The following is a 53094-nucleotide window of genomic DNA, read 5'->3' as shown; positions in this document are numbered from 1 at the left end:
TTCAAGCAAGGTGCTTTAACAACACCTTTACATTACTCGCAAACGAAACCGGACTTGCAGTAAATACCATTAAAGCAATCGCCTTAGATTATACAGAAGAACTGGAAACTTCTGTATACAGGGAAACACCAAGGCTGCTGCTGAATTCAAATATCTCTAACAGAAATATCGGTCGATATCTGATGGATCATCCTATGGGAAATCTTTGCCAGATAGAGTTTCTGAAGCCTGATAAATATCCGATATATTCGGATACAAAGTACAGTAGCAATAACAAGATCAAAACTGGCTTTGAAATGACTGAAGAGAAGCAGAAACAGCTTGCATTGCCCAACAATAATTTTTACCTGCGTCCTTCTTTTGTGAAAGGAATCGACAACGAATCTGAAAAAATTAAATTGTCTCTGTTATCTTTTAAAGACGGAAAAGTTTCGCTGACGGATGTGTGGAAGGTTATAACAAATCCCAATGTCGTTCGCCAGATACTTGCATATAAGTTTTCTTTGAACGTCACGTTTAAATATGCAGATCTTTTCTTTGTCACAGAACAGATACCAAATTTTGACAGCAGCGTGACATTGTCTGATCAAAAAGATAAATGGGGATACCCTATAAGCCGCGTCAACTGGCAAGTTACAAAATATGATATTGATTCGATGAGGGTTTGGTTTAAATTATTGCTCACAGAGTTATTTCCTCGGGAAAGTTATAAATTTACCCACACTATCAATGATTTTAATTGGGAAGATATATTTACCTCTGCTATCCATCATGTTGGGACAGCCAGAATTGGTAACGGTGAGAATGATGGTGTTGTAAATGCAAATCTGAAAGTTTTTGGATTGGATAACTTATATATTTGCGATGGTTCAATCTTTACGACCGCAGGAAATGTAAATAACGGATTCACAATTTCAGCATTTGCTTGCAGATTGGCTGAATATTTAAAGAAGGACTTATGAAAGTAGCAGTAACAGGAGCGAATGGATTCATAGGGAGCAGATTTGTCGCATTGTACAGGAACAGACTTGAGATAGTTGCCTTGGGCAGTGAAAACGCCCCTTTGGATAATTCTGAATTATTGATAGAAAAAACAAAAGACGTTGACGTTGTTGTGCATTGTGCTTTTGATCATAGTTACAGACATAACATAACAGGAATTCGTAATCTTCTGAAAGCCTGTGATGCAAATAAAATTCAAAAACTTGTACACCTAAGCAGTTTTTCTGTATACGACCATAATATCGTAGGTGAGCTGAATGAGAGTTGTGATTATTCCACATATAATGATATCTACACTAAAGAAAAGCAGAGCATTGAACGTATACTCATAGATGAAGGCAAGAATATGACGTCTATTATTATTCTTCAGCCCACAGTTGTCTATGGATTAGGTGGAAACTGGAGCCGATACGCGTTTTATGCCTGTCGTGGCGCGAATATAAGACTTCCTGAAAATGGTAATTGTATATGCAATGCTGTGTATGTTGATGATGTAGCTCAGGCAATTTACAAAAGCTGTCTGGCAGATATAAAGTTCGATAAATTTATAATATCTTCACAAGAACCAGTTAAATGGAAAGATTTTTACAAAGCGCATAATCAGGTACTCAAAGCCATTGGTTTAGATGTGCAATGTAGTATCACTTCTTCCAATTCCAATGAGTTTCATAATAGCAAGGTTTTTAACTTTATATTTAGTATTTTATTTGAAACTTTTTTAGGGAGTTCATTGTCTTATCCTATAGTTTTTGCAAAAAGACTAAGATCAAAGCGTTTTGTTATGCCAATAAAGAAAAATGAGTTGCTTGCACATCTTGCAACGCCTAGAAATCACACTTTGACAGAGCCAATTGCTGTAACTAGAAAAGTTCATTTTTGTAATTTTTATGCTGGCATAGATAAAGCAAATAGATTATTATTGTACTCACCTGATTATGATTTTAATGGCGGGACAAATGAATTGGAAAACCAAATTATGAGCATGGGACAATGAAGTTTTCGTTATTAATGTCAATATACAATAAAGAAAAGCCTGAGTTTTTTGAAAGGGCAATGCGTTCAGTTTGGAATGAGCAAACTGTGAAACCTGACGAAATTGTTCTTGTCAAAGACGGACCTTTGAACGATCAACTTGAAACTGTTATTAATAGATGGAAAGTTATATTGAGCGATGTACTTATTATTGTGGGACTGCCTGAGAATATCGGTCTGGGTGGAGCTCTAAATATAGGTATTGATAGATGTTCAAACGAACTTATTGCCCGTATGGATACTGATGACATTTCCTATAGTGATAGATTTGAGAAACAACTTGCGGTTTTTGAACATATGAATGTCGATATTTGCAGTGGCAATGTCAGTGAGTTTGATCAGGACGAACACAAAATTATTTTTTATCGCAATATACCTGAAAGTCATGATGAAATTTTTAAATATTTTAAAGTACGCAGTGCAGTCAACCATCCGGCGGTGATGTTTAAAAAAACTGCTGTTCTTAATGCAGGTAGCTATCAGACGATGATATGGTTTGAAGATTATTATTTGTGGGTGAGAATGCTTCTGAATGGTTCTATTTTTTTCAATATACAAGAACCGCTGGTAAATATGAGAGCAGGTTATGGTCAACTTGTCAGAAGAAGCGGACTCAGATATGCTGTTGCTGAATACAGGTTTATGAAAGAATTAAAGAATATTGGCTTTCTCAATTTTTTTGAATTTGCTAGGAATGTTGCCATACGCTTTGTAGCTAGAACAATGCACAAAAGTATACTTAAGAGAATATACAGAAATCTAAGAGAACCTTCTTACTTGCAAGTTGTTTTATTCGTGGTCATCTCCCTTTAAGTTTGAAGATAGTTATCATCGTTCGCCAAATTATCAACAGTTCAAGTTTTATACTCCAGTGTTTGATGAAAAACAGGTCGTACATAAGCTTTTGTTTTGTATCTTGAATAGATGCTCCATAAGGATAGTTGACTTGAGCCCAGCCGGTTATCCCCGGAGCCACAATATGTCTTTCGTTGTAATAAGGTAAAACCTTTTCGTATTCGTTGACTAGAACATTCCATTCAGCTCTTGGTCCTATCATGTGCATGTCCCCTTTGAAAACATTAATGATTTGTGGAAACTCGTCTATTCTTGCTTTTCTCATGAATTTACCGAACGGAAAAATTCTTGGATCTTCCTTTCTGGTATAAGGGTCATATTCCATATTTTCATGCATACTGCGAAACTTATAACATTGGAAAAGTTTTCCGTTTAGTCCTACCCTTGTTTGTTTGAAAAACAGTTTTCCGGAAGATTGTTTTTTGATGATAAAGGCAATGACACCTATGAACAGTGCTCCAAAAGTGAATATTATTAAACAGAAGAAATAGTCTATTAGTCGTTTTGTAATATACTGCTTGAAAGTGTAAGACCTGATATTATCAAGATAATCAAGAGAGATATTATCATCAGGAATTAAACATTTTTTGAGATACATCTCCATAAAGTGTTCCAGTGTAATTATTTTGATTCTTTGACGGCAAGGTTGGTTTTTGTGATTTACCAGATAGGAAATTATATTGTTGTCAACTTTATGCTCAGTGTTAAGAATTACTATACGGATTGCAGATTTGCTGAGTCTCTCATCTATTTCTTCTATAACTGAATTGGGTTCCTTTTCATTGTAATCAATAATTGAGAACTCTGGACATAATTTTTCTATTACTTTGAGTTCATATTCATTAAATATATATTTACGACCGAGACATATCATTATAATTTCCTAAACACTATATTGCATTCAAATACTAACAAATACTTACAAAACTGTAAACGTTTTAATCATACCATAATTGGTAGGTAAAAAAACAAAATATGTATGCAATTAATGTGCTTTTTCACTAATGAATATTATATATAGTTTTTAAGATGTGTTATGAACTGAAAAATGATGATTTGCAAGTGAAATGAGAGTATAAAATATATAATAAAATAACGGGGGAGAATATGGCTGATAAAATCAGAATCGGACTTCTCGGCATCGGCAGGATGGGGCAGAACCATCTGCGCAACATAATGCTTTTAAAAGATGCCGAACTGGCGTTCATATACGATGTTGATAAAGAGGCATGTGCTAAACTTTCGGTACAGTATGGTGTAAGGGTCTCTGAAAATCTCGATGCAGATATGAAACAGGTCGACGGCGTAGTCATTGTCACACCCACCTTCACTCACTTCGACTATATTAAACGCGCCGCAGAGTGCGTTAAGAACATATTCGTTGAAAAACCGCTTACAGACAGCGCGGAAACAGCCAAAGAGGTTGTTAAGCTGGCAGAGGCAAAAGGTCTCAACATTCAGGTTGGTTTCATAGAAAGATACAATCCGGCCGTTGCAACACTTAAATCTGTCATGCAGAATAGTGAAAGCATTATCAGCGCCGAATTTAACCGCTCAAACAAGGTTGCAAGCGGACGCATCACAGATGTGGACGTCGTTATCGACCTTATGATACATGATATAGACCTTGCTCTTGGACTTAACGGCAAAGCGGTAAGGGTGACTGCACACGGGCATCAGAAAAATGATGTGATAGAATATGCCAGAGCGCTTGTTACACATGAGAACGGTAGAGTATCGGATATAACAGCAAGCCGTATAACAGAGAAGCGTATCCGCCAGATAAACGTTGCGTGCGAGGACATGTTCATTGATTGCAACCTTTTGGTTCGCGAGGTCAAGGTTCACCGCCCCGCAGAGCAGAACCTTAACGGTGCCGTTCTTACGGCAAAGGACGAAGCTGTTGAGGTCAAACTTTATGATGCTCTTCAGGCTGAGCTTTCAGATTTCCTGAAACTTTGCAGAGGAGAAAAAACGCAGGCTTCGGATGTTTACGCCGGGCTTGAATCCCTTGAGATTGCGGAAGAGATAAGAAAACAGATAAAAGGATGAAAATAGAAAAGGCGGGTCGAGCGACCCGCCTTTGTTTTATGCGTTAACGGTTTCGATAACGAATTTCTGTTCTTCCTCTTTCAGAAACGCTGACATAGGCAGAGCCATGATGTCTTTGGAAACCTCTTCGGTAACGGGCATATCGCCCTCTTTGTATCCGAGGTATTTGAATACGTTCTGAAGGTGCAGGGGGATGGGGTAGTAAACCGCTGTGGGAACGCCCGCATCGCCGCATTTTTTGATCATAGCGTTGCGGTCTTTAACTCTGATGCAGTATTGCGCCCAGACCGATACGCAGTCTTTGTCCACATGGGGAACAACTACGTTTTTAAGTCCGTTTGCGTAGCGTTTTGCAACAGCCTGCCTAGTTTCTATCTCTTCTTTGTAATATTTGAGTTTAACGTTCAGCACGCCTGCCTGAATGGCGTCCAGTCTGCCGTTGATACCGACATGGCTGTGGACGTAGCGTTCTGTCTGTCCGTGGTTCAGAAGGATGCGCATTTTTTCATTCATCTCGTCGCAGTTAGTGAAAACTGCGCCGCCGTCTCCGTAGCATCCGAGTGGTTTTGCGGGGAAGAATGACGTACAGCCGATTTCTGACATTCCACATGAGCGTTTGCCCTTGTAAAGAGCGCCGAAGCTCTGTGCGCCGTCTTCGATAACGGGTATGTTATGTTTTTTGCCGATGGCGTTTATAGCATCCATATCGGGGGTTTGTCCGAAGATTGACACGGGCATGATCGCTTTTGTTTTACATGTTATCTTGGCTTCTATTTTGGCTGGGTCAATGTTGTATGTTTTTTCGTCGATGTCCACAAAAACGGGAGTGGCGCCGACAAAAGCTATCATTTCTGCTGTTGCTATGAATGTGAAGGGAGAGGTGATTACCTCGTCGCCTGCTTTGATGTCGAGAGCCATGAGAGCGAGAAGGAGCGCGTCGGTTCCGCTGCTGCATGCGATGGCGTGTTTAACGCCTGTAAATTCGGCAAGATTTTTTTCAAGTTCGGCTACTTTGGGTCCGAGGATATAAGCAGAGGTATCCAGAACCTGATGTACCTGAGCGTCGATCTCGTCCTTATATTTTTTGTACTGTGCCTGTAGGTCGATAAAATTCATTTTCATTTTTCACCTTCGATTGGTTTGGAAGCTAAGTTCCAACAGATGTCATACTAATACTTCTGTATGAAAAGACAACAGAAAATCCCCATGGTTCACAGGCAAAGATAAGTTGAAAAGGTGCTTAATTTAACGTACAATCAAAGACCTATAGTGTTTTTGAATTATTTGTGGGGAAATATGAGAAAAGCTGTGATTACAGGCATAACAGGTCAGGACGGGGCATATCTTGCGGAGCTTCTGATAAACAAGGGCTATGAGGTATGCGGCACATACAGAAGAACCTCGTCGGTGAATTTCTGGAGATTGGAGGAGCTTGGTATTCTGAAGCATCCGTCTCTGAAACTGGTGGAGTATGACCTGACAGACCAGCCGAACAGTATAAGGCTTGTTGCCGCGCAGAAGCCGGATGAGATATATAACCTTGCTGCACAGAGTTTTGTAGGCGTGTCGTTTGAACAGCCGGTGACAACTTCCCAGATAACTGGTATAGGCGCTCTGCACCTTCTTGAGGCGGTGCGCATCGTTAACCCTAATATAAAATTCTATCAGGCATCGTCATCCGAAATGTTCGGTATGGTTCAGGAGATACCTCAGTCTGAAAAAACTCCATTTTATCCCAGAAGCCCTTATGCGATAGCCAAACTTTACGCCCACTGGATGACTGTGAACTACCGCGAGGCCTACGGCATATTCGGCAGCAGCGGTATACTTTTCAACCACGAATCACCCCTTCGCGGGCTTGAGTTTGTTACAAGAAAAATCACCGATGCAGTGGCAAAGATAATCAGCGGAAAAGCGGAATGCGTCAGTCTCGGAAATCTGGACGCAAAGCGCGACTGGGGCTATGCCAAGGACTATGTTGAGGGCATGTGGAGAATACTTCAGGCTGATAAACCCGATACGTTCGTTCTTGCCACAAACCGCACTGTGACAGTCAGGGATTTTGTTAAAATGGCGTTCAGTGTTGTCGGCAGAGATATCGAATTCAAAGGTCACGGCGCAGACGAGATAGGTGTGGATACTTCCACAGGTAAAACCGTTGTGCAGGTGGATCCAAAATTTTACCGTCCGACAGAGGTCGAGCTTCTAATCGGAAACCCCGAAAAAGCTAAAACGATTCTGGGCTGGCAGTCCGCCACAACCCTTGAAGAGCTTTGCAGCATGATGGTGCAGGCTGACATCAAAAGAAACGAAGTAGGATTCTGTTTCTGATATCAAAATTGAGGTAAGTTCATGATAAACCTTGTTATATGCGGGGGCTCCGGAACAAGGCTCTGGCCTTTAAGCCGTAACCTGATGCCTAAACAGTTTGCTAAACTTATTAATAACAAATCGCTTTTCCAACTTGTTCTTGAGCGCAACAACGCTTTTTGCGACGATTTTTACGTTATATCAAACATCGACCACTTTTTTCTGGCGCACGATCAGATGGACGCTTCAGAGCTGAATAAACGTGCCATAAAAGACACCAGATACATGCTTGAACCTGTGGGCAGAAACACCGCCCCCGCCATAGCATTGGCGTGTCTGACCCTGAAAGAGGACGATATGGTGCTGGTTTCACCCAGTGACCACCTTATCAAAAACCATGCAGAGTACGAAAAAGCGGTCGCCCGTGCTTCCAAACTTGCGGAGCAGGGGAATATAGTCGTTTTCGGAGTTAAACCGGATTTTGCCGAAACGGGTTACGGATATATCGAGGTTGACGGTGAGAACGTTGTCAGTTTCACGGAAAAACCGGACGCTGACACAGCTCAGTCGTATCTGAACAGCGGTAATTATTATTGGAACAGCGGAATGTTCTGTTTCAGGGCGGGAAAATTTCTTGAGGAGCTTCAAAAGTATGCGCCGGAGATATATGACGGCTGTAAAACAGCCCTTGAGAACGCTTCAAATTCCCAGTATATCCGTATTGCCGTTGAAGATATGCTGAAAATACCCGAAGACAGCATAGACTATTCCGTCATAGAGAAATGCGACTGTCTTAAAGTGGTTGTAAGTGACCTCGGCTGGAGCGACGTCGGAAGCTTTGATTCTCTCTCCGCCGAGCTTGAGAACGATAAAGATAATAATCTTATCATATCAAATAAATATGTCGCCACCATCGACGTAAGGGATACCATAGTAGTGGATACTGACGATGCTCTTTTGATATGCAAAAAGGGTTCCAGCCAGAAAGTGAAGGATATCGTACAAAGGATTAAAAAAGAAAAACCTGAACTTGCAAATATTCATATGACCGCCTACCGCCCGTGGGGAACTTATACCGTTCTTGAGAATACCTACGGCTACAAGATAAAGCGCATAGAGGTTAAACCCGGCAAGAAACTCAGTCTGCAAAGGCATATGCACCGAAGTGAACACTGGATAGTGGTCAGCGGAACCGCAACCGTCACTGTGGGCGACAGAACAACTATGGTTCGTCCGAACGAATCGACTTATATCAAAATGGGCGAGATGCACAGACTTGCCAATGAGGGCAAGATACCGCTGGTTGTCATTGAGGCGCAGGTTGGGGAATATACAGGCGAGGACGATATCATCCGCGCTGAGGATGATTACGACAGAGATTAAAGTCCGTAGTATCCCTTATACCACAATGCAAAACGCTCAATGCCGTCGCTGAGCGGTGTTTTCGGGCTGTATCCGTGATCGCGGATAAGGTCGTCAACATCCGCATAGGTCTTATGAACGTCGCCTGGCTGCATGGGCATCATGTTCTTCTGTGCGGTCATTCCAAGTGCTTTTTCCAGCATCTCTATCATGTCCATAAGTTTGACAGGATTGTTGTTGCCGATGTTATACACCTTATAGGGTACGTCGGATGAATCCGGTGACGGGTTATTGCTGTCCCATTCGGGATTCGGCTTCTGATCGGAACAGATCACTTTGCAAACACCTTCCACTATATCGTCGATATAGGTGAAATCCCTCTCCATATCCCCGAAATTATAGATATCTATCGGTTTTCCGGTGCGCATGAGTTCAGCGAACTTATACATCGCCATGTCCGGTCTGCCCCATGGACCGTATACCGTGAAGAAGCGAAGCCCTGTTGCCGGCAGGTTGTAAAGGTGGCTGTAGGTGTGTGCCATAAGCTCGTTCGCCTTTTTTGTGGCGGCATAGAGGCTCACTGGGTGGTCTGCGCCGTGATGGGTTGAAAACGGCTGTGCGGTGTTCTTTCCGTAAACGGAGGAGCTGGAAGCGTAAATAAGGTGCTTTACGCCGAAGTGGCGGCATCCTTCAAGGATGTTGATAAAGCCGACTATATTTGAATCTATATAAGCGTAAGGGTTTTCAATGCTGTAGCGAACACCTGCCTGTGCGGCAAGGTTGCAGACCTTGTCGAACTTCTGATCCTGCATGAGTTTGTGCAGGTTTTCCCTGTCCTCAAGGTTCATCCGAACGAAGGAATAGCCTTTGAGAGTTTCAGATTTTACAGGTTTGCCGTACTCAATGTTCTCTTCCGGTATGCCGTCCTGAGCCAGCCTGTCATATTTCAGGCTCACCTGATAATAATCGTTTATGCTGTCAATCCCGACGACCTCGTGACCTGAGGCGATGAGCTTTTTGACAGTGTAAAATCCGATGAATCCGGCGGTTCCTGTGAGCAGAATCTTCATTTCAACCCTCTCTTTGTTCGTGTACTCATATTATTGGATTATCCGCTTTTTGTATAGCCGTTTATCATGTATAATACAAAAATGAGAAATGCAAAGATATTGTTTTACGGGCTTCTGACAGTGATAACGTGGCTTGCTGTCACTCCTCTGCACGTTCCGCAGGTGGATCCGGACTGGGGTGACAAGGTCAATCACGCAGCGGCGTTTGGTATGCTGTTTTTTGTCGGTTGCTATGCATATCGCAAAGCCTTGTATTTGTGGGGCAGGCTTATCGCATACGGCATATTTATTGAGATATTGCAGAGCTTTCTGCCGTTCCGCACTGCATCTGCGGAAGATGTAGCCGCAGATATCGCGGGGATAGCACTGGGACATTTCGCCCTGTTTATTCTGAACCTGAGCCGCTTTAACATCTTGATTAAACCCAAGTCTTAATGTGGGGTGATCCTGTTCAGGTCAGAAATTCATAATAGTTATCTTTTGAAACCGCCGTGAAGGTGCTTTCCGGATACGCGTTTGAAAATGTCAGGGGAGGTCTGGCTTTTTTCTTTCCGTATTTAAATTCATACGCATTAAGTTTTCCCTCTGTTTCTTCAATATAATCAATTTCCTGCTGTTGTGTGGTTCGCCAGAAGAAGCTTGAACATGATATCCCTAGGTTACTGTTTCTTTTCGCCCTTTCGCTTACAAGATAGTTTTCCCACAAAGCGCCTATGTCAGTTCTGGATTCAGGAGTGCTGAAATTTCCTATTACGGCGTTTCTGATACCATTATCATAAAAATAAATTTTTCTGCTTTTTTTTATTTCGTTTCTGACATTTCTGCTGAATGCGGTGAGCTGGAACACAACGTATGCTTTTTCCAGCAGATTGACGTATTTTTCAGCGGTAGCCGGGCTGGTTCCTGTGTTTTGCGCCAGTTCGCTGAATGAAACCTCATTGCCTATCTGAAGTGCCAGTGATTTCACAATTTTTTCCAGAAGATACGGTTTTGAGATATTTTCAAGTGCAAGCAGATCTTTATAGAGGTAGCTGTCTGCAAGCATTTTGAGATTTTCTTCTGCGTCACCGGAATTTATCACTATTTCCGGATAACTGCCGAAAATCAACCTATGATCCGTCATTCTTGTTTCTTCCAGCAGTCCGTGGTTATCAGCGAGTTCTGAAAAAGACAATGGAAACAGATTAAACTCGTATTTCCTGCCTGTAAGCGGCTCTTTTATATTGTTCATTAATTCAAAGGCACTGGAACCGGTTGCAATCACCTGTATATCTTTGAAATTATCTGTGATTATTTTGATTATGAGTCCTATATCTTTTATGCGCTGAGCTTCGTCGATAAAAATGATTTTTTTGTTGCCTATAATCGCTTTGAGTTTTGCCGATGAATAAGACGACAGGATTTCGCGCACATCCATCTCATCTCCGTTCAGAGAAAGAATGTCACCCGACGGTTTGTTTTTCAGGATTTCATTTACCAGAGTGGTCTTTCCGCTTTGGCGGGGTCCGTAAATAATTACAGCCTTTCCTTTTCCAAGCCTGCTGTTTATTTTTGCTTCAATATTTCTTCTAATCATAAGATGATTATAGATAGTATTCTAAGAAAAAACAATAATAATTATAAAGTCTATTTTAAAAATATTATGATTATTTTAAAGTCTACTTGAGTTTAATATCTCTGCCCATTTCGCGTTGCAGGTCGCGTTCTCGGATGGTGTTTCTCTTGTCGTGCGTCTTTTTGCCTTTAGCGAGAGCTATTTCAACCTTTACCAGACGTTTTTTCTGATAGACGGAAATCGGCACCAGCGTAAGTCCGGCTTCCTTAATCCTGCCGATGAGCCTGTCTATATCCCTGCGTTTCATCAGCAGTTTTCTGCTTCTTGTGGGATTATGGTTGAACCTGTTTGCCTGTTCATATTCGGCAACGTGGGAGTTCACAAGCCATATTTCATTTGACAGTATTTTAACAAAGGACTCCTTAATGCTGATCTTCCCTGCCTTGACAGATTTAACCTCTGTTCCAGCCAGAACTATACCGGTCTCGAAGGTCTCCAGTATCTCATAGTCAAAAAGGCTTTTTATTTTTGCAAAAGTTGACATTTAAATTTCCTTAACAGTTTTATGCCGAATACGATTTATATTAGAAATTACATTTTTTGTCTTGAAATGCAACCCGTTTGATGTAAAATGTCCATTATTTTCACGAGGCTCAAATTGGCAGTATTCGGAGAAGAATTCAGTACAAACATTTCATTCATGGACAACGGCACAAAAAAGTTCATATTTGAACTCAATAAGCTGTCCGATGCAATGAAGAACGGAGAGGGCAGACAGTATGTCATCTTCGCTCTTGATTTTTTAAACGAGTATTCTGAAAAGCACCTTATCTCAGAAGAAAAGGTGATGATCAAGTATCGTTTCCACGACATCGAGGGACACGCGGTTCAGCACGATGAATTCCGTTCGGAACTTATCAGGATATCCGATGAATATGCAGGGAAGGGAGCTGATCACGCTTTTCCTCTTCTGGTGCAGAGGTTTATGGCAAGCTGGCTTAACCACCATATCTCCCGTTCCGACAAAGTTCTTGGCGATTACCTTCATTCAGCCGCAAAAAAAGCCAGGTCATAAAAGACCCGGCTCATTCAGTTTTTTTATTTTCTGAAACGGCTTATGACTTAGCCGCGGGACATCCGCAGCATCCGCCGCCTGCCGCAGCGCAGGAGGGAGCGGTCGCCTGTTTTCCGTATCCCTGTGCAGCCCATCCGCCGCCTTTAAGGTGGAAAGCTGAGGATGATATTATTCTCTTCGCTTCGCCTTTACATTCGGGACATTCGACGGGTTCATCAGCTTTGCTGAAGCTTACCAGTTTTTCAGTGACTTTGCCGCATTTTGGACACGAATATTCATATATAGGCATATTGCACCTTCTGTTTTATATTTTTTGAAATAATATAATTCTGCGTGAAATTTTCAAGAAAAAAATCAATTTTCAACTTCAACGTTTCGCCCGTAGACCCATCCTGTAAGTTCCTTTCCGTCCACTGTAACTCTGATATTCATCCATCTGTCTCTGTCCAGAAGTATCAGTATATGGGTATCAAGGGGCAGTTTGGCAAGAACGGCGGACGTGATGTCCGGCTGTTCGCGCATATTCAGTACATTTGCTTTAGTAATACCTTTTTTCGGAGCAACGGTTTTCGGTTCTTCAAGGATGTTGCTGACGACAGGCGCCGTTTTCGGCTCTGCCTTTTTCTCCTGAACGGGCGGAGCGGTCGGGGCAGGGGTTTCCGCCTGATGTTTTCCGTAAAGACTGCTGTAGTAAAAGATTGCTCCCGCCACAAAAACAGCGGCAAGAATGGCGAATCCGGCGTAGAGGAAGAATTTTGATTTCATATTTATTTTTTCCTTTTCAAGCCTGAGGCTGGCGGCGGCGGATGAGAGATGTTTTGCCGTCAGCACTTTGTTCTGGTCAACGTATGCTGCCATCAGTGTGCGTTCCATGGCAAGGTTCACCAGTCTGGGGTTTCCGCCTGTGTACGCATAAAGTTTTTTATAAAATGCCCTGTCCGGATACTGTCCGTGGAAGCCGCCCTTTGAAAGCCTGAAAGCGACGTATTTAGACATATCCTCAAGGCTCATGTAATCAAGGTTTATGTATAGAGTTATCCTCTGGCGGAGCTGTCTGAGCTGGTTAGAGTTCAGTTTTGTTTCCAGCTCCGGCTGACCCGCTATGACAAAGCGTATCAGCTTTTCCTTCTCAGTTTCAAGATTGGATAGGATACGCAGTTCCTCAAGGGTTCTTTCGGGGAGGTTCTGCGCTTCGTCTATTATCAGCAGAGGCTGCTTGCCCTGCCTCTTTTTTTCTGTGAGAAAATCGCGGAAACCGGAGAACAGCGTATTCTTTGTCTGGTTTTCGCCTATGGGGAATCCGAAATCTTCAAGCACTGCACGAAACATCTCTTCCGGTTCCAGAGAAGGGAACATAACGTATGCGTATTCCACTGTATCTGGCAGTTCATTCATAAACTTGCGCATGGTTATGGTCTTTCCCGTACCCGGTTCACCTGTCAGCACCAGAAAGCCTTCGTCGGAATCCACGAAATACTTAAGCGACTGGAGCGCCTCCATGTGGTTCGGACTGGCGAAGAAATACTCTACATCGGGCGTTATCCTGAAAGGATGTTCCTTAAACTCAAAAAACTCAGTATAGCTCATCAGACCTTCCGCATGGTTTCAATATCATCAAATTACCTGATATGCCCGCCTTAAACAAGTACAAATTACATCGGCAGATTAAGGTGAATCAGCCCGCTTTTGATTGCCCAGAGGGAGACGCATGAGACTATCACCCATAAAGTTACAGCCATCAGAAGGGCGCCGGTTCCTATCTTTTTAAGCTCTGTTACGGTGAGACCCGAACCGACGAGGAACAGTGTTGCCACCATAATTTTTTTGCCTGTGAGAGCCATTCCGTCCCAGAAAGTATCAAGTGCCGGAACGTATGAGCGTATAAGTGCTGCAAGAAGAAATCCCAGAAGAAAATATGGAAATTTTGCTTTGCTCTCAGATCTGTTGAGCTTTGCTCCTGCGAATGAGAGCGGGAGTATCCAGAGTGCGCGTGTGAGCTTCACGGTTGTAGCCACAGCAAGCGCCTGTGTACCGTATATTGCAGCCGCGCCCACAACTGAGCTTGTGTCGTGTATGGCGAGTGCGCTCCATATGCCGAAATCCGTCTGGCTCATGCCAAGAGAAGTTCCTATGTGCGGGAAAATGATAAGCCCAAGTCCGTTAAGCAGAAAAACAACTGCCATGGCAATGGCTGTCTGTGCATGGCTCGCACCGATGGCGGGGGACATTGCCGCTATGGCGCTTCCTCCGCAGATGGCGGTTCCGCTGGACAGAAGGATGCCGAGGTTGCGGTCAACCCTGAAAAAAGACGCGAGCATAAAGCCCACTGCCATCGTAAGGCTTATGCTGACAAGTGTCAGACCGATTGACGCCAGACCCACGCGGAGAACCACCGCAAGCTGTAAACCGAAGCCGAGAAGGATAACAGAGAGCTGTAAAAGTTTTTTGGAATAACCGCCGGTAACCTTCTGGATAGGGTTTCCCCAGATAAGGCTGATTGCTGCGCCTATGCAGAGGGCAACGGCGGGTGATTTTTCAAAGACAGTCAGCAGAACAGCTATGACTATCCAGAACATGGGTTTTTCAAGAACCTTATTCATATAGCACCCCGTATAACAAAAACAGATACCTATCATATGCCTCTTTAATGCATATGGCAAGAATGCGGTACTTAAAAAAATACACTTGACATTAATTTCAATAATTGATAATGATAACCATTATCAATTTAATCCGGTATGGAGGATAATATGGATTCCGATGTTTTAATATTTATATCACTGGTTTTGTCGGCTGTAATTTATATTACGTATTATCTTTTTGTTAGAAAATGCTCGTGTGCCGGAGACAAGGACGATCCGCAGGACAGAGAGAGCATAGAACATGTCTGCTGCGGCAGATGTCACGAACATTCAGAATCTCAGAAAACCTTTTACTGATATCATTTAATTCATTAAATATGTTATAATTGTCAGACAGGAGTATGATATGTCTGACATAGCACAATTCATAGGTATGCTGGAGTCCGGACCGGAATCATCGTATGAATTCGCGTCCTATGCTGAGTCACTCATAGAAAAGTATGCCTCACCTGAAACTTTGTTCGCGGCAAAGGCGGTAGCTGAAACTTATACCGAACTCAGGCGGTCAAAAGAGCGCTCGGCTTATCTGGAAGAGCTTCTGAAAGACGCCGAAAGCCGGAGCTGTGAGAACGTATATGCCGCCCGTTCAGTAATGATTCGTCAGGAGAAGCTTGCCGCCCTTGGTCAGCTTGCATCGGGAATCGCACATGAACTCAATAACCCCATCGGTTTTGTAGCCGGAAATTTTGAAGCACTCAAAAACTACAGCATTTCCGTCTGGAGCTATATAAAAATTCTGGAGAGCGCTGTCGGAAAAGAGACAACGGCGGAGCTCCGTGCAAAATATAAAATAGACAATATACTTCAGGACACAAAAGACATTTTCACTGAATCCGCTGACGGTTTTAAGCGTGTATCAGGCATCGTGAATAATCTGCTGGCGTTTGCCCGTATAGACGGCGGAAGTTTTAAAACGGGCAGTCTGAACAGCAGTGTGCAGACCACTGCCGCAATAGTGTCCGGTCAGGCAAAATTTGTTGCTGCCGTTGAGCTGATACTTGGGAACGTTCCCGATTTTGAGTTCAATGCCGGCGAGATCAATCAGGTTCTTTTAAACTTAATACTCAACTCTGTTCAGGCGATAAAAGGTCAGAAAAGAGAGACTGCGGGACGTGTAACAGTCAGAACGTGGACGGAAGACGGAATGGCTGTCTGTTCTGTTGAGGACGACGGTCCCGGTATTTCGGCTGATAATATGCACAAGGTCTTCGACCCGTTCTTTACAACCAAACCCGTGGGGGAAGGTACGGGACTGGGGCTTAATATCTCTTACGACATTGTTGCTCACAGACATAAAGGCGCTTTCGATGTTGAGAGCGAGCCGGGCAGGACGCTTTTTACATTCCGTCTGCCGCTCAGCAGAGAGGTTTGATATGGAGAAACAGGGAACCATTCTGATAGTTGACGACGAACAGAATATCCTTAATTCAATGCGAAGACTGTTCATGAACCACGATATAGAGGTATTGACAGCAAACAGCTCACAGCAGGCTGTGGAGCTTCTTGCATCAAATAAGGTGGATTTTTTCCTATGCGATTACAGAATGCCGGATATCAACGGCATACAGCTTCTTGAGTCGGTCAAGGATACATACCCTGATATGTTCCGTGCAGTGATAAGCGGATATGCGGAACCTGACGCTATGACCTATGCCATCGGCAAAGGAACCGCAATGGCATATTTTAAAAAACCCTGGACTGATTATGACCTTGTGGGAAAAGTGATGCATGTACTGACCACCATGCGGCAGATAAAAGATAAAGAAATCATCCGTATTTTCAGCAGTATAAATAAACTGCCGAGCATACCGAGAATATATTACGAGCTTGACGATGCCGTGAACAGCGGTGAATCAATTGATCATATAGCTTCCATTTTTAAAAGGGATGCCTCGCTTACGGCTAAGATTCTTCAGATAGGCAATTCTGTTTTTTACAGCGGAAAGGGCAGTGCTACCCTTGAGCAGGCTATACTTATGATAGGACTTAATACCGTTAAGGAAATTGTCCTGATGTATAAGCTGTCCGAAGGACTTGGCGCCGGACCTCGCATCGAAAAGGAACTGGCAAGGATATTCAGTCACGGACTCGTTCTTAACAAGGCAGTGGAGCACTATCTTGTTCACAGCGGTCAGAAATACAACAGACAGATTTCCAATACGCTGGGTGTCATTTCATGTATAGGGAAGATAATCCTTCTAAGTTACCACCCCGACAGATATTACGGCACGACTGCATTCTCGGAAGGATGCGGATTATCCTTTGAAGAGGCGGAAACCGAAATGGGGCATATCACCGACAGCAGTGCAGCCATAACATGCAGTTTTCTCGACCTGTACAACATACCGTTCGAGATACTTGAGATAATCCTTTATGTGGGCAGACCTGAGAAGGTGTCGGAGGAGAATCGTGTTATTGCCGCGGCATATTCCGCAATGGTAAAGATTGCCGCCGCACTTGAGAACGGAGAGAGTGTGGACGATATGTTCATAGATAAATGCATATACGGTATTCTGAACAAAGAAAAGCTGAACAACACCACATACATAATGTCCGAGGTGTGGAATATCGGGAAATGACGGAGGTAAAATGTTCAAACTGTCATATGTCGAGCTTGTCACAGGAATAAAGGCGGCGAAGCTGAAAGAGCTTATCGGTCAGGGTATTCTTACGGCAGAGGACAGAGACGGGGTAACATATATTTCCCCTGCCAGCATAGAGAGCTACCTCACTGCGGAGGGCAGGTTTGTACCTGATGTTTTCAGAACCAACAGCATAAGGGTGCTTATCGTTGATGACGAGCAGAATATGCTGAACTCTCTCAAGAGGCTGTTTCAGCGCTTTCCGCGGATGACTGTCAATATTGCTTCAAATGCTTTTGAAATGGGTCATAGCCTTAAGGCGATAGTTCCCGACATTATAATTCTTGATTACAGCATGCCGGGAATTAACGGGCTTGAGGTACTCAATAATCTGAACGAAGAAGGGTGTCTGGACAAAATTCATGTGATTGTTTATACGGCACGGCTTCCGGAGGAGCTTGAGCCTGCTCTGACAGAGTTCAAAAATGTTCAGGTGCTTGCAAAGAGTGCGGATTTCAAGGAACTTCTGCTCACGCTTGAAAAGATGCTCAATAAAACACGCGAGCCGATCTGACAAAGATTTAATAATTTTTTTCTTTTAAAAGCAGTATATTGTTTCTGAGAAACGATATACAAGGAAGCGCATATGAGCCTTACAATGATAGCTACATCCCTGTGCGAAAAGATAAAGACCAAAGGAATAGAGCTGGGCGAACGCACCAGCCATCTCCCCCTTTCCTTCCGGCTTGGTGACAACCAGTGGGTTGTTGTGTTCCGCTTCGGCGTTGTCGCCACGGCGGGGCTTAACGAACGTGAGCGGGAGGATGTTTTCAGCGAACTCAAACCATTCATGGAAAACCCCCATGCTGTCCAGAAGAGCGAAGACATCTCCATTGAACTTGGTGGAGGTGTGGACGAGGTGGGCAGTGAACAGGCGCGTATACAGGCGCTTACGCGCGAACACGTTCTTGTTATGGCGGACATTCTGGCAAAGAGCGTTATGCTGGAGCGCTATGAATCTGTAATGTCAGAGGTTTTCAGCGAAACGGAGCCGATAGCTGAAAAACTTATGACCGGATTTCACCGCAAGGTCAGCTCTTCGGCGCTTAAAAGAACCATAGGCGCAACTCTCATGGCACAGCAAAACATGATAGGTCGTGTTGAGGTGCATGAAAAGCCTGAGGTGCTCTGGGAGCATCCTGAACTTGAAAAATTCTATGCCCGTCTTGAGGATGAATACGAGATAAAAGAGCGCAACGACGCACTTGAAAAGAAGCTGAGGCTTATAAACACCACCGCCGAAACGCAGCTGGGGCTGCTGCATAACAGCCATTCACTGCGTGTCGAGTGGTATATCGTTATTCTTATAGTTTTTGAGATACTGCTTACTCTTTACGAAATGTTCCTGAAACCCGTACACTAATCAACGTGTACCTGACCTGATGCAGTAGGTTTCTTTTCATCTTTCAAAAGAAGAACCAGAGGCAGACTGACAAGGAACAGTAGCGCCACCAGCAGGAAGACGTGGTTGAACGCCATCATGGCTCCCTGTTTTGTCACCAGCCCGTTCACAGCCTGTATGCTCATCATGGACGCTCTGTCCGGGTCGTACCCCGAAGAGAAGTACATTCCGCCAAGCCCCGAAAGAAGATTCTGGGTTGCATCGCTGACAGCGGTTATCTTTTCAACGAGGAAACTGTGGTAAACTGTTTCGTAACGTGTCAGAAACGTAGCTGAAAGCGCGATCCCAACGGAACCGAATACCTGCCTGACAACGTTGTAAAGTCCCGATGCGTCGGTCATTTTGGACTTTTCCACTGTGGATAGAGTGACAGTTGACAGCGCGACGAATATCGCCCCGAAACCGAATCCCTGCCAGACCTGCGGAAAGAAGATGTCCCAATAGCCAATGTCAAGAGACAGGGTAGAAAGTTCCCAGAAACTGAAAGCGTTCACGGCAAGCCCCGCCGCGATAAGTGTACGTGCGCCGAGAATGGTGTACAATCGTCCGACAACCGGCATAAAGAATGCCATGGCAAGACTTCGGGGCATCATGGCAAGTCCCGAATCGAACGCCGGATATCCCAGAAGCTGCTGGAGAAACAGAGGCAGAAGGAACAGCGACGCAAAAAGGCTTATCCCGAGAACCCCTCCGAGAAACGTTCCCGTGCAGAATGTCCTGTCTTTCAGAAGCCTTATGTTCACCGCGGGTTTCTCTGCTGTGAGTTCGCGCCATATGAAAAGAGAAAGTCCAACCACTGCGGATACCGCAAGTATCCTGATATAGTCGGAAGCGAACCAGTCCTTAGTCTGACCCTCTTCAAGCATAAGCTGGAGCGAGCCGAGACCCACCACCATGAACAGAAGCCCAGCCATGTCCCACCTCTCTTTTTTACGTTCGAGGTAGGGAGGATCCTGTACATATTTCATTGTGAGCAGGATGCTCAGAATCCCTATGGGAAGGTTGATGAAAAATATCCATGGCCATGAAAAGTGGTCTGTGAGCCAGCCGCCCAGTGTGGGACCGAACGCCGGACCCATAACGACGCCAAGACCGAAGATGCCCATGGCAAGTCCCTGCTGTTCCGGCGGATAGTTTTCACGCAGGATCGCCTGCGAAACCGGAATGAGCGCGCCGCCGCCGATACCCTGTAATACTCTGAAAAATATCATTGAGTTAAGATCCCATGCGATACCGCACAGCATGGATGTTATTGTGAACAGAACCACGCTTGCCAGATAGAAGTTTTTTCTTCCGTATCTGGCACTGAGAAGTCCGATGATGGGCATAATAATAACGTTTGCAAGGATATACGATGTGGATACCCACGCAATCTCTTCAACGGAGGCGCCCATATTGCCCCGCATGTACGGCAGAGCAACGTTCACGATGCTGGTGTCCAGTGCGCTGATGATGGCTCCCGACATAACTGTCAGGGTTATCATCAGTTTATTGCTTGATTGTGACATATTATTTTATCTTTACACTGGGTTCCACGGACAGACCCGGGACAAGAAGACCCGGGTCGCCGTCTATGAGTATTTTTACCGGAACGCGCTGAACAACTTTAACAAAGTTGCCTGTGGCGTTCTCCGCCGGAAGCAGGCTGAATGCCGAACCTGTGCCTGGCTGGATGCTGTCCACATGCCCGTTTATCTTCATATCGGGGAATGCGTCCGCTTTTATTTCGACAGGCTGACCCACGCGGATGTGGTTGAGCTGTGTCTCTTTGAAGTTCGCCTCTATCCAGAGCTTTTCCGATCCCACAAGGGATATTACTGTTTGTCCCGGCTGTACAAATCTGCCGATTTTGACATTGTTCTGTCCGATGCGTCCGCTTCTGGGTGCGCGTATTACTGTGCGTTCAAGGTCAAGCTCAGCGGCTTTGACCGCCTGCTGTGCCGATGCCGCTTTATATTCCGCCGCCTTTCTGTTCGCCTCTATGGCGGAGAGGCTGGCGGATGCCATTTTTACGGAAGCTTCAGCCGCCGCTGCCTGTGATGTTGTTTCGTCCGATTTTGCCTTCACACTGTCGTAGAAGCTCTTTGAAACAAGATTTTCGGACACGAGACGGGCGTAGCGCTGCTGTTCTCTGTCGGCAAAGTTTTTCTCCGTCTGCGCTTTTGCAAGGAGCGACTGTGCCTGTTTGACGCTCTGCTCTGTCTGTGCCGCCGATGCGTTGATGGCGGCTATCTGCGCTTCTGCCGCAGAAAGTTCCTCGCGGCTTTTGGCGAGAGCTATTTCATAGTCCGCTTTTTCTATCTCAAACAGAATGTCGCCGGCTTTCACCTGCATATTGTCTTCTATATATACCTTTGAAATGCGCCCTTTCACCTGCGGCGAGACGGGAACCATGTCGCCTTTTACAAAGGCGTTGTCGGTGGTCTCGTGGTGCATTGCATAAACGATTTTCGGCGTATAATGTATCAGAAGAAGTGCCGCGACGACTGTTATTACGGCATAAAGTACCAGCTTCTTCTTCTTCACAGGTTTCATAACCTGTTTTTCAAGCTTTTTAGAGTATTCTTCGGCGTTCATCTATTCCCCCGTTTTGAAACCGAAACGGTCAAGGTTTGTTCCGGCTGATCTGTAAAGTTCCGCTTCGCCTTTTCTGTAGTCATAAACTGCGTTTACGGCGCGTATTCTGGCATCTGTAAGGTCTTCCTGAAATTTAAGCACGCGGAAAGTGTCCGACAGACCTTCGCTCAGCTTTTTCATCTCCTGCGAAAGGGTCACGTCCGCCAGCCGGACGAAATCCTGAGCTATGGCATAGCGGTCCTGTCCGCTCTTCATGGCTGTGGCAGCCGTGCGTATCTGTGATTTTGTGTCCTGCTCCAGCTTTTTCAGTGTGTACACGGCGCGCATCTTTTCTGCGGATGCCGATGCCGTGCGCGCTTTTGCACCTCTCGCACCAAGAGGATAGGAAACGCTCAGTCCCAGCTTCCATTCAAATCCGTCTCCGCTTGTCATATCAGAAAGAGAATCCTGATAATAGCCATCGAAATGATTGGATGTGGTCTGATTGCCGGAAAAACCTATCACTCCCAGTGTCGCCATTGCGTCAAGTTCAGGAAGCTCCTGATTTTTCAGATATTTTATGGTTATGTCCCGTTTTTCAAGCTCCGTGCGCTGTTTCTCTATGTCGGGATTTGTGCTGAGAGCGGTCTTATAAAACTCGCTCTCGTCAGGAGTTATGAAAACAGGATTCAGTTTTTCCGCTGACATGCCGTCTATATCGGCATTGATAAGGTTTTCGAGTGCGATGACCGCCGACCGGACTGACGCCTGAGCATTCACCGTCTGCTCTCGTCTTCCTGCAAGAGCCGTTTCCGCCTCCTGCACCTCTGTGATGGGGATTATGCCTGCGTTGAACCGTTTTCTGTCTGAATCCAGAAGGTCTTTTGCCAGCTGTTCGGATGTCTTTGAAAGGGCGAGAACGTCCTGCGCACGAACCAGGGCGTAATATGCGGTCTCTATCTCCGCCGCAGTTGCCGTCATTTTTGCATAAAGGTCATATTCCGCCTGTTTGAAAGACAGTTCGGCGTTCTTAACTCCTGTTGCGTTTATGTCCTTTCCGTAGTTTTTAAGAATAGGCTGGATTATGTTCATCAGAAATACTGTTCTGTACTGGGGATCCAGCTCTTCATAAGGGTCGTTTGTTCCAAGTTTTGAGGTTTCAAGTGCAAATCTGCCAGTCATACCGTTTCTGTGGAGTTTCTCCAGTTCGGCTGTGGCGGCAAGGGTACGCTCTTTCAGATAGTCCATGTTATAGGGTGAATAGGAGGTAGGCTGGTTTGAACCGCCTGCTGATACGGAACCGCCCGCCACAGGGTCGAATTTTGCGTCTTCCGCCGTAACGTTTTCACGTCCTGAGTCGGCTGCACTTTTTTGTATCATGACGGAATAGCTGTTCTGAAGCCCAGTTGCTATGGCATCCCGCAGGGTCAGCGTTCCGGCGAAACACATTGCCGGAAGTATGAAGAGCATCAATAAAATAAAAAGTCTCATTCTTTACCTCTGTTTCTGAGTGCGGACATGCAGAAATCGCATGTTGTCTTCTCCGCATCGTCAAACTCTGTCATGTGAAGGTGTGTCAGTCTGGCAGTACCCAACAGCATCGCCTTTATGAGTTTTGCATCGTTAACGGGGTCTGCATCAGGCTTTATGGAGCCGTCGGCTATACCTCTTTCGATCGCTTCTTTCACAATGGTTATGCTTATGTCGGTGTTTCTGCGCATTGTGTTCCTGCGGTTGTCGTCAAAGACTATCTGGGCGGGCATGTCCCTATGGCAAACGGTGAATTCCGCGCGGTAGTCTCTTGAGAACGCGAAGTGCATACGAAGTACCTTTTCCACTGCGGAAAGCCCGTTTTCCGATGATGCGGATACCTGCTTCATGGTTTCGAGATATTCGTTAATGAGGTTAACGTATATCTCTTTCAGTATCCCCTCTTTGGTGGCGAAATGGTAAAAGATGGTTCCGGTGGCGGTTTCTGCCGCCTCGGCTATCTCCTGTGTGCTGGTTTCGATGAAACCCTTTTCAGCAAAAAGCCTTGCGGCTTCGCGCAGTATCTTCTGTTTTTTGGTCAAAACTCACCTCACTGACTGAGTAGTCAGTCAGTATATTCACAAAAGAAATTTGCGCAATAAAAAATTTGAATGGAAACGTTTTTTTCAAATGCTGCGATGCTGAAATGTGTGCTTTATCTGTGGATATCATATGAAAGATATGTTGATGTAAATATCTGTTGAACTTGGTAAATAAAATATGATCTTTGGAATATAATTCAGTGAGGAATATAATTTGACAGCAGAAACAGAAAATCAGGAACAGAGAACTTTGGGAGAGTTGATGGATCAGCTGCACGGACTTGCCACATCTTACATCTTTCCCTATTTAAGCAAAAATATCCGCTACTCTAATTATTCGTTCAATCAGTACAATACTTTGTTTTACCTTCTCAAGTGCGGACCGCAGACAATATCTATGATAGCGGATCAGTCTTCTATTTCACACAATGCCGCGAGCAAACTGGTGGACAGTCTTGTAAAGAACAGAATGGTGCGCAGGGTAACGGATAAAAAAGATCATCGTAAAAAATGGGTATTTATCACGACAAGAGGCGAAAAAGTACTTGAGGGTTTAAGAGATCTGACAATCAGTGTGTATGACAGGCTGCTTTCCGGTCTGTCTGATGAACTGAGGGCAGAATTTATAGAAGTTCTGGTTAAGGTCAACTGTTACCTTCCGCAGGATAGACCGGATATTGATCTGACTTTAAATAAAAAATAATCCATGAACAAAGGTGAAATAATGTGTGATATCAAAGCAATATTCAAGAGAAGAGCGGCGCAATGTGTTATTGCGTCATTATTTATTCTTTCAGGCTGTTCACAGCCGCCGACGGCAAATAACCCTGAACAGGTTCAGGAAGTGTCCGTTACGTCGTTGGTAAAACATAATATCAAGATAGAACAGTCTCTTAACGGCCGCACTGTGGCTTATACGGTCTCCGACGTCCGTCCGCAGGTCGGGGGAATTATACAGAAACGTATGTTTCAGGAGGGACAGCAGGTTAAAGAGGGTCAGGTTCTCTACCTGCTGGATTCTAAAAAATATCGGGCAGCGTATGACAGCGCCGAGGGCGATCTTGCCAAGGCGGATGCCGCTGTTGAATCTGCGCGTCAGAAGGCTGAAAGGTATCAGAGTCTGGTCGGTATAGAGGCTGTCAGCAAACAGGATGCTGCGGATGCTGTATCTGAATATAAACAGGCAGCCGCTGCGGTTATTTCTGCAAAGGCCGCCTTGGAAACTGCTGCCATAAATCTGGGATATACCCGAATAACAGCGCCTATCTCCGGAAGGATCAGCACTTCTGCATATACCCCTGGTGCTCTTGTAACGGCGGATCAGGAGGATGCTCTGACCACCATTCAGCAGCTTGATCCTATTTATGTTGACGTGACAGAAACAAGCGCAAGACTGCTCGCGTTGAGAAAACGGATAAAAGCAGGTGATCTGTCTGAGGTTCAGGGTACTATTCCGGTTAAAATAATCCTTGAAGACGGTTCGGAATATCAGCACAAAGGGGAGCTTAATTTTGTAGGTGCGACTGTGGACACGGGGACGGGAAGCGTCAAATTGCGCGTAAAGGTTCCTAATCCTGAAAACCTTCTTTTACCTGGTACCTATGTGCAGGCTGTTTTGCCTATGGCTGTAAACACACAGGCAATTCTTGTTCCTGTTTCATCTGTGACCAGAGACAGTAAGGGTGAACCACAGGTTAAAATAGTTGGCAATGATAATAAGGTTGTTTTGCAAAACATCAGAACAGACAGCAATTACGGTAACTTCTGGGTCGTATCCGGAGGTCTTAAAGCTGGCGACAAACTTATAGTCAGCGGTGCCAGCAGTGTTTCTTCAGGTCAGACAGTTAAAATAACACAAAGCAGCGAGCAGACCGCTGTTACCAAATAGATGATTTAAGGGGATACAGACATGGCAGATTTTTTCATTGAGCGCCCGATACTATCGTGGGTTCTGGCAATTGTCATAACTCTTGCCGGAGCTTTTTCAATATACACTCTTCCCATTGAGCAATACCCTGATATTGCGCCCCCAAGTGTTTCCATAAACTCAACCTATACAGGTGCATCGGCAAATACTGTCGAGAAATCCGTTACTCAGGTGATAGAGCAGAGCATGACGGGACTGGATAATCTTTTGTATATGTCGTCTTCCAGTTCATCGTCCGGCAGTTCCAGCATAACGCTGACGTTCAAAGCTGGAACCGATCCCGATACCGCGCAGGTGCAGGTACAGAATAAATTACAGGAAGCTGAATCATCCCTTCCGCAATCGGTTCAGAATGACGGTGTAACCGTAACGAAATCTTCAGGCAACATATTCATGGTTCTGGCATTTACGTCGGACAACGGCAGTATGAACAGTACTGATATAGCGGATTATATGGTTACCACCCTGAAAGATCAGATAAGCCGTCTTGACGGTGTGGGAAACATAAGGGTCATGGGGTCGGAATATTCCATGCGGATCTGGATGGATCCGGAAAAAATGCGAACCTATTCTCTGATGCCTTCCGACATAGTCAGTGCCGTGGAAGCGCAGAATACGGACGTTGCCGCCGGTTCTCTCGGCTCTCTTCCCGCTGTTGACAAACAGGAACTTACGGCAACAATCAGTGCGAGAAGCAAACTTACCACAGTTGATGAATTTAAAAATATAGTTCTTAAAACTCAGACTGACGGTTCCGATATACGTCTTTCCGACGTGGCAAAGGTGGAGCTTGGCAGTGAAGATTATACGATGATAAGTAAATTTAACGGTCAGGATGCTTCCGGAATGGGTATAGAACTGTCATCCGGGGCAAATGCGTTAAGCGTTTCAAAGATAGTGGATGCAAAACTTAAAGAGCTGAAACCCTTCTTTCCGGCAGGTTTGAATTACCATGTGGCATATGATACAACCCCGTTTGTTCAGATATCCATTGAGGAAGTGGTTCAGACCCTTATAGAAGCGATAATCCTTGTTGTTGCAATCATGTATCTGTTTCTGCAGAACTGGAGGGCAACGCTTATTCCCGCGGTTGCAGTGCCTGTCGTTCTTATGGGAACCTTCGGAATCCTCTCCGCTCTGGGATATTCCATCAACACGCTGACAATGTTCGCCATGGTTCTTGCCATAGGGCTTTTGGTTGACGATGCCATTGTCGTGGTTGAAAACGTGGAACGTATCATGAGCGAGGAGGGGCTTTCACCGAAAGAGGCGACAAAGAAATCCATGGGGCAGATAAAAGGGGCGTTGATAGGGATCGTCCTTGTTCTGACAGCCGTTTTCCTTCCCATGGCATTTTTCGGCGGATCAACCGGAGTTATATACCGTCAGTTCTCCGTGACCATTGCTTCTTCAATGATGCTTTCGGTTCTGGTTGCAATGACCCTTACCCCTGCATTGTGTGCAACCATGCTGAAACCCATAAAAAAAGGCGGACACAGCGGTGCGCGTGGTCCTTTGGGCAGGTTTTTCGGCTGGTTTAATATAAAATTTGATAAATCATCACGGCTTTACCAGATGGTAGTCGATAAGACACTGCACAGAAAGAAGTTTGCACTTTTAATTTACAGCATACTCATTGCTGTTATGGTCACTTTGTTTATGCACCTGCCGACGTCATTCCTTCCGGAAGAGGATCAGGGGATGTTGATGGTGCAGGTGAAACTTCCATCCGGTTCAACCCAGCAGCAGACGCAGAAAGTGCTGGATCAGATATCCGAATATGCTTCCGTTCAGCCGGAGATAGCATCCGTTATGTCAGTTAGCGGATTCAGTATGGGAGGGGGTGGGCAGAACTCAGGTATGGGATTTATAAAGCTTAAAGACTGGGACGAGAGAGAAGCCAGTGCCGGAGAGATCGCCGGACGGTTGAACGGCACAGTGCACGGCATGTTCAAAGATGCGCAGATATTCGCTATATCGCCTTCCGGTATACCCGGTCTGGGGCAGTCTTCAGGCTTTACATTTGAATTGCAGGATCTTGCGGGTTCCGGACACGACGCTCTTGTTGATGCAAAAGACAAAGTAATCGCCATGGCTGGTAAAAATGATAATCTGTCGTCGGTACGTTACGACAATCTGGAAGACGCGCCGACATTTGACGTTAAGATAAACGATTCCAAAGCAGGCGCTCTAGGATTGAGCCAGAGCGACATTAACGACGTTCTTTCCACTGCTGTGGGAAGTACATATATTAATGACTTCATAAATAAGGACAACATAAAGAAAGTTTATGTACAGGGCGAGGCGGACGCGCGTATGATGCCTGCGGACATTGACAAATGGTCTGTCAAAAACAGCGACGGCGATATGGTTCCTTTCTCCTCGTTCTCATCAACCTCATGGAAATACGAGCCGGCATCATTGACAAGATTCAACGGTTTTGCGTCAATGGAGATCAGCGGACAGGCGGCGGACGGAGTAAGCTCCGGTACTGCTATGGATGAAATGGCAAAGATGATCAAAGACCTTCCGAACGGCTTCGGCTATTCATGGTCGGGCCTGTCTTATCAGGAATTGCAGTCCGGCAATCAGGCTCCTTATCTGTATGCTATATCGCTGCTTTTCATCTTCCTGTGTCTTGCGGGTCTTTATGAAAGCTGGTCGATACCTTTTTCCGTGATGCTGGCAGTGCCGATAGGTATTGTGGGTACGCTTCTGTTTACGACTTTGCGCGGACTGAACAACGACGTTTATTTCCAGGTCGGTCTGCTGGCAACAATCGGTCTGGCGGCGAAAAACGGTATCCTTATCGTCGAGTTTGCAAAAGAGCTGGAAGAGAAGGGGATGCCTCTTCTTAAAGCCACCGTTCAGGCGGCGCATATGAGGCTTCGCCCGATACTTATGACTTCTTTTGCGTTCATGCTTGGGGTTTTTCCTCTGGTGATAAGCTCCGGCGCAGGCTCCGGCGGTCGTCATTCTCTGGGAACGGGCGTTCTGGGCGGAACCATAGCTTCAACGGCGTTCGGTATATTTTTCGTGCCTGTGTTTTATGTGATAGTGCGAACAATCTTTAAACGCGGCATACACGAACAACAATCGGAGAAGATATAATATGAAAGCAATATACAGAAGATCAATCCTTGCGTGTATGATAGCCTTCAGTCTGGTCGGGTGTGCAACTATGGCACCGGAATACCGCCGTCCGGAATCTCCGGTTCCCGCTTCGTTCAATAACGAAAAAGCGGACAAGGGAACTGTTTCCGTTAATGAAATGGGCTGGCGTGATGTTTTTGCAGATAAAAAACTACAGTCAACAATAGAGCTTGCCCTTGAAAATAACAGGGATTTACGCACTGCTGTGCTGAATATTGAAAAGGCGAGGGCGACTTACCGCATACAGGAAGCCGATCTGTTTCCGAGCATTGACGCGAGCGTTTCAAACAGTGCGGCACGCAGCCTGACAGGTTCGGGAAATTCAACCTCGGTCAGCCGATCCGCAGAGGCGTCGGTTGGATTCAGTAGCTGGGAACTGGATCTGTTCGGAAAAGTCAGAAGCCTCAAAAACGAAGCCCTTGAAAGCTACTTCGCCACATCGGAGACCCAGAGAAGCACCAGAATAAGCCTTATTGCCGAGGTCGCTTCGGACTGGCTTGCATACGGCGCTTACCAGCAGCAGTTGAATCTTGCGAAAAAGACTCTGGAAAGCAGAGAGAAAACCCTGTCCCTTACGAACGCCAAAAAGGAGTACGGGCTTGTTTCCTCACTCGATCTTGCCCAGATACAGGCAACCGTTGACAGTGCAAGGGTTGATGTAGCGAATTACAGCGTTCTTCTTGAGCAGTCCCTTAACGCGCTCAATCTGGTTGTCGGCACTGCCGTTTCCAAAGAACTTCTGCCGGATTCGGTTGAAAGCCCGTCAGACGTAACCTTGGCGGCTGTGCCTGCTGACATGCCTTCTGAGATTCTTCTTAAACGACCTGACGTTCTGTCGGCTGAACATACTCTAAAGGCGGCAAATGCGGATATCGGTGCAGCCCGTGCGGCATTCTTTCCGTCAATCTCGCTGACGGCTTCAGCAGGAATCGCCAGTTCATCGCTGACAAACCTTTTCAGTTCAGGATCAGAGGTCTGGTCTTTCGTGCCGTCAGTTTCGGTGCCGATCTTCAATGCCGGGTCGTTGAAAGCCTCTCTGGACGTAGCTGAAATATCGAAGAAAATAGAGGTTGCAGATTATGAAAAGACCATACAGACCGCTTTCAGTGAGGTTGCAGATGCTCTTTCTTTCCGCAGACATATAGGCGAGCAGATGGACGCGCAGCAAAGTCTGGTGAAATCCTATGAAAAAAGCTACACCCTGTCGGAAGCACGCTACCGCAATGGCGTTGACAGCTATCTGGAGACCCTTGACAGTCAGCGGTCACTTTACAGCGCTCAACAAACTTTGATCTCACTCCGGCTGAGTGAAAAAAAACAACCGGGTTGAACTGTTCAAGGTATTGGGAGGAAATGAAGAATAACTCCCTTTTATATATACGCGGAGGATTGCGCACCTCAGTGCTGTCCTCCGTGTCCACCGCCACCGCCATGTCCGCCGCCGCCTGAACCGCCGCCTGTTCCGCTTCCGCCGGAGCTATGTCCGCCGCTTCCGCTGTGTCCTCCTGAACCCATTGAAGATGCAGAATTTCCGTGTTCAATACTGTCACACATGGATTCCGCCATACTCTGGGCGTTGTTCCCCGCATTTTTCATGAAATGATGTCTGTATTCGGTTATCTGTTCCGCAGACAGATTGTTCAGAGATTCGTCGGCTATGCTCGCCGCTGTTGTTTCTTTTACCCCGTAGCGGAGCATATCCCTGTAGAATGCCATCACTGCTACAGTGTACTGTTCTTTTTCCTTCTGCATTGCGGAGAGGCGTTTAGCTGTTTTTATCATAGATGCTTCGTTTGCACCTGCCGCCAGAGCGTCCGCGGCTATGTCTGCCGTGTTTTCCGCCTGTTTGCCCTTTAATCCGACCTGTTTAGCAACTGCGTATGCCGTTTCATAGCGCGCTCTTACTTTAAGCGCGGCGTTTGCAACCGCCTGCTGTTGAACGCGTTTTGCTATTCCCTCAAGCACCTTTTCGCTGACTCTTGTTGCGGACATGCCTATCTGCACGCTCAGTGCGTTCTCAATGGCGGAAATGCTTTCCTGAGAATATTTCGCCTCTCTGGTGCGTTCCGTAAGCTTTGCCGTCAGCGTCTTTTCCGCACCGTTCTTCTCGGCAGTGCGCCCAAGGTCATCGTATATATCGGCAAACGCCGTTGCGGCTGTCAGCATCATGATGCATATTGCCAGAAACTTCATTTCAATCCTCCTGATAAACACAGACGGTTCCGCCGAAATCGTCCTGCTGTTTCATTTCGCAGTCAGGGACGTAGATTTCGCCGTCTTTTTCGAGGTAATAGGTGAATTCGCCGTTTTTAGGCACTGTCACCGTCCATTTTTTGCCGTCTTTAACGGCTTCGTTCTTTGTGAACCCGTCTGAAGACGAGTAGAACGCTACGCTGTTCGCGTCTTTTACACGGAAATATCCCTTCATTACAGAGCCTTCCGTTTTAAATTCGGCCGCTGCGCAGCCTGTCATAAAGATAACGAGCAGAATCGTGAAATATTTCAGATATCGCTCCCTATGGTTATTACGGAGTTTTCTCCGCCGAAATCGTCAACCTGTTTCGCAGGTGAAGCAGGGTCGGCTATTTTTATTTTTCCGTCAAGTATGTATGTGTAAGTATATTCGCCCTTTTCCAGAGGAACGCTGACCTGCCAGTATCCGTTGCCCACCGGACGCATGTCTATACTCTGCCAGTCGGAGAAACTTCCGGCAAGGGCAACATGCTGCGCTTCGGGAACGTGTATGACAAATCTGTATCTGTCGGTCGGCTGCTGTGCTGCCTCCGGCGTAAACATGAAAACTTTGAAAGCAACCAGAAGTGACGCTGCCAGCGCTGTGAATGACATAACCGACGCCGGTGTGAGGATGCGTCCGCGTTTTGGCTTTATCTCAGGAACAGGGGGCGCATCAGGTATCATGCCCGCCATGAGAAGCTCACTGTCCAGCATAGAGAGTGTTTCGGCGCAGAAAGCATCGTCAATATTTATCTCTTTGACAAATTCAGCCTTTTCTTCAAGGCTCAGTTCGTTGTCGATATACTGGCTTATAAGTAAATCTCTGTCATCCATCGGAAACCTCCAGTAAGGAACGCAGGCGTTGTCTTGCTCTGTGTACCCTGACCTTAACATTGGCAACGGATATCCCCGCCGCCTTTGCTATCTCATCGTATTTCAGTCCTTCCCCTCCTGCCATTGCAAGGAGTTCCCGTTCTTCCTGCGGAAGACTGTTCATGGCAGTTTTAAGCCTGTTCTGTGCCTGTCGGCACATCACAATGCTTTCGGGGCTTTGTTCATCAGTCGGTTCAAACCCTTCCGGCATTTCGGAAAACCTGTGTCTGCGTCTGCCGTCAAGAAAAATGCTCTTTGCCACTGTGAAAAGCAGTGCCGGATTTTGCTGATCAGGATAGGACTGCGCATATCTGATAAACGTGTCCTGAAAGACGTCCTCCGCTTCGTGGGTGTCTCCGGAAAGTCTTACCAGATAGGCAAAAAGCTTTTGCCTGTTCTGTTCAAAAAAAGCCGTCAGTGCTGTGTTGTGTTTCATATGCTTATTATAGCGGGGGCGGAAGCCCCCGCCAAATGTTTCTCACTACATTGAGAAAGAAGGATCAGTTTCTGTTGTTGTTTCGTCAGTGGTGTCGTCGTCTGTGGCGGGGTGGTTTATGTCATGGTTGTACATACTGCCGAGACCCGTTCCGTCCATGGAGTGTGTGCCTGTGCCGTCGCCATGTCCGCCAGATGAAGAGCTGCCTCCAGATGAAGGAGAGCCGCCGCCTGAAGATGAGCCACCGGAGGAGGAACCACCGGAGGAGGAACCACCTGATGAAGAGCCTCCTGATGAAGAGCCTCCTGATGAAGAAGAACCGCCGTGTCCGTTTCCGCCGCCATGTCCGCCCATGCCGCCTCTAGCGAGTGCCTGTCCCGCTGCCAGAACCATCATAGCCACTGTTAAAACTGCAATAATTTTTCTCATTGTATGTCTCCTTGTATCTATAGGGTGTTTGTACTTTCATAACGGACGGGGAGAACAAAGGTTACAGATAATTTGAGAAAAATGTGGAAATATTCATTTTATTTTTACAAGGTACGCTCAAACAAAAAGAAAATTGATCTCAATATTATGTTTTTCATAGGATAAAAAACTATAGGACTTTTTTGCGTCAAAGCTATCTTAGTTCATATGAGGTGTCTATGAGATATTCAAAATATATAATACCGATGCTTATGATGTTCTGTGTTGCACCCTCGGCAAACGCGGCGAAGTATGAAACTGCGATATTTGCAGGAGGCTGTTTCTGGTGTATGGAGCCTCCTTTTTCGTTTCTGGACGGAGTTAAGGACGTTTCCGCAGGATATACCGGAGGCAAAACTGAAAACCCGACATATGAGCAGGTTTCGTCAGGTAAAACAGGGCATTACGAAGCTGTGCGCGTAATTTACGACCCTGCGAAGGTAAAATATGAACGGCTTCTTGAGATATTCTGGAAGAATATTGACCCGACAGACGACGGCGGACAGTTTGCCGACCGCGGCACCCAGTATCTCACGGCAGTGTTCTACACAACCCCTCAGCAAAAGGCTGTGGCTGAAAAGTCAAAGGATGCGCTCGGAAAATCGGGCAAGTTCAAATCACCCATTGCGACCGCAATTCTTCCCGCTAAAAAATTCTATGTTGCAGAAAACTATCATCAGGATTATTTCCGCACCAACAAGGATCATTATGACAGATATAAAGTCGGCTCCGGCAGAGCGGGATACATAGAGCGCACATGGGGAAAAGAGGAGAAGAAAGTGAATAAGAAATATAACAAACCGGCGGAAAGCGAACTTAAGAAAAAGCTTACTCCCCTTCAATACAGCGTTACTCAGCAGGAAGGGACAGAACGCCCGTTCAACAATGAATACTGGGACAACCATAAAGACGGTATCTATGTTGATATAGCCACAGGTGAACCGCTTTTCAGCTCAAGGGACAAGTTTGATTCCGGCACAGGATGGCCGAGCTTCACAAAACCCATTGATAAAAGCATGGTTACTGAAAAGAGTGACTTTAAACTGTTTTCAAAACGTACGGAAGTGCGCAGCAAATACGGCGATTCTCACCTTGGGCATGTTTTTGAAGACGGTCCGAAAGATAAGGGCGGTATGCGCTACTGCATAAACTCTGCGGCTCTGCGCTTCATACCGAAAGAAAACCTGGAAAAGGAAGGTTACGGGGAATACCTCCAACTGTTTAAATGAGATTGAATTAAATACAGGTTTCAGGATGAACCCCGCTTGCGTGGACACGGAAGGCTTTTGGTCAGTTCGGTTTGTAAATATTGATGGATGGAGAAAAAACTTACTCGTCATCCTCAGGTGCTGAATCACCTGCGCCGCCCAGCATTGGGTGCAGATTGTCTACATCTCCCCTGATGGAGATAGTCTGTTTTTGCCCTGCAAGCTTTATGGTACCTTGGAGATCCACGTTTGAATTAACTATGTTCAGTTTGTTCAGCCTGACTCTGCCCTGCATATTAAGCTCTGTTTTGTCGTCTGAACGTAACTTATTTATGGTTATTATCTTGCCTTTTGCCTCAATGTCGGTTGTGATGTTTTCAAAAGGCATCTCGCCCAGAGGCGTTTTAAGAAGCATTTTGTCAACGTTTGCTGTGATCTGCGATACGTCCGTTTTGGTATCTATTTTGCCCTTAAGGTTAACATTTCCTTTCAGAGAGACGGGTTCTTTTATGAAGTCCAGAGCCGCGCCGCTGGTCGTAACGTCAAATTCCATGTCCGAATCGGATATCTTCGCCTTGGCGTTATAGATGCCTTTCACGTCAATGCTCATATGTTTCGTCAGAAGCGTCAGCGGTGTGTGGTGAAACGTAAAATCACCTATTTCCTTGTCATTTATAGAAACGCCAGTAAGCTCTGTTGAAAATATGCCTGATGACATGCCTTCATATTTCATACGTAGTCCCATGTTTTTGGCAGATTGCGCCGCCATGGTTTCTATGTATGAACCGAAAGGAAAGAATATCCACAGAGAAGCTGCGAAAACCAGTATGAATACGCCGACCGATATCAGTATTCTATTCATGATTTCTCGGCCTGTATCACCAGGTTAAGGCGTTTTTCATTATCAAATCTTTTACTTAATTTAACGCTGTTGAGCTTTATGTTCGATCTGCCTTCAAGGATACGGATGAAGCTGACAGCTTCGTCACCGGTTACGCTGTCAATACGGAAAGAGACGGATTCGCCACCCTGTACGTTTATGGGTTTCATATCGCCGAGACGGTTTGAAAGCCCCAGCGCTTCCGCACTGCTTTCAATGAAGCTCAGAAGACCTGTTTCAACCTTCGGATTCTGCACAGGCGCTCTGAGGGTCTGCATGTAGTAATCCAGAGCCTTTCCGGTTTTTTCGATTGTATCGTTATAAGCCGTGTCGGCCTTAGCCGTAGCAGAGCTGAAAGCTGTGTACGTCCAGTAGAATACGAGGAACAATATTCCGCATACCAGTGCTGTTAGTGCAAGTTTGTCTCTGTTCACTGTTGAAACCTCAATGTAAAGGCGATATCTCCGCCATCCTGTTTTTTGGTGTCGAGCAGATTGATTTCCTTACCGATCTCTTTTTTAAGCTGTTTGCGGAAATCTTCTATGAACGCGTAGTCCGAAGTTTTTCCCTCATAGACGACACTTCTGTTTTTTATGTCGATGGACGTTGCGGTTATCCTTTCAGATTGCGCACGGCTTATCTGTTCGATGACAGCAAGAGTTTGAAAAGAAGACCCGCCTCCCGCTTTTTCCGCTTTTGATTTTAACATTCCGTAGGGATTGGGTGTGTCCGCTACTTTTGCCTGCTGGTATATCCTGTTCAGCATCGCCTGCGCCCGCTGCACTTTGTTGTCGTGATATTCGTAGCGGAACCACAGACCGAGAACGAAAAGGACATAGCACAAAACAAGCACTGTCAGCGGTGTTTTATATTCGCCCAGAGTGGCATTAGGTGCTTTGACAAAAGGGACTGTCAGTGCGGATGATGACGGAACCTGTGTAGGTTTAGGCGAGTTCTGCCCCTGTTTTTCTATATGGGTTATTATGCCGTCTTCGGATTGTATGGATGTGTCGGCATAGGTGTGTACAAATGTGTCTGTCGTGCCGTAGCGAATTGCCATGGGGCTTGTTATTCTGCCCGCTCTGTTCAGAACGGACATGACCTCACTGTTCTCTGCGAGATCAGGCTTAAACATGCATATCAGGAAGTTGTCTCCCTTTTTCATGTATGCGAAGTTGGAAGTGAGTTCCGCCGGAAACTGTGAAGACAGATAGTTGCGTATGAACATATCTGTTTTTCTTTTCGGTGCCTGCGGAAATTCCATCCCTGTGTAAAAGAAGGACGTGTCGTCGATGATCAGGTTATATCCGGATTTCATCGAAAGAACGGCGGACTTTTCAACCGGAGTTTTTGCCGCGTCCGTCAGCAGAAAGAAATCGGAACCTCCCGTCAGGAGTACTGTGCTAGTAGTAGTATCCATCTAAACCTGCCATAAATCTGATGACTTTCGTGCTTGCTCCCTCTTTGCTCACCAGAGCATGGTAATAACGGGGAACATCGTTTAAGGTTATCTCAACCCTTACATAAAATAAAGTGCTTTTTACGGTTATGTACGGAAGAACTGTCAGATAAACGTCAGCAGGAACGCCGAATTCCTGCTGTATGTTTGAAACGTCCTTAATCTCGTCGGTCTTTGTATAGTCTGCGATCTGCTCTGCATAGTCTTCCAGCTCCGGAAGGAACATTTTTATGGTTTCTGCCGATGCGAAATTAAGGTTTATGGCGTTTCCGTCGTCCAGAGCCGTAAAATATTTTAAGAGTTTGTTGTAATCGTCGGGATTTTCGGTGAGTATGCGAAGCTCGTTCATAGTTTCAAGGGGCGCATTTTTTGTGTTGAATTCCATACCGGAATATTCATATCTGCCGCTTTCATTTCCGCCTACGGTTGTGTCGCTGTCAGTGTCTATATAGTCCAGTATCTCCGCGCAGTCGATGTCGGTGATGCTCTCTTCCTCTATAACATTTTCGCAGGCGGTTTTGAATCTTTCCGCGTCGTAAGACTTGCTTTCCACCATATCGTTCAGCGGTATCTTTGCGTTCACAGGGGTAACGGATATTGATATATCCCCGTAGGGTACCTCTACGAGAGGTATTATTGCCCAGTCCTCCTCGCGTGTATCGTATGAGTTGTCGTCGTCTTCCAGCACCTTCTCAACAGCGGTTACGGCAGACATCGCGTATATGTGGGACTGGTTTTCATAAAAGTCGTCGGTGACCCCTGTAAAATCCTCCATACTCTTCTCATAAATATATATTGCCACGGATGCACCGAAGGCAATGAATATAAGCACAAAAATAAGAACGGAGCCTTTGTTGTTTTTCATTTCTATTCCGCCATGTCAGAAGGAGAATCGTCTGATGTTGCTGTGGAACTGCTGCTTGTGGTTGAAGTGCTGCTCGATGCAGATTCTGCCGCTTCTGTAAGTCCTTTTGCGGTAAACCCGCAACCGGCAACAAATTCAACAGGGATATCCTTATATTTAAATGACACCTGAATGATGGTGTCCGTGTTGTCATAGTCCTCGGTGAAACGGTATCCGTTGTGGGAATAGACAGTGAAATCCGTTATCTCAGGCAGAAGTCTCAGTTCCCATGTATAGCCAAGATCGGTCTGCTCCTCTTTGCGGATAAGCCAGCCGTCGTCGTCTACATAATATGTTATATCAACGGGAAGTGCGCGGTCCAGCTTGATGCTGTTCAGACTGGTGAACTTAAGTACAGCGTTTTTACCGCCGTTGTTTATTGACAGGGAGTTCTGATAAAGCTGGAGCAGATCCGGTTTGAAAAGTCTTCTGGCGGACATCAGAAGGGTGTTTACCCTGTTGCTCTTTTCAATCGCCTCTTTTGAATTTATAACGGAATTGAACAGAGAATAGACCCCCATCACAACAAATGCGGAGATGAGGAGGGCGATCAGCATCTCTATCAGGGTGAAGCCTTTATTATTGCGCTTCATAGTAGTAATACACCGATTTTGCGTCCTTTGCCTCGCAGGTGAGTTTTATCTCGTCCACACCGGAGTAAAGAGCCGCTCCCGATTCAACGGTAAATTTGATTTTTGTTCCGTCGGGCATGGCTTTAGTTTCGTTAAAATTCCTGCCCGGATAGTTGAGCTGTTCCAGCACGCGCAGATAGCCTGCTTCGTTCACATATGCCTTGCGAACGGAATATTCCGAAGCGTTAAGGGATACGAAGGTCAGTCTGTAAATGCCGAGCATGCTTAAGGAGAGAATTGCAAGCGCTATGAGTATCTCAATCAGAGTGAAACCTCTGCTGTTCATTTAATCACCGCCGTGGCTATCATGGGATAGGATTCCACAATCTTGCCGTCTGACATGTCAATTTCAAAATCGTCAAAGATGCCGTCGGGATAGAAATATATATTGTATTCGATACCGTTGACATTTTTGTCGTTGACCTTCACCTTGTCAACTTTACCCAAAGGAATGGTCACAGAGGTACCGTCGGACAGAACAAGGCTGTCGGTGCCGAGCGTTCCTTTTATGAACACCTGTCGGTTAAGATCTTTTGCAGCCTTTAACTGTGATTTTATGATGTCGTTGAAAAAGGATTCGTCCCCGCCGCTTTTCACGGTTCTGTCAGCCAGTGACGGCGACAGGGAGACGAACCCGAGACCTATAATAACCATTACAACCAGAAGCTCCACAAGGGTGAAGCCGCGGGTGTTATTCTTCAGTGTCATTAAAGCTCTTTATATCCGCACTGACGCCTTCGCCGCCCTCTTTCCTGTCGGCTCCGTAGCTGACTATCTCATAGTCGCGGTCATTGTCGCCGGGGCTTGTGTACACATAGTCGCCACCCCACGGGTCTTTGGGGAGTTCGTCAAGGTATCCGCCTTTTTTGAAATTTGTGGGAACGGGATCAATGGTGGTTTCTTTTACAAGAGCCTCAAGCCCCTGTTCAGTGGTAGGGTAGATACTGTTTTCCAGTTTATACATCTTAAGAGCTGATTCGATAGCTTTTATGTCCAGTTTAGCCCTCGTAACTCTGGCTTCGTCGGGTTTGTCGATTATCTTGGGAACCAGAAGCGTACCGAGAATACCGAGGATGACAAGCACCACAAGTATCTCGATGATGGTAAAGCCCTTGTTGTTTCTCATTCTACACCTCAATCAAAACTGTTTTTATTGCCGCAGTTATTATATTTGACAAACCGCCCATATTCAATAGATGATTTGTCATGACATATATTAATGACGGCGGGGCGAACTTGAACCAATCATCAGTAAGCCCTGTGCTAAAGACAGATATAAAGCTGCTTTTGTTTTTTATTTTTTTGGGTTTTTTGTGGATAGGGCTGCGGTCTTTTAAACGGAAGGGTCGTTATTCCTTCGCTGTATATGTTAATCGTTTTTTTTTATCTGGCACCTGTTGCCGAAGAATTTTTCTTCCGCGGATTTTTACATAACTGGCTGAAAAAGAGAATAACTTCAATGTACTTAGGTGTTTCCGGAGCAAACCTTGTGACATCTCTGTTGTTTGCCGGTGTTCATATGGTGGGCTGGGGAGCTGAACACGGGCTTATGGTTTTGGCACCATCGCTCTTAATAGGTATTTTATATGACAGAACGGGAAGAGTTTCCTTTGCAATCTTTCTTCATAGTATATATAATCTCAATGCAGCGGTTGTCTGACACCTGACCTATGCGGAAAAAGCGGAATGATGAAAATAAATTATAACTATCTTATCTATCCTGTTGCGGCAGGAGTGTTTATTGCCTGGTCTGTGACAGGTTTTTTACAGTACCGCACCACTGCCAACGTTTCACTTGGTGCAGAGGGCAGAGGCGCGCGTCTTAATGTCAGCAACGAGCCTGATACCGAATTTATCCTTCAGAAAAACATTTTTAAAGCGGAAATAGCGTCTGTTAAAGGCACTCTGGATGCTGTCGGCTTCGAGCCTTCGGTGAACCCTGACGGCGCACCCGCTCAGGATACAAACGCTTTCAAACTGGTCGGTGTTCTTAAAGGAACAGGAGAGTCCTTCGCCATCCTTAAAAAACCGGACGGCAAAAACCTTGTTCTCAGGCAGGGATTTGAAAAAGAGGGAATCCTTCTTGTTTCGGCAGGAGAGACCGAGGTCGAACTTGAACAGAACGGAAAACGCTTTAAGCTTACACTTGATATAAAAGACCCTATGGCGGGGCAGAATCAGGATAAATCTTCATCTGCTTCAACTGCATCCGTTCCGGACGGAGTGGACAGAAGAAGCATACCCAGAAAAACTGTCATTGAAAAGCTGTCCAATATAAATTCAGTTATGAAATCGGTTGCCATAAACCCATACGATCGCGGGGGAAAATTTGTCGGATACCGTCTTTCCAGAATCAGACCGGATTCCGCTCTGGTACAGATGGGACTCATATCCGGTGATGTCATTATCCGCCTTAACGGAAAAGATCTTAAGAACCCCACCGTATTTTTTGATACCCTTTCAAACGCAGAGAATCTGAGCGCGCTTACGCTTGACATAGAAAGAGCCCAGCAGAAAAAGACCATATATGTGGAGATAAAAGGATGAACCTGATCAGAAAGTTTGTACTGATAATACTGCTTTTTGCCGTCGGATCGGCAAACGCAGGCTTCAATGTTAATTTCAGCGATATGGAGCTTACGGATTTCGTTACGTTCGTTTCAGAATTCACCAAAAAGAATTTTGTATACGATAAGACCGCTCTTAAAGGCAAGGTCAGTATTGATTCCGCCACGCAGGTACGTTCATCCGATATCATAGATATATTTGCCTCCACGCTGCGCGCAAACGGATTTGAACTTGTGGACAGAGGAAACTACTATGAGATAGTCAAGCAGGCTGATTTCATGGATGCCGATGATTCCACCGGAACAGGCGAAGCGAACGCCCTCATCACCACCGTTATCCACCCAAAAAATTTCGATGCAAGGGTTCTTGCAAACGCACTGAACAAGATGAAGTCGAAGGGCGGATATGCCGAGGTTATTAAAAGTATAAACGCAATCGTTGTTAGAGACCGCGTATCGAGAATAGTCAAGATACGCTCATTCATAGACAAACTCGACCAGCGCGCGGAAAACTTCACTGTCCGCGCCATACCGATACATAACGCTTCTGCTTCCAACGTTGCGGACAAAATGACAAAACTATTCGCAGACATGGAGAAGAAGAGCCTTATAGCAACCGATCCGGTTATAGTCGCCGACGATTATGCCAATATTATACTTGTTGCGTCTCTGGACAACGATTTTGAAAGGATAAACACTATCGTCGCCCAGCTTGACACGCAGAAACCGGGCAGCTTTAACGCTCCCAGAGTGTTCTATCTGAAAAACGCAAACGCTGAGGACGTGGATAAGGTTCTTAACACCCTGACAGGTACTCTTGCTCAGACTACAACAGGAGCAGACGGAGCTAAAAAAACCGAAAAAGTTAAATCATCCGTGACATTTGACGCCGCGACAAACTCAATAGTTGTTTTCGGGGATCAGGAACTTTACGGCAAGATAGATGATCTTATAAAGAAACTGGATGTTCCCAGACGTCAGGTCTATGTTGAGGCGCTTATCCTTGAAACCACACTGGACAACGGTAACCAGTTCGGCGTTGAGTGGCAGGGTTCGGTCGGTAACGGAAACACAGCAGGAACCATCGGTTTTGTCGGCGAGAACAATTCTCTTATGGGACTTGCAAACGGAGACACAACGTCACTCAGTACAGGATTTAACCTTGGTGTTCTCGGTGACACCATTACATATCAGGGTTTGAATTTCCCGACCATTGGTATGCTTATTAACTTTATAGAAACCGCAAGCGGTATAAACATCCTTTCAAACCCGCAGATACTCACTCTGGACAACGAAGAGGCTGAAGTTTTCGTGGGTGAAAACAGACCCTTCCTTACCAGCACAAAATACGACTCGAACAACAACCCCGTTCAGTCATATGAATACAACGATGTGGGCGTTAAGCTGAAAATAGTTCCTCAGATAACATCCGACGATTCGGTTACTCTTAAGATAGAGCAGGAAGTTAAGAAGGTTGCGGAAGGCTCTGCGAGTTCAACTTCTCCTATTACCCTTACCAGAAACACTAAAACAAGGGTTAAGCTGAAAGACGGTTCAATGGTCGTGATTTCGGGCTTGCTTAAAGACGACAGCGACAGAAGTGATTCCGCTATTCCAGGACTTTCAAGACTGCCTGTTATCGGCTGGCTGTTCAAAAACAGATCTACCAACTATGAAAAAACCAATATGATGGTCTTTATTTCGGCTCACATAATTAAAACTCATGAAGATGCAGCCAAGCTGACTGAAAGCAAGCATCAGGAATCAATGGATTTCAAAAAACAGATTGATGAAAAGATGAGAAAAGAGTTCAAGTAATGGATTACGCTAAACTGGTTGAACTTTATCTGAAATATCCGGATCGTGCGGACTTTGCGCCGGAAAGGATAGGAGACGATGCCGTTATGCTTTACAGCAGTGCGGCGGGTCTTGCTAAGGCAAGACATCTTCTTTTTGCCTCCGGAGAGAAGCTGGAAACGGAAGAAGCTGATAAACAGAGAATTCTGTCTATCCTTGAAGCTCTGGAATCCTCCCGCTCTGACGAATTTCAGGGTGATATTCAGGATATCGAAGGGGCGGACGACATACTTGCCGCTTCATACGATGACGCGCCTATTATCAGGCTTGTGAACAGCACAGTCATCAAAGCTGTTAAGTCAGGCGCCAGTGATATCCACTTTGAAGGACTTACGGGCAGATTTGCCGTGCGTTTCCGTATCGACGGAAAACTGGCTACTATCAGGGAATTCCCCAAAAGTTTGCAGGAATCGGTTATTGCGCGTATAAAAGTCATGTCCGACCTTGACGTTGCAGAGACCAGAAAAGCGCAGGACGGACGTATCAACATCCGCATCGGTAACCGCGACGTGGATATAAGGGTTTCAACCGTTCCGTCAGTTACAGGCGAAAAAGCGGTTCTGAGAATACTTGAAAAATCGAAAACGATGGTAACTCTGGAAAAAACGGGTATGCCGGAAAGTATGCTTCCCGATTTCAGAAAAGCTATAAAACGTCCCAACGGTATCATACTTGTTACAGGTCCCACAGGTTCAGGTAAGACCACGACCCTTTACTCGGCGCTTTCCGAGATGATAAGCGACGATACAAACATAATGACGATTGAGGATCCGGTGGAATACCACATGGAGAAGATAACTCAGGTTCAGGTGAACCGCACGGTGGATATCACATTTGCATCCGCAGTGCGTGCCTTCCTCAGACAGGATCCGGATGTCATTCTTATCGGTGAGATCAGGGACAAGGAGACAGCTTCCGCCGCCGTTCAGGCAGCACTGACAGGTCACCTTGTGCTTTCAACTTTGCACACCAACAACGCCCCTACAGCTGTTGCAAGGATGCTGGATATGGACGTTGAGCCTTTCCTGCTGTCCTCTGCGCTGGTTACTGTAATAGGTCAGCGTCTGGTCAGAAAGCTCTGCCCCCATTGTAAGAAAGAGGTTGAGCCTGAAAAATACGTTAAAGAATTCTTTGAACCGGCAGGCAAGCTGCCCAAACATATATATGAACCCGTTGGCTGTGACGAATGTATGCATACAGGATTCGCAGGCAGGGTAGGTGTATTTGAAATGGTCACCATTACCGACGGCATCCGCAGGCTGATAAACGCCAAGGCGGACGCTTCGGAGATAGCCAAAGAGGCGGCAAAGAGCGGATACAAACCGTTCGTGTTCCACGGACACGACCTTGTTTCCGAAGGCATCACCTGTGCGGGTGAGATAGTTGCCGTTATAGGTGCCAAGTAATGCCTGTTTTTTCTTACGAGGGCATCGACAAACAGGGAAAAAAGGTCAAAGGACGTGTTGAAGCATCGGGTAAGAATACAGCTCTGTCAAAACTCATGGCAGACGGGCTCCTGATATCCGGCATAAAGGACGCGACCGATAAGCCTTCCAGATTCTCCTTCTCTTTCAGAAAAAAACCGCTGGCGGACGTGTTCTTCCAGCTCTCCATACTTCTTTCAAGCGGCATACAGCTTACGAAAGCCCTGTCTGTAACCGCTCTGTCCGTTCATGACAAGAAGACCAAGGATGCGCTCACTGACATGTGCGAAAAGGTATCAGGCGGTAAGAAATTCTCCGACGCCATGGATGCGCATAAAAAACTTTTCGGCGAGCTTTACGTTCACCTTATCAGAACCTCTGAAAAAGTGGGCAGGCTGTCCACTGTTCTCATGGATATTTCAAAGTTTGAAGAGGACAGGAAGAAAGCGGGCGAAAAGCTTACCGGCGCTATGATCTACCCCACAGTGGTTCTTACCATGGGGCTGGGTGTTGTGGGTTTCATGCTTGCGTTCGTTGTCCCGAAACTTCAAAGCATATTTGAAAGCGCAGGGGCGGATATCCCGGCTTCCACAAAATTTCTGCTGTTCATGTCCAATCTTTTACAGCATTACGGGCTTCTCTTGTTCCTGTTCATAATGGTATGCGTGTCTGTATTCACAAGATACTACGCGATAAAGGGAAAATTCCGTATGTACATAGATCAGCGGCTTTACAGGCTGAGCATTGTAAAAGACGCTACAGCTTCAAGACTTTCCCACGTTCTCAGCTTCCAGCTCCGCGAGGGTCTTCCCCTTGTTGAGGCACTTAGAAACACTGCCCCCGGTATCGCGAATATCTATGTCGGTCAGGCTGTTATGGATATCGCGGAAAGTGTTGCCGCAGGTAAGAAATTTTCCGACAGCGTAAGCCAGAGCGGACTTTTCACGGAACTTTTTGTTGCCGCCGCCGCCACAGGCGAACGGAGCGGTAACCTGCCGGATCTGCTTGAGCGTGTTAACGTATATTACAGCAGAAAAACCGAGCAGTTTACGGCAAAATTCGTCTCCATTATAGAGCCTGTGTTCATTATGTTCATCGGTCTCATCGTCGGTTTTATCGTTATCTCTATCATGGAACCTCTGTTCTCCGTCAACTCACTTGTGAAATAACACTATTGACAGTATGATTAAAAGTACTATTAATAGTATTGTTGAGGTGAATTATGTCAAAAGTTACGGCAAATGATATTAAAACCAAAGGTGTCGGTGTTTTAGAGGACGAAACAATCATCAGTGTTCGCGGTAAGGATGAGTTTGTTGTTTTATCTATGGAACATTACAACAGACTGAGAGAGCTTGAGCTCGATTATGCTATAGCACAGGTTGAGGATGATATCAAAAACGGAAGGTACCATCTCGGTACTCCCGAAGAACACTTAAAGCGTATCTCGGAATGATATACAAAATATTTTATTCGGATGAATACGAAAAGAAAGCGTCAAAGTTCATTAAAAAACATCCTGAACTGCGTGAGCAATATTTAAAAACTTTGAAACTGCTTTCGCTTGATCCATATTATAATTCTCTACGTCTGCATAAACTGAAAGTTGGTAAGAGAGAACTGTATTCAGTCAGTATCAATATACAGTACAGAATAACAATGGAATTTTACGTTTCTGAATACGAAATCGTTCTTATTGATGTCAGTACGCACGATTCCGTTTATCGTTAAATCATAGCGTATTATTTTTTTGCTTGTCTTTTATACGGGGGATAAGGTATTTTTAACCCGTATGTTTTCAAACGGCGGCAATGACCGCACCGCAGCTTTTCAAGAGGTTACATGGGAAACGAAAATATCAGAAATTTCAGTATCATAGCACACATTGACCACGGTAAGTCCACCATTGCCGACAGGCTGATCGAATTTACTGCCGCAGTGGACAAACGCCAGATGCGCGATCAGATACTGGACAGTATGGACATAGAAAGAGAGAGAGGCATCACTGTCAAAGCGCAGACCATACGCCTGAATTATAAGGCGGACGACGGTAATAACTATGTGCTGAACCTTATAGATACGCCAGGTCACGTTGACTTCACTTATGAAGTTTCAAGAAGCCTTGCCGCATGCGAAGGCGCGCTTCTTGTGGTTGACGCTGCGCAGGGTGTTGAGGCGCAGACTATTGCAAACGCTTATATGGCTGTTGATCAGGAGCTTGACCTTGTTCCGGTTCTGAATAAAATTGATCTCCCCAGCGCCGAACCTGACAAGGTAAAGGCTGAGATAGAGGATATCATCGGTATAGACGCCACCGAAGCTGTGCTTGCCAGCGCCAAAGAGAACATCGGGACGAAAGAGATACTCGAAGCTATCGTCAAAAGGATACCGGCACCTGTGGGCGACGTTGCTAAACCGCTCAAGGCAATGATAGTTGATTCATGGTACGATTCTTACCTCGGTGTTGTGGTTCTTCTTCGCGTCATAGACGGCGAATTGCGCGCAGGGGACAAGATACAGTTTATGTCGAACAAAGCGGAGCGCATTGTTGATGCTGTCGGCTATTTCACTCCGAAACCGACGAAAAATGACGTTATCCGCGCGGGAGAGGTGGGTTTTATGACCGCCTCCATCAAGGATATCCGCGAAATAGATATAGGCGATACCGTTACTAACCCCAGAAAACCTACCCAGACACCTTTCCCCGGATTTAAAAAAGTTAAGCCGGTGGTGTTCTGCGGTATGTATCCGGTTGACTCGGCAGATTATGAAGACCTCCGCGATGCTCTGGAAAAACTGTCTCTGAACGACAGTTCCATAACCTATGAGGCGGAATCTTCCGCGGCTCTCGGTTTCGGATACCGCATCGGTTTCCTCGGTCTTCTGCATATGGAGATCATACAGGAACGTCTTGAGCGTGAGTTCGATCTTGATCTCGTAAGTACAGCACCTACAGTGGTTTATCGCATCACTAAACGAAATGGTGAAGTGATAGAGATCGACAACCCCGCAGGTATGCCTGACCCCACAGAGATAGAGATGATAGAGGAACCTGTCATCGCGGCAACAGTGATCCTTCCGGAAGAATACATAGGCGGCGTAATACAGCTGCTGATATCCAGACGGGGTATGCAGAACAATATTAAGTTCATCAGCAAGACCAGAGCTATTCTTGAATACACTCTGCCGCTGGCGGAAGTGGTGATGGATTTCTATGACAAGCTGAAATCCGTTTCCAGAGGCTATGCGTCTTTCGACTATGAAGTGGCTGGCTATGCCAGAGGCGATCTTGTCAAACTCGATATTCTTCTGAACAAAGACAAGGTTGATGCGCTCTCAATTATAGTGCATAAAGATCAGGCTTTTTATAAAGGACGCGATCTGGCGGACAAACTTAAAGACGTTATCCACAGGCAGATGTTCGACATCGCCATTCAGGCGGCGGTGGGCAACAAGATACTTGCGAGGACAACCGTTAAGGCATTCCGCAAGAACGTTACGGCAAAATGTTACGGCGGCGATATAACGCGAAAAAGAAAACTGCTGGAGAAACAGAAAGCAGGTAAAAAACGCATGAAGAGTGTGGGCAACGTGGAGATTCCGCAGGAAGCCTTCCTCGCAGTGCTTAAACTAGGTGACAAATGAGCAAGAACGACATAAACGATGTAAAAAATTCCGCAGAAGAGGCAAAAGCGCCACAGGCTAAAAAAGATACTTTCTTTGATTCCCTTGTGGTGGCGGTTGTCATTGCTATGGTTATAAAGGGACTTCTGCTCCAGACATACCAGATACCTTCCGAATCCATGGTGGGGACGCTTCTTAAAGGCGATTTCATCCTGCTGAACAGGCTGTCTTATCTGGGTTCGGGACCTGATCGCGGGGATGTGGTTGTTTTCGAGTACCCTCTTGATCCGTCAAAGGATTTCATAAAAAGGGTTATAGGCACCCCGGGTGACAAAATTGAACTTAAAGATAAGACAATATACGTTAACGGAGTTGCGCAGCCTGAGGCATACAAACAGGTGAACGGCATGATGTCAATGCCTGGTGAGCTTTCTTCAAAGGATAACTTCCCGCAGTTCACAGTGCCTGCCGGCAAGTATTTCATGATGGGCGACAACAGGGACAACAGCTACGACAGCCGCTTCTGGGGCTTTGTTGATAAAAAGGCGATAAAAGGCAGAGCTGTGCTTATCTACTGGTCGCTTAAAACGCCGGAATACAATTCCGCATGGTCGAAATTCCCTCTCAGTGTGTTCAGGTTTTTGAATCCGGCATACGACAGGTTTGAGAGATTTTTTAAACCTATCAGATAGAGAAACGGCAATACAGGAATTGATTAAACTGTTATAATATGTAATAATTAAAGAATTCAGAACAAGGTGAAAAACCGTGCAAGTTAAATACAATACTATTCTTTTAAAACTTAGCGGCGAGGCTCTCATGGGTGACGGAGAGTACGGCATAGATTTCAAAACCGCTAATTTCATCGTGAACGAAATCAAAGAAGTTGCTGATATGGGCGTCAATATTGGCGTTGTTGTCGGCGGCGGGAACATTTTCAGAGGAATTCAGGGAACAGCCCGAAACATGGACAGGGTTACGGCAGACTACATGGGTATGCTGGCAACCGTTATCAACTCTCTCGCGCTTCAGGACGGACTTGAAAAGGTCGGCGTACCCACAAGGGTGCAGACGGCGATTGAAATGCGCCAGATAGCCGAGCCCTTCATCAGAAGACGCGCAATGCGTCACCTTGAAAAGAGCAGAGTGGTAATCTTTGCGGCGGGTACCGGAAACCCATATTTCACAACTGACACTGCGGCAACTCTCAGAGGAACCGAAATTAATGCGCAGGTCATTCTTAAGGCAACAAAGGTTGACGGTGTTTACACCGCAGACCCCAAAAAGGATAAAAACGCAGTCAAATTTGAAAGCATCCAGTACCTCGATGTCCTCAACAAAGGGCTTCAGGTAATGGATTCAACAGCGATAACAATGTGTATGGACAATAAAATACCGATAATAGTTTTCGACATCTACGGCAAAGGCAACATGAAAAAGGTTGTCATGGGCGAGAAGATCGGAACAATCGTGGAGGGATAATTTAATGGGCGCAGCAGTTGTTAAAGATATGAAAGACAAGATGGATAAAACAATCCAGCACTATAAAGACGAGCTTAAGACCATCCGTACGGGAAGAGCTTCAATTTCAATGTTCGACAACATCAAAGTTGACTACTACGGTTCTCCCACACCCCTTTCCGGCGTTGCCACACTTAGCTCACCGGAACCCAGACTTATAACAGTCTCTCCCTGGGACACTTCAATGATCAGCCCTATTGAAAAGGCTATCCAGAACGCCAACATGGGCTTTAATCCGTCAAACGACGGCAAAATAATCCGCATCCCCGTTCCCCAGCTTACCGAAGAACGCAGAAAAGACCTTGTTAAGCACGTTAAGAAAATGGCTGAGGACACTAAAGTTGCTGTTCGCAACCTGAGACGCGATGCAAACGAAAGAATTAAAAAAATGGAAAAAGATAAAGAAGTATCAGAAGACGACGGAAAAAAATTCATCGAGCAGATTCAGGTTGCTACAGATGATTTCATAAAGAAAGTTGATGTTATAACAGGCGAGAAAGAAAAAGAGATCATGGAGATCTAGTGGCTGATATCATCATACCGAGACACCTCGCCATCATTATGGACGGAAACGGACGCTGGGCAAAGTCCAGAGGTCTGCCAAGAATTTTCGGACATAAGCGGGGAGCCGAGGTTGTCACAGAGATTGTAAGGTATTGTTCGGATATTGGCGTTTCATATCTCACTCTTTACACATTTTCCATGGAGAACTGGCTGCGACCCAAAGAGGAAGTGGGCTTTCTCATGGATCTTCTGCAAAAGTATCTGGAAAAGGAACTGGACAAGATGCAGGAGAACAACATAAAGATAGTTTTCTCCGGCAGGCTTGACCTCCTTCCTCCGAAAACAAGGGAGATAACCCAGAGCGCCGAATCCATCCTTGCTGAAAACACGGGGATGGTGCTTAACATTGCCCTCAGCTACGGCGGACGCAACGAACTTGTGGATGCGGCTAAGAAAATGGCGCAGATGGTTGCGGAAGGAAAGATAAAAACCGAAGACATCACACAGGAGCTTATGGCATCCTGTCTTTATAATGCGGATATACCGGACGTTGACCTTGTTATCCGCACCAGCGGGGAGAAGCGCATAAGCAACTTTATGCTTTGGCGCGCGGCATACAGCGAATTTTTCTTTACGGAATGTCTGTGGCCGGATTTTGACAGAGCCGAACTTGACCGCGCAATCGCCGATTTTTCCGGCAGGGTGAGACGGTTCGGAATGACAGACGAACAGGTGGGTAATTAGGTGAGCGACAGACAAAAAAGAATACTGACTTCACTGGTTGCCATACCGCCTATAATCGCTTTCATCTATCAGTTTGACAATATTGTCTTCTTTCTGGCTGTGCTGGTGATCATACTGCTTTCCACACGCGAATTTATTGATATTCTTGAAGCCGGCGGCGTTAAGGTCATGAGCCTTCCTGCGTACATAGGCGCGGTTTCACTGCCCTACGGCATATATACTGCGGACGTTCGTTTCTTCTCCGGCGCACTGCTGGTGACTGTGCTTCTTGCCATGACCGTAAAGCTGTTTTCCGAGGACGCACTCAAGGACACCTTCGACAGCGTCGGCGGGACGCTTACGTCTGTTCTCTATGCACCACTTATGTTTTCATTCATAATATTACTGAGAAAGATGGACGCCCACGGCGCATATATCTTTTTTCTGATAGTTCTTATATGGATGAGCGACACCAGCGCGTATTTTGTAGGGTGCAGGTTCGGAAGACGCAAACTTTATGAGAAGATAAGCCCTAAAAAGAGCATCGAAGGCGTTATAGCTGCATATATCGGCGGCGTGGCGGTCGGCGTTGCATACAGCTGGCTTCTGCTGGATTTCAAACCCATCCACGGTATAATCATCAGCATACTGGTGGTGACGGCTGGAATAGTGGGCGATTTGGCGGAATCCATGTTCAAACGCAAGGCGAACGTTAAAGATTCCGGCAGTCTCATACCAGGTCACGGCGGCATACTGGACAGGGTGGATTCACTTCTGTTCGGCGCTCCCGTTCTTTATCTTTATCTTATATATCTAGTGTAATCCATGAAAAGAATCGGCATCATCGGCTCCACAGGCTCCATCGGCAGACAGGCTCTTGATGTTATCAGCCGCAATCCCGATAAATTTGAAGTTGTTTTCATAAGCTGTAATGGCAATCTGGAACTGCTGAAACAGCAAGGCGCGCAGTGCGGCGCAAGATATCTCTGTTCCACAGGACTTGCGGGGGAGGGTATTCTCTCCGGTGAATGTGAAATCTTAAAGATTCTGGACAACGAAAAGATAGATATGGTTCTTCTGGCGGCTGTAGGTGCTGCCGGAACCGTGTATGCATACGAAACGGTAAAAAGGGGTATAACACTTGCCCTTGCAAATAAAGAATCAATTGTTGCGTCAGGACGTATTCTGTTCGATGCGGCAAAGCGCACAGGCGCAAAGATATTGCCTGTGGATTCGGAACACTCCGCAATCTTTCAGTGCCTTCATGGGCAGGACAAGCGGTTTCTTGACAAAGTGACCTTAACTGCAAGCGGCGGAGCATTCCGTAACACGCCTGCGGACGCTCTGGAATATGTAACGCTGGAGCAGGCGCTCAGACATCCAAACTGGTCAATGGGGAGCAAGATAACCGTGGACAGCGCCACGATGATGAACAAAGGACTTGAACTTATTGAGGCGAGATACCTCTTTGATATAGAACCTTCCATGCTGAGCGTTGTGATACATCCGCAGTCGGTTGTACACTCTTTCGTATCATTTAAGGACGGAAGCCTTATCGCCCAGATGGGAGAGCCGGACATGCGCACGCCCATAGCCTATGCAATGGCTTATCCCGAAAGGATGGAATCGGGCGTTCGGCCGATAGATCTGGCAAAAGTGGGCAGTCTGACCTTTTTCGAGCCGGATATGAAAAAATATCCGTGTCTCGGCATAGCCGTTGAGGTATTGAAAAAGGACAGCAACGCACCTATGATAGTAATGAATGCGGCTAACGAAGTCGCAGTGGCCGAGTTCATCGGCGGACAGATAGAATACAGGGATATCGCAGGTGTAATATCCGCAGTTCTTGACGTTTGCGCGCCGTCCGAACCGGAGGAAATTGCTGACGTGCTCTCTGCCGACGCAATGGCAAGGGAGGCGTCCGAAAAGGTAATAAAGAGGTTTTATAGGTAATGGGTATAATTTCCGCTGTCATCCTTCTGGGTGTTCTCATCTTCATACACGAGCTTGGACACTTCCTCCTTGCAAAATACACAGGCGTACTTGTTGAGCGCTTTTCCATAGGTTTCGGACCCGTGCTTTTCAAATGGCAGAAGGGCGAGACAGAGTATGCGCTTTCGGCGATACCTCTCGGCGGATATGTAAAGATGTACGGCGAACAGCCCGACTCCGAAGTTGACGAGGACAAGGCAGACAGAGCTTTTAACAATAAAAGCATCTTTCAGAGGTTCCTCATTGTCTTCGCGGGACCTTTCTTTAACTTCATACTGGCAATAGTCATATACGCAGCGATATTCATGCACGGCACGCCCCGATTTCTTACAGAGGTGGGCGGCGTGACGGAAGGTTCTGCGGCGGCTCAGGCGGGTCTTGCAAAGGGCGACATGATCATATCCGTTGACGGAGTGAGCATGAAGTTCTGGGACGACATGAGCGAATATATACAGGGCAAGGGCGGCAAGCCCGTTGTCCTCGGCATAGACAGGGGCGGACGTACCTTTGAGGTCACAGTGACCCCGCAGACAGTAACAGATAAGAATATCTTCGGTGAAGCTGTTAAGGTCGGACGCATGGGCGTGATGCGCGGAGAGAAGAACGAGAAGGTCAGCCTTGCGTTTCCTCAGGCGGTTTCGCAAGGGGTAAAGCAGACGTATAACGTAAGTGTGCTAATGGTCACAGGCGTGGTCAAACTCTTCCAGAAGGTAGTTCCTGCTGATTCCCTTGGCGGTCCCATAATGATCGTTCAGCTTGCGAAGGAATCGGCTGAAACAGGCGCGGTGGCATTTTTCGGGTTCATGGCGCTTATCAGTATAAACCTCGGCATACTGAATCTGCTGCCCATTCCGGTACTTGACGGCGGACACATTTTCTTTCTCATAATCGAAGCGATAACCAGACGCGCGGTGAGCATCCGCGTGCGTGAAATAGCCAACCTTGCAGGTATGGCGCTTCTCATGTTTGTAATGTTCTTTGCATTTTATAACGACATAATGCGTCTCTTCAAATGATTTTGCTCCCTCCTTTATAAAAGGAGGGTCGGGGTGGATTTTTGTTAATGTAATCCTATCCCTT

At 45.9% G+C, this 53094-nt stretch carries 56 protein-coding genes and 1 pseudogene; 32 read left to right on the top strand and 25 right to left on the bottom strand.

Annotation, left to right across the window (positions count from 1 at the left end; all coding sequences use genetic code 11):
* The 3 genes from LRY47_RS13780 to LRY47_RS13770 form a co-directional block, all read left to right on the top strand.
* On the top strand, window positions 1-962 hold a 962-nt coding region (locus tag LRY47_RS13780), incomplete at its 5' end, for a GMC family oxidoreductase (RefSeq protein WP_366043870.1).
* Window positions 959-1996 carry an NAD(P)-dependent oxidoreductase gene (locus tag LRY47_RS13775; protein WP_295226409.1) on the top strand — a complete coding sequence of 346 codons (1038 nt, stop codon included), beginning with the start codon at window positions 959-961 and terminating at the stop codon, window positions 1994-1996. The genes LRY47_RS13780 and LRY47_RS13775, both read left to right, overlap by 4 nt.
* Entirely contained in the window at window positions 1993-2847 is an 855-nt protein-coding gene (locus tag LRY47_RS13770; protein ID WP_295226408.1) for a glycosyltransferase, read from the top strand. Before LRY47_RS13775 ends, LRY47_RS13770 begins: the two co-directional genes overlap by 4 nt.
* Here LRY47_RS13770 and LRY47_RS13765 read toward each other — a convergent pair.
* Entirely contained in the window at window positions 2834-3763 is a 930-nt protein-coding gene (locus LRY47_RS13765) for a sugar transferase (RefSeq protein WP_295226406.1), read from the bottom strand. The genes LRY47_RS13770 and LRY47_RS13765 overlap by 14 nt on opposite strands.
* A gap of 233 nt (window positions 3764-3996) precedes the next feature.
* On the opposite strand from LRY47_RS13765, the gene LRY47_RS13760 reads away from it, so the two are divergent.
* Window positions 3997-4941, top strand: coding sequence for a Gfo/Idh/MocA family oxidoreductase (locus LRY47_RS13760; RefSeq protein ID WP_295226404.1), 945 nt, complete (start codon window positions 3997-3999; stop codon window positions 4939-4941).
* A 36-nt stretch (window positions 4942-4977) separates the two neighbouring features.
* Here the strand turns inward: LRY47_RS13760 and LRY47_RS13755 are convergent, their stop codons facing one another.
* Window positions 4978-6063, bottom strand: a complete 1086-nt coding sequence (locus LRY47_RS13755) for a DegT/DnrJ/EryC1/StrS family aminotransferase (protein ID WP_295226402.1) — start codon at window positions 6061-6063, stop codon at window positions 4978-4980.
* Between the two features lie 174 nt (window positions 6064-6237).
* On the opposite strand from LRY47_RS13755, the gene gmd reads away from it, so the two are divergent.
* A complete protein-coding gene (gmd, locus tag LRY47_RS13750) occupies window positions 6238-7272 on the top strand; it encodes a GDP-mannose 4,6-dehydratase (protein ID WP_295226400.1) in 1035 nt (344 codons plus the stop codon).
* 21 nt (window positions 7273-7293) lie between these two features.
* Window positions 7294-8634: a mannose-1-phosphate guanylyltransferase/mannose-6-phosphate isomerase gene (locus tag LRY47_RS13745; RefSeq protein WP_295226398.1), complete on the top strand. Its 1341-nt coding sequence runs from the start codon at window positions 7294-7296 to the stop codon at window positions 8632-8634.
* On the opposite strand, the gene LRY47_RS13740 is transcribed toward LRY47_RS13745, so the two are convergent.
* On the bottom strand, window positions 8631-9683 hold the full coding sequence (locus tag LRY47_RS13740) for an NAD-dependent epimerase (RefSeq protein WP_295226396.1): 1053 nt from the start codon (window positions 9681-9683) through the stop codon (window positions 8631-8633). The genes LRY47_RS13745 and LRY47_RS13740 overlap by 4 nt on opposite strands.
* Window positions 9684-9749: 66 nt before the next feature.
* Between LRY47_RS13740 and LRY47_RS13735 the strand changes: the two genes are divergently transcribed.
* Window positions 9750-10118: a VanZ family protein gene (locus LRY47_RS13735; protein WP_295226394.1), complete on the top strand. Its 369-nt coding sequence runs from the start codon at window positions 9750-9752 to the stop codon at window positions 10116-10118.
* 16 nt (window positions 10119-10134) lie between these two features.
* Here the strand turns inward: LRY47_RS13735 and LRY47_RS13730 are convergent, their stop codons facing one another.
* Window positions 10135-11259 carry an ATP-binding protein gene (locus LRY47_RS13730; protein WP_295226392.1) on the bottom strand — a complete coding sequence of 375 codons (1125 nt, stop codon included), beginning with the start codon at window positions 11257-11259 and terminating at the stop codon, window positions 10135-10137.
* A gap of 82 nt (window positions 11260-11341) precedes the next feature.
* Window positions 11342-11782 (bottom strand): SsrA-binding protein SmpB, encoded by a 441-nt coding sequence (gene smpB, locus LRY47_RS13725; RefSeq protein ID WP_295226390.1) that lies wholly within the window; start codon window positions 11780-11782, stop codon window positions 11342-11344.
* 114 nt (window positions 11783-11896) lie between these two features.
* On the opposite strand from smpB, the gene LRY47_RS13720 reads away from it, so the two are divergent.
* A complete protein-coding gene (locus LRY47_RS13720) occupies window positions 11897-12313 on the top strand; it encodes a hemerythrin domain-containing protein (protein ID WP_295226388.1) in 417 nt (138 codons plus the stop codon).
* 40 nt (window positions 12314-12353) lie between these two features.
* Here the strand turns inward: LRY47_RS13720 and LRY47_RS13715 are convergent, their stop codons facing one another.
* The 3 genes from LRY47_RS13715 to LRY47_RS13705 form a co-directional block, all read right to left on the bottom strand.
* Window positions 12354-12602: a zinc ribbon domain-containing protein gene (locus tag LRY47_RS13715; protein ID WP_295226386.1), complete on the bottom strand. Its 249-nt coding sequence runs from the start codon at window positions 12600-12602 to the stop codon at window positions 12354-12356.
* A gap of 65 nt (window positions 12603-12667) precedes the next feature.
* Window positions 12668-13900, bottom strand: coding sequence for an AAA family ATPase (locus LRY47_RS13710; RefSeq protein WP_295226384.1), 1233 nt, complete (start codon window positions 13898-13900; stop codon window positions 12668-12670).
* Window positions 13901-13965: 65 nt separating this feature from the next.
* A complete protein-coding gene (locus tag LRY47_RS13705; protein WP_295226382.1) occupies window positions 13966-14913 on the bottom strand; it encodes a putative sulfate exporter family transporter in 948 nt (315 codons plus the stop codon).
* Window positions 14914-15301: 388 nt separating this feature from the next.
* Here LRY47_RS13705 and LRY47_RS13700 point away from each other — a divergent pair, with 388 nt between their 5' ends.
* The 4 genes from LRY47_RS13700 to LRY47_RS13685 all read left to right on the top strand — a co-directional run bounded on the left by LRY47_RS13700 (window position 15302) and on the right by LRY47_RS13685 (window position 18960).
* Window positions 15302-16327 carry an ATP-binding protein gene (locus LRY47_RS13700; protein WP_295226381.1) on the top strand — a complete coding sequence of 342 codons (1026 nt, stop codon included), beginning with the start codon at window positions 15302-15304 and terminating at the stop codon, window positions 16325-16327.
* Between the two features lies 1 nt (window position 16328).
* Window positions 16329-17534 carry a response regulator gene (locus LRY47_RS13695; RefSeq protein WP_295226379.1) on the top strand — a complete coding sequence of 402 codons (1206 nt, stop codon included), beginning with the start codon at window positions 16329-16331 and terminating at the stop codon, window positions 17532-17534.
* Between the two features lie 10 nt (window positions 17535-17544).
* Window positions 17545-18111: a response regulator gene (locus LRY47_RS13690; protein WP_295226377.1), complete on the top strand. Its 567-nt coding sequence runs from the start codon at window positions 17545-17547 to the stop codon at window positions 18109-18111.
* Between the two features lie 72 nt (window positions 18112-18183).
* Window positions 18184-18960: an RMD1 family protein gene (locus LRY47_RS13685; protein WP_295226375.1), complete on the top strand. Its 777-nt coding sequence runs from the start codon at window positions 18184-18186 to the stop codon at window positions 18958-18960.
* On the opposite strand, the gene LRY47_RS13680 is transcribed toward LRY47_RS13685, so the two are convergent.
* The 4 genes from LRY47_RS13680 to LRY47_RS13665 are packed head-to-tail and all read right to left on the bottom strand — an operon-like array spanning window position 18957 to window position 23627.
* Complete coding sequence (locus LRY47_RS13680; RefSeq protein ID WP_295226373.1) at window positions 18957-20507, bottom strand: DHA2 family efflux MFS transporter permease subunit; 1551 nt, start codon at window positions 20505-20507, stop codon at window positions 18957-18959. The genes LRY47_RS13685 and LRY47_RS13680 overlap by 4 nt on opposite strands.
* A 1-nt stretch (window position 20508) precedes the next feature.
* On the bottom strand, window positions 20509-21576 hold the full coding sequence (locus LRY47_RS13675; RefSeq protein WP_295226371.1) for an HlyD family secretion protein: 1068 nt from the start codon (window positions 21574-21576) through the stop codon (window positions 20509-20511).
* Entirely contained in the window at window positions 21577-23046 is a 1470-nt protein-coding gene (locus LRY47_RS13670) for a TolC family protein (RefSeq protein ID WP_295226369.1), read from the bottom strand.
* Window positions 23043-23627, bottom strand: a complete 585-nt coding sequence (locus LRY47_RS13665; protein WP_295226367.1) for a TetR/AcrR family transcriptional regulator — start codon at window positions 23625-23627, stop codon at window positions 23043-23045. Before LRY47_RS13665 ends, LRY47_RS13670 begins: the two co-directional genes overlap by 4 nt.
* 262 nt (window positions 23628-23889) lie before the next feature.
* Here LRY47_RS13665 and LRY47_RS13660 point away from each other — a divergent pair, with 262 nt between their 5' ends.
* The 4 genes and pseudogenes from LRY47_RS13660 (at window position 23890) to LRY47_RS13645 (ending at window position 30071) form a co-directional block, all read left to right on the top strand.
* Window positions 23890-24330: a MarR family transcriptional regulator gene (locus LRY47_RS13660; RefSeq protein WP_295226366.1), complete on the top strand. Its 441-nt coding sequence runs from the start codon at window positions 23890-23892 to the stop codon at window positions 24328-24330.
* A gap of 21 nt (window positions 24331-24351) precedes the next feature.
* A complete protein-coding gene (locus LRY47_RS13655) occupies window positions 24352-25515 on the top strand; it encodes an efflux RND transporter periplasmic adaptor subunit (protein WP_295226364.1) in 1164 nt (387 codons plus the stop codon).
* A gap of 21 nt (window positions 25516-25536) precedes the next feature.
* Window positions 25537-28665, top strand: coding sequence for an efflux RND transporter permease subunit (locus tag LRY47_RS13650; protein WP_295226362.1), 3129 nt, complete (start codon window positions 25537-25539; stop codon window positions 28663-28665).
* Window position 28666: 1 nt separating this feature from the next.
* A pseudogene (locus LRY47_RS13645) lies at window positions 28667-30071 on the top strand (efflux transporter outer membrane subunit).
* Between the two features lie 34 nt (window positions 30072-30105).
* Here LRY47_RS13645 and LRY47_RS13640 read toward each other — a convergent pair.
* From LRY47_RS13640 to LRY47_RS13620, 5 genes are read right to left on the bottom strand one after another with little or no spacing between them, the layout of a single operon-like run.
* Window positions 30106-30900 carry a hypothetical protein gene (locus LRY47_RS13640; RefSeq protein ID WP_295226359.1) on the bottom strand — a complete coding sequence of 265 codons (795 nt, stop codon included), beginning with the start codon at window positions 30898-30900 and terminating at the stop codon, window positions 30106-30108.
* Window position 30901: 1 nt separating this feature from the next.
* A complete protein-coding gene (locus LRY47_RS13635) occupies window positions 30902-31180 on the bottom strand; it encodes a hypothetical protein (RefSeq protein WP_295226356.1) in 279 nt (92 codons plus the stop codon).
* Window positions 31181-31209: 29 nt separating this feature from the next.
* Window positions 31210-31776: a hypothetical protein gene (locus LRY47_RS13630; protein ID WP_295226354.1), complete on the bottom strand. Its 567-nt coding sequence runs from the start codon at window positions 31774-31776 to the stop codon at window positions 31210-31212.
* A complete protein-coding gene (locus tag LRY47_RS13625; protein WP_295226351.1) occupies window positions 31769-32251 on the bottom strand; it encodes an RNA polymerase sigma factor in 483 nt (160 codons plus the stop codon). The genes LRY47_RS13630 and LRY47_RS13625 overlap by 8 nt, the downstream gene beginning before the upstream one ends.
* Before the next feature lie 45 nt (window positions 32252-32296).
* Window positions 32297-32680, bottom strand: coding sequence for a hypothetical protein (locus tag LRY47_RS13620; protein ID WP_295226349.1), 384 nt, complete (start codon window positions 32678-32680; stop codon window positions 32297-32299).
* Between the two features lie 254 nt (window positions 32681-32934).
* Between LRY47_RS13620 and msrB the strand changes: the two genes are divergently transcribed.
* On the top strand, window positions 32935-33948 hold the full coding sequence (gene msrB / locus LRY47_RS13615) for a peptide-methionine (R)-S-oxide reductase MsrB (RefSeq protein ID WP_366043872.1): 1014 nt from the start codon (window positions 32935-32937) through the stop codon (window positions 33946-33948).
* Between the two features lie 100 nt (window positions 33949-34048).
* On the opposite strand, the gene LRY47_RS13610 is transcribed toward msrB, so the two are convergent.
* From LRY47_RS13610 to gspG, 8 genes are read right to left on the bottom strand one after another with little or no spacing between them, the layout of a single operon-like run.
* On the bottom strand, window positions 34049-34789 hold the full coding sequence (locus tag LRY47_RS13610; protein WP_295226345.1) for a hypothetical protein: 741 nt from the start codon (window positions 34787-34789) through the stop codon (window positions 34049-34051).
* The gene (locus LRY47_RS13605) at window positions 34786-35241 is read right to left on the bottom strand and encodes a hypothetical protein (protein WP_295226344.1); all 456 of its coding nucleotides are present in this window, start codon (window positions 35239-35241) and stop codon (window positions 34786-34788) included. The genes LRY47_RS13610 and LRY47_RS13605 overlap by 4 nt, the downstream gene beginning before the upstream one ends.
* A complete protein-coding gene (locus LRY47_RS13600) occupies window positions 35238-36227 on the bottom strand; it encodes a hypothetical protein (RefSeq protein ID WP_295226343.1) in 990 nt (329 codons plus the stop codon). The genes LRY47_RS13605 and LRY47_RS13600 overlap by 4 nt, the downstream gene beginning before the upstream one ends.
* On the bottom strand, window positions 36211-37131 hold the full coding sequence (locus tag LRY47_RS13595; RefSeq protein ID WP_295226342.1) for a type II secretion system protein GspK: 921 nt from the start codon (window positions 37129-37131) through the stop codon (window positions 36211-36213). Before LRY47_RS13595 ends, LRY47_RS13600 begins: the two co-directional genes overlap by 17 nt.
* A 2-nt stretch (window positions 37132-37133) precedes the next feature.
* On the bottom strand, window positions 37134-37763 hold the full coding sequence (locus tag LRY47_RS13590) for a prepilin-type N-terminal cleavage/methylation domain-containing protein (protein WP_295226340.1): 630 nt from the start codon (window positions 37761-37763) through the stop codon (window positions 37134-37136).
* Complete coding sequence (locus LRY47_RS13585; protein ID WP_295226338.1) at window positions 37750-38088, bottom strand: prepilin-type N-terminal cleavage/methylation domain-containing protein; 339 nt, start codon at window positions 38086-38088, stop codon at window positions 37750-37752. Before LRY47_RS13585 ends, LRY47_RS13590 begins: the two co-directional genes overlap by 14 nt.
* A complete protein-coding gene (locus LRY47_RS13580; RefSeq protein WP_295226336.1) occupies window positions 38085-38510 on the bottom strand; it encodes a type II secretion system protein in 426 nt (141 codons plus the stop codon). Before LRY47_RS13580 ends, LRY47_RS13585 begins: the two co-directional genes overlap by 4 nt.
* Window positions 38494-38928 carry a type II secretion system major pseudopilin GspG gene (gene gspG, locus LRY47_RS13575; protein ID WP_295226334.1) on the bottom strand — a complete coding sequence of 145 codons (435 nt, stop codon included), beginning with the start codon at window positions 38926-38928 and terminating at the stop codon, window positions 38494-38496. The genes LRY47_RS13580 and gspG overlap by 17 nt, the downstream gene beginning before the upstream one ends.
* 240 nt (window positions 38929-39168) lie before the next feature.
* Here gspG and mrtJ point away from each other — a divergent pair, with 240 nt between their 5' ends.
* From mrtJ to rseP, 15 genes are all read left to right on the top strand, one after another.
* On the top strand, window positions 39169-39462 hold the full coding sequence (gene mrtJ / locus LRY47_RS13570; RefSeq protein WP_295226332.1) for a JDVT-CTERM system glutamic-type intramembrane protease: 294 nt from the start codon (window positions 39169-39171) through the stop codon (window positions 39460-39462).
* A gap of 29 nt (window positions 39463-39491) precedes the next feature.
* Window positions 39492-40349 (top strand): hypothetical protein, encoded by an 858-nt coding sequence (locus tag LRY47_RS13565; RefSeq protein ID WP_295226330.1) that lies wholly within the window; start codon window positions 39492-39494, stop codon window positions 40347-40349.
* Window positions 40346-42187 (top strand): type II secretion system secretin GspD, encoded by a 1842-nt coding sequence (gspD, locus tag LRY47_RS13560; protein WP_295226328.1) that lies wholly within the window; start codon window positions 40346-40348, stop codon window positions 42185-42187. Before LRY47_RS13565 ends, gspD begins: the two co-directional genes overlap by 4 nt.
* Window positions 42187-43632, top strand: coding sequence for a GspE/PulE family protein (locus LRY47_RS13555; RefSeq protein WP_295226327.1), 1446 nt, complete (start codon window positions 42187-42189; stop codon window positions 43630-43632). The genes gspD and LRY47_RS13555 overlap by 1 nt, the downstream gene beginning before the upstream one ends.
* Window positions 43632-44819: a type II secretion system F family protein gene (locus LRY47_RS13550; RefSeq protein WP_295226325.1), complete on the top strand. Its 1188-nt coding sequence runs from the start codon at window positions 43632-43634 to the stop codon at window positions 44817-44819. Before LRY47_RS13555 ends, LRY47_RS13550 begins: the two co-directional genes overlap by 1 nt.
* A gap of 53 nt (window positions 44820-44872) precedes the next feature.
* Window positions 44873-45106: a type II toxin-antitoxin system prevent-host-death family antitoxin gene (locus LRY47_RS13545; RefSeq protein WP_295226323.1), complete on the top strand. Its 234-nt coding sequence runs from the start codon at window positions 44873-44875 to the stop codon at window positions 45104-45106.
* The gene (locus LRY47_RS13540; RefSeq protein WP_295226321.1) at window positions 45103-45381 is read left to right on the top strand and encodes a plasmid stabilization protein; all 279 of its coding nucleotides are present in this window, start codon (window positions 45103-45105) and stop codon (window positions 45379-45381) included. Before LRY47_RS13545 ends, LRY47_RS13540 begins: the two co-directional genes overlap by 4 nt.
* 111 nt (window positions 45382-45492) lie before the next feature.
* Window positions 45493-47295, top strand: a complete 1803-nt coding sequence (lepA, locus tag LRY47_RS13535; RefSeq protein ID WP_295226319.1) for a translation elongation factor 4 — start codon at window positions 45493-45495, stop codon at window positions 47293-47295.
* The gene (gene lepB / locus LRY47_RS13530) at window positions 47292-47966 is read left to right on the top strand and encodes a signal peptidase I (RefSeq protein WP_295226317.1); all 675 of its coding nucleotides are present in this window, start codon (window positions 47292-47294) and stop codon (window positions 47964-47966) included. The genes lepA and lepB overlap by 4 nt, the downstream gene beginning before the upstream one ends.
* A gap of 76 nt (window positions 47967-48042) precedes the next feature.
* Window positions 48043-48756, top strand: coding sequence for a UMP kinase (gene pyrH / locus LRY47_RS13525; RefSeq protein WP_295226315.1), 714 nt, complete (start codon window positions 48043-48045; stop codon window positions 48754-48756).
* Between the two features lie 4 nt (window positions 48757-48760).
* Complete coding sequence (gene frr / locus LRY47_RS13520; protein ID WP_295226313.1) at window positions 48761-49318, top strand: ribosome recycling factor; 558 nt, start codon at window positions 48761-48763, stop codon at window positions 49316-49318.
* Entirely contained in the window at window positions 49318-50043 is a 726-nt protein-coding gene (locus LRY47_RS13515; protein WP_295226311.1) for an isoprenyl transferase, read from the top strand. Before frr ends, LRY47_RS13515 begins: the two co-directional genes overlap by 1 nt.
* Window positions 50044-50844 carry a phosphatidate cytidylyltransferase gene (locus LRY47_RS13510; protein ID WP_295226309.1) on the top strand — a complete coding sequence of 267 codons (801 nt, stop codon included), beginning with the start codon at window positions 50044-50046 and terminating at the stop codon, window positions 50842-50844. It abuts the gene before it with no gap.
* Window positions 50845-50847: 3 nt separating this feature from the next.
* Window positions 50848-51975 carry a 1-deoxy-D-xylulose-5-phosphate reductoisomerase gene (gene dxr / locus LRY47_RS13505; protein WP_295226307.1) on the top strand — a complete coding sequence of 376 codons (1128 nt, stop codon included), beginning with the start codon at window positions 50848-50850 and terminating at the stop codon, window positions 51973-51975.
* The gene (rseP, locus tag LRY47_RS13500) at window positions 51975-53030 is read left to right on the top strand and encodes an RIP metalloprotease RseP (RefSeq protein WP_295226305.1); all 1056 of its coding nucleotides are present in this window, start codon (window positions 51975-51977) and stop codon (window positions 53028-53030) included. Before dxr ends, rseP begins: the two co-directional genes overlap by 1 nt.
* Window positions 53031-53094: the final 64 nt, after the last annotated feature.

Origin of the sequence: Seleniivibrio sp., assembly GCF_021209385.1 — a bacterium.
In the GTDB taxonomy this organism is placed as follows: Bacteria; Chrysiogenota; Deferribacteres; order Deferribacterales; family Geovibrionaceae; genus Seleniivibrio.
The sequence above is the reverse complement of the archived record's forward strand: the minus strand, read 5'-3'. Positions and strand labels throughout refer to the sequence as shown.

Bases quoted from the DNA above. Each gene is read 5' to 3' on its own strand.
- LRY47_RS13775 (WP_295226409.1), top strand. From the start codon at position 959: ATGAAAGTAGCAGTAACAGGAGCGAATGGATTCATAGGGAGCAGATTT.
- LRY47_RS13770 (WP_295226408.1), top strand. From the start codon at position 1,993: ATGAAGTTTTCGTTATTAATGTCAATATACAATAAAGAAAAGCCTGAG.
- LRY47_RS13765 (WP_295226406.1), bottom strand. From the start codon at position 3,763: ATGATATGTCTCGGTCGTAAATATATATTTAATGAATATGAACTCAAA.
- LRY47_RS13760 (WP_295226404.1), top strand. From the start codon at position 3,997: ATGGCTGATAAAATCAGAATCGGACTTCTCGGCATCGGCAGGATGGGG.
- LRY47_RS13755 (WP_295226402.1), bottom strand. From the start codon at position 6,063: ATGAAAATGAATTTTATCGACCTACAGGCACAGTACAAAAAATATAAG.
- gmd (WP_295226400.1), top strand. From the start codon at position 6,238: ATGAGAAAAGCTGTGATTACAGGCATAACAGGTCAGGACGGGGCATAT.
- LRY47_RS13745 (WP_295226398.1), top strand. From the start codon at position 7,294: ATGATAAACCTTGTTATATGCGGGGGCTCCGGAACAAGGCTCTGGCCT.
- LRY47_RS13740 (WP_295226396.1), bottom strand. From the start codon at position 9,683: ATGAAGATTCTGCTCACAGGAACCGCCGGATTCATCGGATTTTACACT.
- LRY47_RS13735 (WP_295226394.1), top strand. From the start codon at position 9,750: ATGTATAATACAAAAATGAGAAATGCAAAGATATTGTTTTACGGGCTT.
- LRY47_RS13730 (WP_295226392.1), bottom strand. From the start codon at position 11,259: ATGATTAGAAGAAATATTGAAGCAAAAATAAACAGCAGGCTTGGAAAA.
- smpB (WP_295226390.1), bottom strand. From the start codon at position 11,782: ATGTCAACTTTTGCAAAAATAAAAAGCCTTTTTGACTATGAGATACTG.
- LRY47_RS13715 (WP_295226386.1), bottom strand. From the start codon at position 12,602: ATGCCTATATATGAATATTCGTGTCCAAAATGCGGCAAAGTCACTGAA.
- LRY47_RS13710 (WP_295226384.1), bottom strand. From the start codon at position 13,900: ATGAGCTATACTGAGTTTTTTGAGTTTAAGGAACATCCTTTCAGGATA.
- LRY47_RS13705 (WP_295226382.1), bottom strand. From the start codon at position 14,913: ATGAATAAGGTTCTTGAAAAACCCATGTTCTGGATAGTCATAGCTGTT.
- LRY47_RS13700 (WP_295226381.1), top strand. From the start codon at position 15,302: ATGTCTGACATAGCACAATTCATAGGTATGCTGGAGTCCGGACCGGAA.
- LRY47_RS13695 (WP_295226379.1), top strand. From the start codon at position 16,329: ATGGAGAAACAGGGAACCATTCTGATAGTTGACGACGAACAGAATATC.
- LRY47_RS13690 (WP_295226377.1), top strand. From the start codon at position 17,545: ATGTTCAAACTGTCATATGTCGAGCTTGTCACAGGAATAAAGGCGGCG.
- LRY47_RS13685 (WP_295226375.1), top strand. From the start codon at position 18,184: ATGAGCCTTACAATGATAGCTACATCCCTGTGCGAAAAGATAAAGACC.
- LRY47_RS13680 (WP_295226373.1), bottom strand. From the start codon at position 20,507: ATGTCACAATCAAGCAATAAACTGATGATAACCCTGACAGTTATGTCG.
- LRY47_RS13675 (WP_295226371.1), bottom strand. From the start codon at position 21,576: ATGAACGCCGAAGAATACTCTAAAAAGCTTGAAAAACAGGTTATGAAA.
- LRY47_RS13670 (WP_295226369.1), bottom strand. From the start codon at position 23,046: ATGAGACTTTTTATTTTATTGATGCTCTTCATACTTCCGGCAATGTGT.
- LRY47_RS13660 (WP_295226366.1), top strand. From the start codon at position 23,890: ATGGATCAGCTGCACGGACTTGCCACATCTTACATCTTTCCCTATTTA.
- LRY47_RS13655 (WP_295226364.1), top strand. From the start codon at position 24,352: ATGTGTGATATCAAAGCAATATTCAAGAGAAGAGCGGCGCAATGTGTT.
- LRY47_RS13650 (WP_295226362.1), top strand. From the start codon at position 25,537: ATGGCAGATTTTTTCATTGAGCGCCCGATACTATCGTGGGTTCTGGCA.
- LRY47_RS13640 (WP_295226359.1), bottom strand. From the start codon at position 30,900: ATGAAGTTTCTGGCAATATGCATCATGATGCTGACAGCCGCAACGGCG.
- LRY47_RS13635 (WP_295226356.1), bottom strand. From the start codon at position 31,180: ATGACAGGCTGCGCAGCGGCCGAATTTAAAACGGAAGGCTCTGTAATG.
- LRY47_RS13630 (WP_295226354.1), bottom strand. From the start codon at position 31,776: ATGGATGACAGAGATTTACTTATAAGCCAGTATATCGACAACGAACTG.
- LRY47_RS13625 (WP_295226351.1), bottom strand. From the start codon at position 32,251: ATGAAACACAACACAGCACTGACGGCTTTTTTTGAACAGAACAGGCAA.
- LRY47_RS13620 (WP_295226349.1), bottom strand. From the start codon at position 32,680: ATGAGAAAAATTATTGCAGTTTTAACAGTGGCTATGATGGTTCTGGCA.
- msrB (WP_366043872.1), top strand. From the start codon at position 32,935: ATGTTCTGTGTTGCACCCTCGGCAAACGCGGCGAAGTATGAAACTGCG.
- LRY47_RS13610 (WP_295226345.1), bottom strand. From the start codon at position 34,789: ATGAATAGAATACTGATATCGGTCGGCGTATTCATACTGGTTTTCGCA.
- LRY47_RS13600 (WP_295226343.1), bottom strand. From the start codon at position 36,227: ATGGATACTACTACTAGCACAGTACTCCTGACGGGAGGTTCCGATTTC.
- LRY47_RS13595 (WP_295226342.1), bottom strand. From the start codon at position 37,131: ATGAAAAACAACAAAGGCTCCGTTCTTATTTTTGTGCTTATATTCATT.
- LRY47_RS13590 (WP_295226340.1), bottom strand. From the start codon at position 37,763: ATGAAGCGCAATAATAAAGGCTTCACCCTGATAGAGATGCTGATCGCC.
- LRY47_RS13585 (WP_295226338.1), bottom strand. From the start codon at position 38,088: ATGAACAGCAGAGGTTTCACTCTGATTGAGATACTCATAGCGCTTGCA.
- LRY47_RS13580 (WP_295226336.1), bottom strand. From the start codon at position 38,510: ATGACACTGAAGAATAACACCCGCGGCTTCACCCTTGTGGAGCTTCTG.
- gspG (WP_295226334.1), bottom strand. From the start codon at position 38,928: ATGAGAAACAACAAGGGCTTTACCATCATCGAGATACTTGTGGTGCTT.
- mrtJ (WP_295226332.1), top strand. From the start codon at position 39,169: ATGTTAATCGTTTTTTTTTATCTGGCACCTGTTGCCGAAGAATTTTTC.
- LRY47_RS13565 (WP_295226330.1), top strand. From the start codon at position 39,492: ATGAAAATAAATTATAACTATCTTATCTATCCTGTTGCGGCAGGAGTG.
- gspD (WP_295226328.1), top strand. From the start codon at position 40,346: ATGAACCTGATCAGAAAGTTTGTACTGATAATACTGCTTTTTGCCGTC.
- LRY47_RS13555 (WP_295226327.1), top strand. From the start codon at position 42,187: ATGGATTACGCTAAACTGGTTGAACTTTATCTGAAATATCCGGATCGT.
- LRY47_RS13550 (WP_295226325.1), top strand. From the start codon at position 43,632: ATGCCTGTTTTTTCTTACGAGGGCATCGACAAACAGGGAAAAAAGGTC.
- LRY47_RS13545 (WP_295226323.1), top strand. From the start codon at position 44,873: ATGTCAAAAGTTACGGCAAATGATATTAAAACCAAAGGTGTCGGTGTT.
- LRY47_RS13540 (WP_295226321.1), top strand. From the start codon at position 45,103: ATGATATACAAAATATTTTATTCGGATGAATACGAAAAGAAAGCGTCA.
- lepA (WP_295226319.1), top strand. From the start codon at position 45,493: ATGGGAAACGAAAATATCAGAAATTTCAGTATCATAGCACACATTGAC.
- lepB (WP_295226317.1), top strand. From the start codon at position 47,292: ATGAGCAAGAACGACATAAACGATGTAAAAAATTCCGCAGAAGAGGCA.
- frr (WP_295226313.1), top strand. From the start codon at position 48,761: ATGGGCGCAGCAGTTGTTAAAGATATGAAAGACAAGATGGATAAAACA.
- dxr (WP_295226307.1), top strand. From the start codon at position 50,848: ATGAAAAGAATCGGCATCATCGGCTCCACAGGCTCCATCGGCAGACAG.
- rseP (WP_295226305.1), top strand. From the start codon at position 51,975: ATGGGTATAATTTCCGCTGTCATCCTTCTGGGTGTTCTCATCTTCATA.